The 54,986-nt window shown below is 60.6% G+C and carries 58 protein-coding genes (2 of these 58 cut by a window edge); 34 read left to right on the top strand and 24 right to left on the bottom strand.

From position 1 onward, the window contains the following. Both ahcY and ACR0D8_RS14975 read right to left on the bottom strand, forming a co-directional pair. Positions 1-1,038, bottom strand: the 5' portion of a protein-coding gene (ahcY, locus tag ACR0D8_RS14980) for an adenosylhomocysteinase (RefSeq protein WP_480647648.1). Its footprint begins 351 nt before the window's first position; only the first 1,038 of its 1,389 coding nucleotides appear in the window; it begins with the start codon at positions 1,036-1,038; its stop codon lies beyond the left edge, outside the window. A 103-nt stretch (positions 1,039-1,141) separates the two neighbouring features. Further along, positions 1,142-1,456 (bottom strand): hypothetical protein, encoded by a 315-nt coding sequence (locus ACR0D8_RS14975; RefSeq protein WP_475156389.1) that lies wholly within the window; start codon positions 1,454-1,456, stop codon positions 1,142-1,144. Between the two features lie 205 nt (positions 1,457-1,661). Here ACR0D8_RS14975 and ACR0D8_RS14970 point away from each other — a divergent pair, with 205 nt between their 5' ends. The 7 genes from ACR0D8_RS14970 to ACR0D8_RS14940 all read left to right on the top strand — a co-directional run bounded on the left by ACR0D8_RS14970 (position 1,662) and on the right by ACR0D8_RS14940 (position 5,746). Beyond that, entirely contained in the window at positions 1,662-2,255 is a 594-nt protein-coding gene (locus tag ACR0D8_RS14970) for an HD domain-containing protein (protein ID WP_480647646.1), read from the top strand. A 255-nt stretch (positions 2,256-2,510) separates the two neighbouring features. Beyond that, positions 2,511-3,035, top strand: coding sequence for a P-loop NTPase family protein (locus ACR0D8_RS14965; protein ID WP_480647644.1), 525 nt, complete (start codon positions 2,511-2,513; stop codon positions 3,033-3,035). 278 nt (positions 3,036-3,313) lie between these two features. Then, positions 3,314-3,970, top strand: coding sequence for an SRPBCC family protein (locus ACR0D8_RS14960; RefSeq protein WP_480647643.1), 657 nt, complete (start codon positions 3,314-3,316; stop codon positions 3,968-3,970). Continuing rightward, on the top strand, positions 3,970-4,302 hold the full coding sequence (locus ACR0D8_RS14955) for an ArsR/SmtB family transcription factor (protein WP_480647641.1): 333 nt from the start codon (positions 3,970-3,972) through the stop codon (positions 4,300-4,302). Before ACR0D8_RS14960 ends, ACR0D8_RS14955 begins: the two co-directional genes overlap by 1 nt. Before the next feature lie 72 nt (positions 4,303-4,374). Beyond that, positions 4,375-4,728: a VOC family protein gene (locus tag ACR0D8_RS14950; RefSeq protein ID WP_480647639.1), complete on the top strand. Its 354-nt coding sequence runs from the start codon at positions 4,375-4,377 to the stop codon at positions 4,726-4,728. Positions 4,729-4,799: 71 nt separating this feature from the next. Continuing rightward, the gene (locus tag ACR0D8_RS14945; RefSeq protein ID WP_480647637.1) at positions 4,800-5,357 is read left to right on the top strand and encodes a DUF1697 domain-containing protein; all 558 of its coding nucleotides are present in this window, start codon (positions 4,800-4,802) and stop codon (positions 5,355-5,357) included. Further along, a complete protein-coding gene (locus tag ACR0D8_RS14940) occupies positions 5,336-5,746 on the top strand; it encodes a VOC family protein (protein ID WP_480647635.1) in 411 nt (136 codons plus the stop codon). The genes ACR0D8_RS14945 and ACR0D8_RS14940 overlap by 22 nt, the downstream gene beginning before the upstream one ends. A 69-nt stretch (positions 5,747-5,815) precedes the next feature. On the opposite strand, the gene ACR0D8_RS14935 is transcribed toward ACR0D8_RS14940, so the two are convergent. Further along, entirely contained in the window at positions 5,816-6,280 is a 465-nt protein-coding gene (locus ACR0D8_RS14935) for a VOC family protein (protein WP_480647633.1), read from the bottom strand. Between the two features lie 69 nt (positions 6,281-6,349). Between ACR0D8_RS14935 and ACR0D8_RS14930 the strand changes: the two genes are divergently transcribed. Continuing rightward, positions 6,350-6,556 (top strand): peptidyl-tRNA hydrolase, encoded by a 207-nt coding sequence (locus ACR0D8_RS14930; RefSeq protein WP_480647631.1) that lies wholly within the window; start codon positions 6,350-6,352, stop codon positions 6,554-6,556. Positions 6,557-6,624: 68 nt separating this feature from the next. Here the strand turns inward: ACR0D8_RS14930 and ACR0D8_RS14925 are convergent, their stop codons facing one another. Next, positions 6,625-7,536 (bottom strand): LysR family transcriptional regulator, encoded by a 912-nt coding sequence (locus tag ACR0D8_RS14925; RefSeq protein WP_480647629.1) that lies wholly within the window; start codon positions 7,534-7,536, stop codon positions 6,625-6,627. 64 nt (positions 7,537-7,600) lie between these two features. On the opposite strand from ACR0D8_RS14925, the gene ACR0D8_RS14920 reads away from it, so the two are divergent. Beyond that, positions 7,601-8,500 (top strand): DMT family transporter, encoded by a 900-nt coding sequence (locus ACR0D8_RS14920; protein WP_480647627.1) that lies wholly within the window; start codon positions 7,601-7,603, stop codon positions 8,498-8,500. Between the two features lie 330 nt (positions 8,501-8,830). Here the strand turns inward: ACR0D8_RS14920 and ACR0D8_RS14915 are convergent, their stop codons facing one another. Continuing rightward, positions 8,831-9,385: an ActR/PrrA/RegA family redox response regulator transcription factor gene (locus ACR0D8_RS14915; protein ID WP_142637470.1), complete on the bottom strand. Its 555-nt coding sequence runs from the start codon at positions 9,383-9,385 to the stop codon at positions 8,831-8,833. A gap of 86 nt (positions 9,386-9,471) precedes the next feature. Continuing rightward, positions 9,472-10,092, bottom strand: a complete 621-nt coding sequence (locus ACR0D8_RS14910) for an SCO family protein (RefSeq protein WP_480647625.1) — start codon at positions 10,090-10,092, stop codon at positions 9,472-9,474. A gap of 92 nt (positions 10,093-10,184) precedes the next feature. Here ACR0D8_RS14910 and regB point away from each other — a divergent pair, with 92 nt between their 5' ends. From regB to trxA, 8 genes are all read left to right on the top strand, one after another. Continuing rightward, positions 10,185-11,582 carry a sensor histidine kinase RegB gene (gene regB / locus ACR0D8_RS14905; protein ID WP_480647623.1) on the top strand — a complete coding sequence of 466 codons (1,398 nt, stop codon included), beginning with the start codon at positions 10,185-10,187 and terminating at the stop codon, positions 11,580-11,582. Positions 11,583-11,646: 64 nt separating this feature from the next. Then, positions 11,647-13,155, top strand: a complete 1,509-nt coding sequence (locus tag ACR0D8_RS14900; protein WP_480647621.1) for a PAS-domain containing protein — start codon at positions 11,647-11,649, stop codon at positions 13,153-13,155. Positions 13,156-13,196: 41 nt separating this feature from the next. Then, positions 13,197-13,670: a tRNA (adenosine(37)-N6)-threonylcarbamoyltransferase complex ATPase subunit type 1 TsaE gene (tsaE, locus tag ACR0D8_RS14895; protein ID WP_480647619.1), complete on the top strand. Its 474-nt coding sequence runs from the start codon at positions 13,197-13,199 to the stop codon at positions 13,668-13,670. Then, a complete protein-coding gene (locus tag ACR0D8_RS14890) occupies positions 13,667-14,671 on the top strand; it encodes an aminoglycoside phosphotransferase family protein (protein WP_480647617.1) in 1,005 nt (334 codons plus the stop codon). The genes tsaE and ACR0D8_RS14890 overlap by 4 nt, the downstream gene beginning before the upstream one ends. After that, complete coding sequence (locus ACR0D8_RS14885) at positions 14,668-15,354, top strand: nucleotidyltransferase family protein (RefSeq protein ID WP_480647615.1); 687 nt, start codon at positions 14,668-14,670, stop codon at positions 15,352-15,354. Before ACR0D8_RS14890 ends, ACR0D8_RS14885 begins: the two co-directional genes overlap by 4 nt. After that, complete coding sequence (addB, locus tag ACR0D8_RS14880) at positions 15,347-18,274, top strand: double-strand break repair protein AddB (RefSeq protein ID WP_480647613.1); 2,928 nt, start codon at positions 15,347-15,349, stop codon at positions 18,272-18,274. The genes ACR0D8_RS14885 and addB overlap by 8 nt, the downstream gene beginning before the upstream one ends. Next, positions 18,271-21,630: a double-strand break repair helicase AddA gene (gene addA, locus ACR0D8_RS14875; RefSeq protein WP_480647611.1), complete on the top strand. Its 3,360-nt coding sequence runs from the start codon at positions 18,271-18,273 to the stop codon at positions 21,628-21,630. Before addB ends, addA begins: the two co-directional genes overlap by 4 nt. A 60-nt stretch (positions 21,631-21,690) precedes the next feature. After that, positions 21,691-22,011: a thioredoxin gene (gene trxA / locus ACR0D8_RS14870; RefSeq protein WP_170760960.1), complete on the top strand. Its 321-nt coding sequence runs from the start codon at positions 21,691-21,693 to the stop codon at positions 22,009-22,011. A 54-nt stretch (positions 22,012-22,065) separates the two neighbouring features. Here the strand turns inward: trxA and ACR0D8_RS14865 are convergent, their stop codons facing one another. Beyond that, positions 22,066-22,815 carry an FkbM family methyltransferase gene (locus ACR0D8_RS14865; RefSeq protein ID WP_480647610.1) on the bottom strand — a complete coding sequence of 250 codons (750 nt, stop codon included), beginning with the start codon at positions 22,813-22,815 and terminating at the stop codon, positions 22,066-22,068. Positions 22,816-22,993: 178 nt separating this feature from the next. Next, positions 22,994-23,188: a DUF1127 domain-containing protein gene (locus tag ACR0D8_RS14860; RefSeq protein ID WP_475156328.1), complete on the bottom strand. Its 195-nt coding sequence runs from the start codon at positions 23,186-23,188 to the stop codon at positions 22,994-22,996. Positions 23,189-23,384: 196 nt separating this feature from the next. On the opposite strand from ACR0D8_RS14860, the gene hslV reads away from it, so the two are divergent. Continuing rightward, entirely contained in the window at positions 23,385-23,942 is a 558-nt protein-coding gene (gene hslV, locus ACR0D8_RS14855) for an ATP-dependent protease subunit HslV (RefSeq protein ID WP_480647607.1), read from the top strand. Here the strand turns inward: hslV and ACR0D8_RS14850 are convergent. Further along, positions 23,934-25,175 carry an MFS transporter gene (locus ACR0D8_RS14850; protein ID WP_475156318.1) on the bottom strand — a complete coding sequence of 414 codons (1,242 nt, stop codon included), beginning with the start codon at positions 25,173-25,175 and terminating at the stop codon, positions 23,934-23,936. The genes hslV and ACR0D8_RS14850 overlap by 9 nt on opposite strands. A 190-nt stretch (positions 25,176-25,365) precedes the next feature. On the opposite strand from ACR0D8_RS14850, the gene hslU reads away from it, so the two are divergent. From hslU to ACR0D8_RS14835, 3 genes are all read left to right on the top strand, one after another. Further along, positions 25,366-26,673, top strand: a complete 1,308-nt coding sequence (hslU, locus tag ACR0D8_RS14845; RefSeq protein ID WP_480647606.1) for an ATP-dependent protease ATPase subunit HslU — start codon at positions 25,366-25,368, stop codon at positions 26,671-26,673. A 101-nt stretch (positions 26,674-26,774) separates the two neighbouring features. After that, positions 26,775-27,869 carry an alpha/beta hydrolase gene (locus tag ACR0D8_RS14840; RefSeq protein ID WP_480647736.1) on the top strand — a complete coding sequence of 365 codons (1,095 nt, stop codon included), beginning with the start codon at positions 26,775-26,777 and terminating at the stop codon, positions 27,867-27,869. After that, positions 27,866-29,086 carry an MFS transporter gene (locus tag ACR0D8_RS14835; protein WP_480647604.1) on the top strand — a complete coding sequence of 407 codons (1,221 nt, stop codon included), beginning with the start codon at positions 27,866-27,868 and terminating at the stop codon, positions 29,084-29,086. Before ACR0D8_RS14840 ends, ACR0D8_RS14835 begins: the two co-directional genes overlap by 4 nt. Here the strand turns inward: ACR0D8_RS14835 and ACR0D8_RS14830 are convergent. From ACR0D8_RS14830 to ACR0D8_RS14820, 3 genes are read right to left on the bottom strand one after another with little or no spacing between them, the layout of a single operon-like run. Further along, on the bottom strand, positions 29,083-29,670 hold the full coding sequence (locus ACR0D8_RS14830; RefSeq protein ID WP_480647602.1) for a Smr/MutS family protein: 588 nt from the start codon (positions 29,668-29,670) through the stop codon (positions 29,083-29,085). The genes ACR0D8_RS14835 and ACR0D8_RS14830 overlap by 4 nt on opposite strands. Then, positions 29,670-30,710, bottom strand: a complete 1,041-nt coding sequence (mltA, locus tag ACR0D8_RS14825; RefSeq protein WP_480647600.1) for a murein transglycosylase A — start codon at positions 30,708-30,710, stop codon at positions 29,670-29,672. Before mltA ends, ACR0D8_RS14830 begins: the two co-directional genes overlap by 1 nt. Then, a complete protein-coding gene (locus ACR0D8_RS14820) occupies positions 30,707-31,366 on the bottom strand; it encodes a Tim44/TimA family putative adaptor protein (RefSeq protein WP_480647598.1) in 660 nt (219 codons plus the stop codon). Before ACR0D8_RS14820 ends, mltA begins: the two co-directional genes overlap by 4 nt. A gap of 108 nt (positions 31,367-31,474) precedes the next feature. Between ACR0D8_RS14820 and ACR0D8_RS14815 the strand changes: the two genes are divergently transcribed. Further along, on the top strand, positions 31,475-31,975 hold the full coding sequence (locus ACR0D8_RS14815) for an FxsA family protein (RefSeq protein WP_475156292.1): 501 nt from the start codon (positions 31,475-31,477) through the stop codon (positions 31,973-31,975). Between the two features lie 54 nt (positions 31,976-32,029). Further along, positions 32,030-32,527 carry a protein-export chaperone SecB gene (secB, locus tag ACR0D8_RS14810; protein ID WP_475156289.1) on the top strand — a complete coding sequence of 166 codons (498 nt, stop codon included), beginning with the start codon at positions 32,030-32,032 and terminating at the stop codon, positions 32,525-32,527. A gap of 27 nt (positions 32,528-32,554) precedes the next feature. Here secB and dnaQ read toward each other — a convergent pair whose 3' ends face one another. From dnaQ to ACR0D8_RS14790, 4 genes are read right to left on the bottom strand one after another with little or no spacing between them, the layout of a single operon-like run. Further along, on the bottom strand, positions 32,555-33,277 hold the full coding sequence (gene dnaQ / locus ACR0D8_RS14805; RefSeq protein ID WP_475156287.1) for a DNA polymerase III subunit epsilon: 723 nt from the start codon (positions 33,275-33,277) through the stop codon (positions 32,555-32,557). Continuing rightward, positions 33,270-33,863 (bottom strand): dephospho-CoA kinase, encoded by a 594-nt coding sequence (coaE, locus tag ACR0D8_RS14800; protein ID WP_480647596.1) that lies wholly within the window; start codon positions 33,861-33,863, stop codon positions 33,270-33,272. The genes dnaQ and coaE overlap by 8 nt, the downstream gene beginning before the upstream one ends. Beyond that, complete coding sequence (locus ACR0D8_RS14795) at positions 33,860-34,693, bottom strand: shikimate dehydrogenase (protein WP_480647594.1); 834 nt, start codon at positions 34,691-34,693, stop codon at positions 33,860-33,862. Before ACR0D8_RS14795 ends, coaE begins: the two co-directional genes overlap by 4 nt. Further along, a complete protein-coding gene (locus ACR0D8_RS14790) occupies positions 34,690-35,289 on the bottom strand; it encodes a Maf family protein (protein ID WP_480647592.1) in 600 nt (199 codons plus the stop codon). The genes ACR0D8_RS14795 and ACR0D8_RS14790 overlap by 4 nt, the downstream gene beginning before the upstream one ends. Positions 35,290-35,693: 404 nt before the next feature. Here ACR0D8_RS14790 and ACR0D8_RS14785 point away from each other — a divergent pair, with 404 nt between their 5' ends. From ACR0D8_RS14785 to ACR0D8_RS14755, 7 genes are all read left to right on the top strand, one after another. Then, positions 35,694-36,143: a CopD family protein gene (locus ACR0D8_RS14785; RefSeq protein WP_475156270.1), complete on the top strand. Its 450-nt coding sequence runs from the start codon at positions 35,694-35,696 to the stop codon at positions 36,141-36,143. 126 nt (positions 36,144-36,269) lie between these two features. Further along, positions 36,270-37,541 carry a transcription termination factor Rho gene (gene rho, locus ACR0D8_RS14780; RefSeq protein WP_475156265.1) on the top strand — a complete coding sequence of 424 codons (1,272 nt, stop codon included), beginning with the start codon at positions 36,270-36,272 and terminating at the stop codon, positions 37,539-37,541. A 30-nt stretch (positions 37,542-37,571) separates the two neighbouring features. Continuing rightward, positions 37,572-38,858, top strand: coding sequence for a tRNA uridine-5-carboxymethylaminomethyl(34) synthesis GTPase MnmE (gene mnmE / locus ACR0D8_RS14775; protein ID WP_480647589.1), 1,287 nt, complete (start codon positions 37,572-37,574; stop codon positions 38,856-38,858). A 12-nt stretch (positions 38,859-38,870) separates the two neighbouring features. Continuing rightward, entirely contained in the window at positions 38,871-40,739 is a 1,869-nt protein-coding gene (gene mnmG, locus ACR0D8_RS14770; protein ID WP_480647587.1) for a tRNA uridine-5-carboxymethylaminomethyl(34) synthesis enzyme MnmG, read from the top strand. Beyond that, entirely contained in the window at positions 40,736-41,350 is a 615-nt protein-coding gene (gene rsmG / locus ACR0D8_RS14765; RefSeq protein WP_480647585.1) for a 16S rRNA (guanine(527)-N(7))-methyltransferase RsmG, read from the top strand. Before mnmG ends, rsmG begins: the two co-directional genes overlap by 4 nt. Further along, positions 41,343-42,146 (top strand): ParA family protein, encoded by an 804-nt coding sequence (locus ACR0D8_RS14760; protein ID WP_480647583.1) that lies wholly within the window; start codon positions 41,343-41,345, stop codon positions 42,144-42,146. Before rsmG ends, ACR0D8_RS14760 begins: the two co-directional genes overlap by 8 nt. A 20-nt stretch (positions 42,147-42,166) precedes the next feature. After that, positions 42,167-43,060, top strand: a complete 894-nt coding sequence (locus ACR0D8_RS14755) for a ParB/RepB/Spo0J family partition protein (protein ID WP_480647581.1) — start codon at positions 42,167-42,169, stop codon at positions 43,058-43,060. On the opposite strand, the gene ACR0D8_RS14750 is transcribed toward ACR0D8_RS14755, so the two are convergent. Genes ACR0D8_RS14750 through rph form a run of 4 tightly spaced genes read right to left on the bottom strand, consistent with a single transcriptional unit; the run spans position 43,050 to position 45,875 of the window. After that, positions 43,050-43,403 (bottom strand): YbaN family protein, encoded by a 354-nt coding sequence (locus ACR0D8_RS14750; protein ID WP_475156239.1) that lies wholly within the window; start codon positions 43,401-43,403, stop codon positions 43,050-43,052. The genes ACR0D8_RS14755 and ACR0D8_RS14750 overlap by 11 nt on opposite strands. A gap of 3 nt (positions 43,404-43,406) precedes the next feature. Continuing rightward, a complete protein-coding gene (hemW, locus tag ACR0D8_RS14745; RefSeq protein ID WP_480647579.1) occupies positions 43,407-44,561 on the bottom strand; it encodes a radical SAM family heme chaperone HemW in 1,155 nt (384 codons plus the stop codon). After that, positions 44,551-45,165 (bottom strand): RdgB/HAM1 family non-canonical purine NTP pyrophosphatase, encoded by a 615-nt coding sequence (gene rdgB / locus ACR0D8_RS14740; RefSeq protein ID WP_480647577.1) that lies wholly within the window; start codon positions 45,163-45,165, stop codon positions 44,551-44,553. The genes hemW and rdgB overlap by 11 nt, the downstream gene beginning before the upstream one ends. Further along, the gene (rph, locus tag ACR0D8_RS14735) at positions 45,162-45,875 is read right to left on the bottom strand and encodes a ribonuclease PH (RefSeq protein ID WP_170655392.1); all 714 of its coding nucleotides are present in this window, start codon (positions 45,873-45,875) and stop codon (positions 45,162-45,164) included. Before rph ends, rdgB begins: the two co-directional genes overlap by 4 nt. Before the next feature lie 112 nt (positions 45,876-45,987). Here rph and hrcA point away from each other — a divergent pair, with 112 nt between their 5' ends. Together hrcA and ACR0D8_RS14725 are read left to right on the top strand one after the other, a co-directional pair. After that, the gene (hrcA, locus tag ACR0D8_RS14730) at positions 45,988-47,052 is read left to right on the top strand and encodes a heat-inducible transcriptional repressor HrcA (protein ID WP_480647575.1); all 1,065 of its coding nucleotides are present in this window, start codon (positions 45,988-45,990) and stop codon (positions 47,050-47,052) included. Between the two features lie 10 nt (positions 47,053-47,062). Continuing rightward, positions 47,063-47,626: a nucleotide exchange factor GrpE gene (locus ACR0D8_RS14725; protein WP_480647573.1), complete on the top strand. Its 564-nt coding sequence runs from the start codon at positions 47,063-47,065 to the stop codon at positions 47,624-47,626. Positions 47,627-47,657: 31 nt separating this feature from the next. Here ACR0D8_RS14725 and mutS read toward each other — a convergent pair whose 3' ends face one another. Then, complete coding sequence (gene mutS / locus ACR0D8_RS14720; protein ID WP_480647734.1) at positions 47,658-50,273, bottom strand: DNA mismatch repair protein MutS; 2,616 nt, start codon at positions 50,271-50,273, stop codon at positions 47,658-47,660. 160 nt (positions 50,274-50,433) lie between these two features. On the opposite strand from mutS, the gene ACR0D8_RS14715 reads away from it, so the two are divergent. Together ACR0D8_RS14715 and ACR0D8_RS14710 are read left to right on the top strand one after the other, a co-directional pair. Beyond that, positions 50,434-52,698, top strand: coding sequence for an NADP-dependent malic enzyme (locus tag ACR0D8_RS14715; RefSeq protein ID WP_480647571.1), 2,265 nt, complete (start codon positions 50,434-50,436; stop codon positions 52,696-52,698). After that, the gene (locus ACR0D8_RS14710; RefSeq protein WP_475156201.1) at positions 52,695-53,567 is read left to right on the top strand and encodes a ribokinase; all 873 of its coding nucleotides are present in this window, start codon (positions 52,695-52,697) and stop codon (positions 53,565-53,567) included. The genes ACR0D8_RS14715 and ACR0D8_RS14710 overlap by 4 nt, the downstream gene beginning before the upstream one ends. Here ACR0D8_RS14710 and msrA read toward each other — a convergent pair. The 3 genes from msrA to ACR0D8_RS14695 form a co-directional block, all read right to left on the bottom strand. Next, entirely contained in the window at positions 53,564-54,235 is a 672-nt protein-coding gene (gene msrA / locus ACR0D8_RS14705; protein WP_480647569.1) for a peptide-methionine (S)-S-oxide reductase MsrA, read from the bottom strand. The genes ACR0D8_RS14710 and msrA overlap by 4 nt on opposite strands. A gap of 98 nt (positions 54,236-54,333) precedes the next feature. After that, positions 54,334-54,618, bottom strand: coding sequence for an SCP2 sterol-binding domain-containing protein (locus ACR0D8_RS14700; RefSeq protein ID WP_475156196.1), 285 nt, complete (start codon positions 54,616-54,618; stop codon positions 54,334-54,336). A 62-nt stretch (positions 54,619-54,680) separates the two neighbouring features. Beyond that, on the bottom strand, positions 54,681-54,986 hold the 3' end of the coding sequence (locus tag ACR0D8_RS14695; RefSeq protein ID WP_480647566.1) for a M48 family metallopeptidase. Its footprint extends 738 nt past the window's final position; the window shows 306 of its 1,044 coding nt (coding positions 739-1,044); its start codon lies off the right edge, out of view — the gene reads right to left on this strand; it ends in the stop codon at positions 54,681-54,683.

The raw sequence follows: 54,986 nt of genomic DNA, 5'->3' as shown, positions 1-54,986 counted from the left end.
GTGGTTGCGCAGATTGGCGACCTGAATCTCGTTGTCGAAATGGCCGATATTGCCAACGATGGCCATGTCCTTCATCTCGCGCATATGCTCAATGCGGATCACGTCCTTGTTGCCGGTGGTGGTGATGAAGATGTCCGCGCTGGCAACCTCGTCTTCCAGCAGGGTGACTTCAAACCCGTCCATCGCGGCTTGCAGCGCGCAGATCGGGTCAACTTCGGTCACCTTCACACGGGCACCAGCACCGCGCAGCGAGGCAGCCGAGCCCTTGCCCACGTCACCATAACCGCAGACCACAGCAACCTTGCCGGCCATCATGGTGTCGGTGGCGCGGCGGATACCGTCGACCAGCGATTCCTTACAGCCGTATTTGTTGTCGAATTTCGACTTGGTGACCGAGTCGTTCACGTTGATCGCCGGAAACGGCAGGTGGCCGTCTTTCACCAGCTGATACAGGCGGTTCACGCCAGTGGTGGTTTCCTCGGACACGCCCTGAATCTGGTCACGCATCTTGGTGAACCAGCCGGGGCTTGCCGCCATGCGCTTGGCGATCTGCGCCTTGATGACCTCTTCCTCTTCCGAACCCGGAACCGGGATGATGTCCTCACCCGCTTCGGCGCGCGCGCCCAGCAGGATGTACAGCGTCGCGTCGCCGCCATCGTCCAGGATCATGTTCGGGCCGTCGTCGAACTGGAAGGATTTGTCCAGATAGTCCCAATGCTCTTCCAGCGTCTGGCCCTTGATAGCGAAGACGGGAATACCTGCTTCGGCAATCGCCGCCGCCGCGTGATCCTGTGTCGAGAAGATGTTGCACGACGCCCAGCGTACATCCGCGCCCAGCGCCACCAGCGTTTCAATCAGAACGGCCGTCTGGATGGTCATGTGCAGCGAACCGACGATCCGCGCGCCATTCAACGGCTTCGCGTCACCATATTCGGCGCGCAACGCCATCAGGCCCGGCATCTCGGTTTCAGCGATATCCAGTTCTTTGCGGCCGAACCCGGCCAGCGAAATGTCTTTGACGATATAGTCCCCGGCCATCAGGTGCTCCACTCCGGTAAATCACAGTCCGGGGCTGCCCCTAGCACTCCTTGGGGCAGGTGGCAACGAGGATGGCCGGAAACGGGATGTTCCGCCGCTTAAATCAGCTGGGTTGACCCTTGAGTTTAATCTTTGGGGCCGCTTCAAAAAAATCGGTGCCAACGGCGACAATACAACTAATGCCGTTCGCCTGGGTCACCAGAACCGTGTAGCTTCCGGTTTCCTCCGAGGTCCAGACCTCCATGACCGATTGCGCCCCGCGCGTTTTCTGCAATCCGCCAAAGGCCAACTCTTCTGAATAGCTGTTTTGCAACTTGGCGATGACATGCTCACGCTCGGCGCAATTCTGTGCAAAGGCAGGGGGTGCTGTGGCGGCCATTCCAAAGGCCAGGGTTATTCCAAACAGACGCTTAAACATAGCTAGCTCCTTTCGATACGAGTTACGTTCCGAGAGGGGCACACCGGGAGGAGCATGCGCCCCCCTCAGCACAAATGTCGGTATCACCAGGTGTCGATTCAAAGCACGAATGCTCAAGAAAAAGTTGGCAGCCAGTGATCTCGACAGATACACCATACCACAAAAACGCGAAACTTGCGTGTTCAACTTCACAAGGCATGGCAGAATGGCAACACAACCCAGAGCATGGCAACGGATGCTGTCAGGTCGCAGGCTGGATCTGCTGGACCCGACCCCCGTGGACATCGAAATCGAAGATATTGCGCACGGGCTTGCCTTTGTGGCGCGCTGGAACGGCCAAACGGCGGGCGATTTCGCCTATTCGGTGGCGGAACATTCCCTTCTGGTTGAGCAACTTTTCGGCCGGATTGCCCCGAAAGCGCCGATAAAGTGGCGCCTCGCGGCTTTGTTACACGATGCACCCGAATATGTGATCGGAGATATGATCTCACCCGTCAAATCCGCCGTAGGCCCGGATTACGGCGCGCTGGACGACCGTTTGGCGGCAGCAATCCATATCCGCTTCGGCCTGCCCGCTGCGGTGCCGAAAACGGTGAAGCGGCAGATCAAGAAAGCCGACAAGATCAGCGCCTGGATGGAGGCCACCCAGATCGCCGGGTTTTCAGAAGGGGAAGCGACCAAGTTCTTCGGCCGCCCCGACAAAGCGGTGATGGAGGGGCTGGAGATCACATTGCGACCACCAGTTGAAGTGCGGCGGGCCTATACCGATCGGCACAAGGATTTGATAACGCTCCTATAAGATATCCAATTCTCCGAATGACTGCCAAGAGCCCAACCCGGTCATCAAAAATTCGTGCTGCGTGCGCACGCAGTTCAAATTCCACCACGCTCGCATCGTCTTTGTCTCTGCAAGGCAGCGTGAAAATCGGCCATTCGAAGGCCGCGCAGCGAGGATCGTCAGAGCAACTCACAGGTCGCGGGACAAAGGTGTCGTTGTCATCTAGACCCTCAGTCGCTAGGTTGCACGTCGCGGCCCCGTAGCAGCGAGGCATTGATGCGGAAAATCATCGTCACTGGAGCAAATGGTGTAGGGAAAAGCCGTTTCGCTTCGGAGTTGTCATTGGCACGGCCAGAAATTCCGGTGATCTGTTTCGACGCGATCAAACTTCGTACAGGTTGGCAACAGCGCTCTCGACCGGAGATAGACGCGGCTCTGGCACTGGAACTCGAAAAAGAAGAATGGATACTTGAGGGCGGCCCAAGCCTTTTGTCTCAAGCGGTTAGTCAGGCTGATGCTCTGGTCTGGCTGGACCCGCCTGAGTTGGTTAGGGCATGGCAGCTTGCAACGCGGCCATGGAAATTTCTCGGAAAGACCGGACCAGAATTGCCATCTGGGAATGTCGATTGGCCTTGGCAGCAGTACAAATTCGCCCTTCGCAGTCTCAAGAACAGATCGAAATTTCGCAAATATATCTCGGAAGTCTTTCACGGCTCAGATGGGCTTCAAAAGTGGCGATGTCGCAGCAACGCAGACCGAGCCGCTGTCATCAGAGAGTGGGCACAGCAACAATCTGATTGAAGGTCTGGGCTCGTTGCCGTCTAGTGCTCATGCAGCAAGGGTGTTGTAACGGGCGCTAGGAAACCGGTCATTGGCAAATCTGTGAAGACCCTTGTTCTGGCGACGTCTCTGGCAAATCGCTGCCGTTCGCGTCCTGGAAGCCGAGGCTCGTGCCAGTGGCGGCGAAACGGGCGTCTGAGCCCATATTGACCGATGCCGCACGCTGCACGAATGTCGGCTCACGCGAGCGCAAACTTGATCTTATTAGTGAAACCTGATATTAGCTACGGCTAATATAAATGTGCCTGAAGAAGATGGTCATGGATTTCCAAAGAGCATTTGGTGCCGACATGCGCGAGGTCAGCAAAGGTGAGCGTAACGGTCGCCCCACCCACGTGGTTCGCGCCTCGCGCACCTATCCAACCAGTCAGGAAGATTTGTGGAATGCAATCACCGAGAAGCATCGGATAGAACGCTGGTTCGGCAAAGTCTCGGGCGATTTCAAACCCGGCGGACGATTTTCAATCGTGGGCAACGCGGACGGCGACATTACGTCATGCGATCCACCGCATACCCTAGCCCTTACATGGGAATTTGGTGGAAGCACGAGTTGGGTCACAGCGACGATCAAAAATATAGAGGACGGCGCACTGCTGTCGCTCGAACATGAGCTTCCAACTGATAGGGAAAATGAAGCGCATTGGAAAAAATACGGTCCTGGCGCAACAGGCGTCGGCTGGGAAATGGCGATGCTTGGTCTGGATGGCCATGTTCAATCAAACGGTCAGAGTCTGATTGAAGCGGGTCGGGCATGGGCACAAGGAGAAGTAGGCAAGAGCAGGTTGCGTTCCTGGGCCGAGGCATGGGGGAAAGCCCATGCCGAAGATGGCACCCCCATGAAGATCGCGATGGAAACCGCGGCTCGCACCGCAGATTTCTACACCGGAGAAGAGTGATGCACGCCTTCGATGTTCTGTCGGACCCTGTCCGGCGGCGAACGCTAGAGCTGATTGCCCAGAAGGAGCACGCATCAGGAGAAATCGTTGACGTTATCGAAGCTGAATTCGGCATTTCGCAATCCGCGGTATCGCAGCACCTTCGTATCTTGCGCGATGCCGGATTTGCACATGTGCGCAAAGAGGGTGCAAGACGGTGCTACTCGATTGATCCAACAGGCTTCGAGGATGTGCATGCATGGCTTGATCAGCTTCATCGCTATTGGGGATCCAAAATGGAATCTCTTGCGACCGAGATTGAGCGAGACAAGCGTTCTGGCGCGACAACGTAGCTATGCCAAACGGGAAGGTCGTTTTCGCGATCCGTTCGGGCATCTTTGGATTCTATCGCAGGAGATCGCAAAATGACTGTCCTACGGATTGTCGCTGATATTGCGGCTGAGTCAGTTCCGGAGATACGAGATTTCTACCGTGAACTGTTGGGCCTTGATGTCGTTATGGATCTTGGGTGGATTGTCACGCTTTCGTCTGGTGAAACCGTGCCCACCCAACTCAGCATTGCCTCCGAAGGCGGCTCAGGGGCACCCGTGCCCGATCTTTCGATTGAGGTCGATGATGTGGACGCGGTCTACAGTCGTGCGAAAAAACAGGGGCACAAGATTGAATATGAGCTGACGGATGAGCCCTGGGGTGTCCGCCGGTTCTTTGTTCGAGACCCGACCGGCAAGCTTTTGAACATTCTTTCTCATTATAGCTGACACGACGTTATCAGTCGGGATGTTGTAAGACTGGGATTAGCGAGCAAGTTCGAATATGATAATTTGAGACAATGAGCTCACAGCACCGAGATTGGATTGCGTTTGTCCGTGCCATCGGCCCATTGACCCACCAGAAGATGTCAATGGCTCAGCTTCGCACGGAATGTGCGGAAGCCGGTCTCAGAGATGTTCGGACGGTTTTGGCAACCGGAAATGTCATTTTTTCGTCGGAACTGCCAGAATCCGAAATCCATCGTATCCTGAGCGCAGTGATCTCAGCACATGATTTGCAGAACGAAGTGTTCTTGCGGCGAGTACACAGTTTGAAGCAGGTTTTGGCCGAAAACCCATTCCCTGAAGCGTCAGCAGAACGCCCGAACCATACGTTGGTCCTATTCATGTCAAAGAAACCAGAGCTGTCAGAAATCGGCGCATTGGAAGGCTTCGATGGGCCAGAGAGCGTCAAAGTAATCGGCAAGGAAGCCTACATCGACTACAAGAATGGCGTGGCAGGGTCAAAGCTCGCACCTGGACGGCTTGAAAAGCTGCTTGGGCGATCCGGAACGGCCCGAAACTGGAGCACAATCACGAAAGTTGTTGATCAAGCATGCCCAGAACTGGATTCATAGACCATATCGGCATCGCAGTGCCCGATCTTTCCACCGCGAAAAGCTACTATGATGCGCTCATGCCGATCCTTGGTCTCAAGGAGTGGTTCAAGACGGAACCAGAATTTAACTACGGACCAGACGGTATACTAGGCACGCAACTGTTCTTCTACCAAGCCAAGGAAGCGGGAAGCTATTCGCGTCATACTACCGGACTGCAGCATTTGGCATTCGCAGTAGAAACCCGCGATGTGGTGCATGAGGCATATCAGTGGGCGCTGGCGCAGGAAGCGCAAATCCTGCACGAACCCCGCGAGTTTCCGGAATACGGAACTCACTATGCCACCTATTGGCTTGATCCTCTCGGCATCAAGCTTGAAGTGGTCTGCCACAACGAAGCCGAAGACTAGTTTGCCGGGGCAATTGTCAATCCACGGATCGGTAGCCGGGCCGCGGATTTCTTCATATGGATCGGCCTATCAGAGCAGTCTGTTGCTGATCTCGACAAGATTGCCGTCCGGGTCGCGGAAGTAGACTGACACTAACCTGCCGACAGCGCCTGCTTTCTCCGCAGGTCCTTCCACGATCTCCACCTGGTGTGAGCGGAGCTGTGCGACCACGTTGTCAATCGGTGTATCTGTCACAACGCAGAAATTGCCGCTGCCTGGGACGGTTCTCTCGGCGAGGCCGGGCAGATCACTCGCATCCTGCAAACTGATCTTGTTCGATCCGAAATGAAGCGACCATTTTCCTGCCCGCTCCTCATGTGGTGTCATCCCCAGAACACGCTGATAGAATTCCAATGTAGCGTCGACATTGCGAACGCAGAGGACAATGTGGTCGAAGCCATAAATGTGCATGCTGTGATCATAGCGATTAACGTGCAGCACAGCAAAACGGCGAAATAAAGCGAAATAGGTCTCACTTTTAGCACTCAGCCGCACTCGACCCCTATTAACTCCAAAGCGGTCAATCGAGTTGTCGCGCCTCTGGAATGCGGGCACAGTGTTTCAATGAAACAGGTTATTGTCGTGAACGATGCGCTGAGATTGCCTAAAGGTAAGCTCTCGGCACAGGTTGCCCATGCCTCAGTATCGACTTTTCTTGCAGCAGCAGAAAGTATGCGGGAAGAGTGGCTTGGACGCGGAATGCCAAATATTGTGCTTAAAGGGGTCCATTGCGGTACGGGGCGAAATGACACACTAAGGTTTTTCGACTAAGCTGGCGTTCGTCCTTCTCGCGGCGGATTCAACGAGAGAGCCCACTCTTACCAATGCTGCGCCTTCAATTAATGTCCGCCTAAGTCCGTTCGGCGTGAATTTCCCTCGCTCAAAGTTACGCGAAATTCTTCCAGAAGCCCGGTTATGGTCGGGTCACGAGCCGAGTCTACTGAATGAGCCACAACTCGGACACGCCCAAGCCGGGGCAGATCGTCGAGTTGGAAAGGCGCGCCTTGCTTTCTTTCGATTGCTATGGATGGCATCACCGTTACCGCAAGACCGGCCTCGACCGCGGCGCGAATGCCGGTCGGGCTCGGGCTGCTCATCGCGAGGCGCCAATTGCGGCGCGACCGTTCGAGCGCCGTCAAACCTGCGTTTCGGAACTCGCAGCCGGGCGGCATGAAGGCGACGGGCAGAGGCTCTCTATCTTCCCACGCGAAGTTAGGCCCGGCGATCCATACAAGGTCGCATTCGTACTCCATAATCCGGTTTTGCTGACGTCCTTGATCGGTCACCAGAATGACGTCGAGGTCGCCCGCATCGAAAGCTGTTAAAAGTTCGGGACTACGCGCACAGACGACCTCGACGCGAACATCAAAATGCTGACTAGCATACCCTCGTAGAACACGGGGCAGGAGAGCCGCGGCGTAGGTCTCCGTGGTTCCGAACCTCACGACAGTTTCGGCTTCAAGGGATCGCACCGACCGAAGCGCTTGCGCATTGAGTCGCAGCAACCGTTCCGCATGGACGAGCAGCTTCTCTCCAGCGGGGGTGAGGGTCACCGGCCGGCCGCGCCCACGCTCGAAGAGCGGATGACCGGCCAGAACCTCAAGCTGGGCGATTTGCGTGCTGACGGCTGACTGAACCCGACCCAATCGTTGACCAGCTTCCGAAAAGTTCAACGTTTCGGCGCAGGCGGCAAAGGTTCGAAGATGATCCATGTCGAACATAAAATCGCCATAGAAGATTTTATGGATCATGTAAATCTATTTCACCGATGTGGCTCAATCTGTCATCACTTTCGCAAGCCAAGGGAGGCGTACTTTGGACAAGTCGTCATCGAACCGAACAGCTGTTCTGCGAATGACCTTCGCCATGCTTCTGTCAGGCAGCATCGGGTTTCTAGTGGTGGAATCTGGCGAGGACGCAGCAACAGTCGTGTTTTTCAGATGCATGTTCGGAGCAATTGCTCTGTTGTCCTTCCTTGTGCTCAGGCGTTGCGTGAAAATGGCGAATGTCACCGCGCGCTCTTGGGGTTTGATGGCACTCAGCGGCGTGACGATGGCGGCGAACTGGGTCTTTTTCTTCCGTGCCTACGAGTACGCGCCGATCTCGACTGTGACCGTTGTATACCATTTGTACCCGTTTCTGCTCATTGCAGCCGCCGCCCTGTTCTTCGGTGAACGGATTCGAATGATTTCGATTATCTGGGCCGTAATCGCGTTCCTGGGTGTCGGTGTCTTGGCTGGCAGTTCCACAGGTTCGGACAGCATCAACTTGATCGGCAGCCTGATTACGCTGGTCTCGATGTCGTTTTATGCTGCCACGTTGCTGATCGCGAAAAGACTGGCAACCGTCCCACCGGAGCTGACCTCAGCCGTGCAGCTATGTGTCGGAGCCATCGTCCTGCTACCTTTCCAGTCCGTTACTACCTCCGCTTTCCAACCAACGACTTTAGGTATTCTGCTGACACTCGGTGTCGTTCACACCGGGCTACTCTATGTTCTGCTTTACGGGGCGGTACAGAAGCTGGATATGGCCTCGGTCGCTCTGCTTTCCTTCCTTTACCCGGCAACCGCACTCTTCTTCGACGTGTTGGTTTACGACGTCCGCCCAGGGCCTTTTCAGCTTATCGGGTTCGCAATGATACTGTTCGCAGTCACGGCGGAAAGAATGGGACTTTATGCGCTCCGAGAGTTGATCCGATCTGGGAAGATCGACTAGTGACCTCGCTGCCGGATGGAGCGCGGCTGTTAGTTTCGCCGACGGAAGCAGACCTTCCGGCACGGCGCAGCGAACGGCATGTTCAGTCCCGCTCCGCGATGGTCGGTTCTGGCTGCGGCGAAGGGGCGGTATGAATTTCGCGCTTCAGACTGGTTTTGAATGACCGGTCTGGTGGTATCGGCGGCAACGCAGCGACGAGCGTGCCGCACACGCGAGTGGATGCTGCGTCAGCGAAGGCCAGAAATCTAAAGTCGGGTTTGTCCGCCAAGCAGACCTAACTACTTTTCTTAACTTGGCTTGAAATATTGGGCGCAGCTTTAAGGCGGTTCCTTACCGTGGGCTACGCTTCGCCAAAATCCGCTGCAACGTCCGGCGGTGCATGTTCAGGCGGCGGGCGGTCTCGGAGACATTCCGGTCGCACAGCTCATAGACCCGCTGGATATGCTCCCATCGCACGCGGTCCGCGCTCATGGGGTTTTCCGGCGGCGGCGGCAGTTCGTCGCCCTTGGCCAGCAGCGCGTTGGTGATGTCGGTGGCATCGGCGGGTTTCGACAGGTAGTCGGTTGCGCCGATCTTGACAGCGGCCACCGCGGTGGCAATCGCGCCATATCCGGTCAGAACCACAACCCGGCTGTCGGGGCGTTTTTCGCGCAGCACTTCAACCACATCCAGACCGTTGCCATCCTCAAGCCGCAGGTCAACCACCGCATAGGCAGGCGGGCGGGCGGTGGAAATGGCGCGGCCGGCGGCAACAGAGCCTGCGGTTTCAACCTCGAACCCGCGTTTTTCCATGGCTTTGGCCAGACGTCTCAGGAACGGTTCGTCATCATCCACCAACAGCAGTGATTTATCTGGGCCGATGTCGAGGTCAGAGCTGTCTGCCATATTCTATTCTTTCCGCTAATTCACGCCTTTGGCTCAGACCTGAGTAATAGCAGCGCCATGCCAAAGGTCAAACCGACTGTTGCGCGCTAGAGCCGATCCAGAAAGCAGCCGACCTTGTCGGCCATCTGCTCGGCCGTGTCATTGCGGTTGAAGAATTCCAGGAATCCGTCTTCGGGCGTCACCAGATAGGTAAAGGTCGAATGGTCGACCAGATAGTATTCGTCGCTTTTGTCATGGGCCTTGTAATAGGTCTTATAGGCCTGGCTGGCAGCCTTGACCTGTTCGGGCGAGCCGGTCAGCGCGATCATCCGCTCATGCAGGTTGAAGGCATAGTCGCCCACCACCTCGGGCGTGTCGCGGTCCGGGTCGATCGAGATGAACAGCGGCGTCACCGACTGGCCGCGCCCGGCCAGAATGTCCACGGTTTCGGCGTTGCGCGACATGTCGAACGGGCAGACATCGGGGCAGAACGTATATCCGAAATAGACCAGCGTCGGTTCGGTGATCACATCCTTGTCGGTGACCGTCTCGCCCTTGCCGTTGACCAGTTCGAAGGGGCCGCCGATGGCCGCGGTGCCGCCTGCGATCTGGCTGGACCGGCATTGGGCGAACCGGTCATCCGATCCGGCGCCGCGCGTCATCAGCCACATGGCACCCAGCCCCACGGCCAGAACAACGGTTGCAAGGGCGGCGTAAAGGCGGATCATGACATCAATCCTGACATGAGAGGGGTTGTTGAACGTTTCGGCCGGGACACCTATCAAGATGGACAGCCGATGCAACAGGACATAATGGACCGATGGCAAATTCCAACATCACATTTTGGCGCGGCCAGGAACGCAGCAGCTGGATTCGGCTGCGCACGCTGATCCTGTTGCGCTGGGTGGCCATTTTCGGCCAGATCACCGCCATCACTGTCGCCCAGCACACCTATGGCGTGCAGCTGGACGTCACGCTGTGCTATCTGGCGATCGGCGTTTCGGTCATGGGCAACCTGACCGCGATCCTGCTGTTTCCCCGCAACAAACGCCTGTCAGAGTTCGAAAACTTCCTGATGGTGCTGTTCGATCTGCTGCAACTGACCATCCTGCTTTACCTGACCGGCGGGCTGAACAACCCGTTTGCTCTGTTGCTGGTCGGGCCGGTAACGATCTCGGCCAGCGTCATGAGCACCCGGTCGACGCTGATCATCGGCGGGGTTGCCATCGCCCTGACTACCCTGCTGGCCGAGTTTCACGTGCCGTTGCGCACCGATCTGGGCGTTGATCTTGAGATCCCCGATATCCTGCTGTTCGGCAACTGGGCCGCCATCGTGATCGCCATCGTCTTTCTTGGGGCCTATTCGCACCGTGTCAGCTCTGAGGTGCAGTCGATGTCCGATGCGCTCTCGGCCACGCATATGGCGCTGGCCCGGGAACAGAAGCTGACCGATCTGGGGGGCGTGGTCGCCGCCGCCGCGCATGAGCTGGGCACGCCGCTGGCCACGATCAAGCTGACCAGTTCCGAACTGATCGAGGAGCTGGATGACCGCCCCGACCTGAAGGAAGACGCCGCGCTGATCCGCGAACAGGCCAACCGCTGCCGCGACATCCTGCGCGATATGGGCCGGGCGGGCAAAGACGACCTGCATCTGCGCCAAGCACCTTTGTCCACCGTGATTCACGAAGCCGCCGAGCCGCATATCAACCGGGGCAAGGCCGTGTATTTCGCCGAAGGTCCGGCCGACGACGGCGACGTTCAGCAGCCCTCGATCCTGCGCAAGCCCGAGATCATCCACGGGCTGCGCAACTTGATCCAGAACGCGGTGGATTTCTCGCGCGCCAATGTCTGGGTCGAGGCGGAATGGACCGCAGAGGCAATCACCGTGAACATCATGGACGACGGGCGCGGCTATCCGTCCCAGATGATCGGCCGGATCGGAGACCCTTTCATGCGGCGGCGGCGGGCGGACCCCGAACAACGCCCCCGGCCGGAATATGAGGGCATGGGTCTGGGCCTGTTCATCGCCAAGACCCTGCTGGAGCGCAGCGGCGCCGAACTAGACTTTGCCAACGGTTCGGACCCGTACCAGACGATGACCGACAATCCCGAACGACGGGGGGCGATCGTCCGGGTCTCGTGGCCGCGCAATCTGGTTGATGCGCAGACCGGCGATACCCCGGTTCCGTCCGGCGCAAACCAGCAGATCCGGGTCTGAGTTAAGACCCTGTTAACCAATAAGCCGCATAGTTCGTCTTTGGGATTTCAGCACCGGAGGGCGCATGGTCGACTGGATCATTCTGGCCGCAATCAGCCTGGTTTCCGCCAGCCTGGCGGTTCAATGGCTGTTGCCGCGCCGCCGCCAAAGGGGCGACAATTTCGGACTGTCCGCGCCGGCGTCATTGTTCGATGCGGTCTTCTTGTTCGACGGCAACCGACTGATCAGCCATTCCGATATCGCGCTGGAAGGGTTCGAGGCGGTCCGCGACTGGCCCGATCTGCGCCGGCTGTTGCAACGGGACTTTCCGACCTTTCCCGAATCGCCGGAACGCGTGCGGCGCGAGGGGACTCTGGTCATCCCGGCCATAGACTGCACGGTCGAGCGTGACGTTCTTTGCGAATGGATCGACGGGATTGTCCGGGTGCAGCTGCGTGATAGCGTCGAACACAGGCCGGCGGTTCAGCGCGACGCGAATGACCCGATCCGGCTGGCGATGGAACGCGCGCCCTACCCTGTGTGGCTGCTGGACCATCAAAGCAATGTCCGCTGGTGCAATGCCGCTTATGTAACACTGGTCCGAAAGGTTCGCGGCCATGACACCGACCTGACCGCGCCGCTGTTTCCGGGCGCCGAAGATGACACGCGCCTCAGCACCAAAACCCGCGTCGCGATTTCTTCCGAGGACAACGACAGCAAGCTGTGGTTCGACCTGACGCTGGTCGATCACCCCGAAGGGCTGCTGTGCTATGCGGTGGATATCCATGCCATCGTCGCGGCCGAAACGGCGCAGCGCAAATTCGTTCAGACCATGACGAAGACCTTTGCCCAGCTGTCCATCGGGCTGGCCATTTTCGACCGGAACCGCCAGCTGGCGCTGTTCAACCCCGCGCTGATCGACCTGACGACCCTGCCCCCCGATTTCCTGAGCTGCCGCCCCAGCCTGTCCAGCTTTTTCGACCGTTTACGTGATCAGCACATGATGCCCGAACCCAAGAATTACCGCAGCTGGCGTAGCCGGATGAATGATCTGCTGGAGGCGGCGGAAGACGGCAACTATCAGGAAACCTGGTCGCTGCCCTCCGGGTCGGTCTATTCGGTCAGCGGCCGCCCGCATCCCGACGGCGCCGTTGCCTTCCTGTTCGAGGATATCACGGCCGAGATTACGCTGACCCGGCGGTTCCGTTCGGAAATGGATCTGATGCAATCCGTTCTCGACAAACTGGCGGATGCCGTCGCCGTATTTGGCGATGACGGCACGCTGGCTTTCACCAACCGCGCCTATCAGGAGCTTTGGGGCGATACCGGCGAAGCCGGGTTCGAACCGGATTCGGTGCTTGAGGTGACGCGATCCTGGCAGGCGCGTTGTACCGCCACGCCCATTCTGGGTGACATCCGCGAATTTGTCGAAATGCGCGACAACCGCGCGGAATGGTCCGGTGAAATTCGCCTGCGCACAGGCCCTGCACTGACCTGTTTCGTCAGCCCGATGCAGAATGGCGCGACCATCGTCCGGTTTTCGGCAAAAGGGGGCGCTCAGACGTCGCAGCCGATCCCGAAAATCAGCGCCTGAACCGGGTTGCGGCCAGCCGGGCGCGCGGTCATTGTGGCGCCATGACGTTGCACGCCCTATCGCTTATTCTCAAATCGCCGGAAGACACCGCCGCGCTGGCCGCGCGGCTTGGCGCGCGTTTGCGCCCCGGCGACATCGTGCTGCTTGAGGGCGAGATCGGCAGCGGCAAGACTCATTTCGCGCGCAGTCTGATTCAATCGCTGATGACGGTGCCCGAAGATGTCCCCTCGCCCACATTCACTTTGGTGCAGGCTTATGACACGACCGGCGGCGAAATCTGGCACTGCGACCTCTATCGTCTGAGCGCCGAGGAAGAGATCGAGGAACTGGGCCTGACCGAAGCATTTGACGCTGCAATATGCCTGATCGAATGGCCGGGCAAACTGGGGTCGCTGACACCTGACACGGCCCTTAACCTCAACTTTGAAACAGATCCGGATGCGATGGAAACACGCCACCTGACCCTCAGCTGGTCCGATCCGAAATGGCCCCGGAAACTGGAGGCGGCCGCATGACCAACCGGGCCGTGCTGGCCGAAGCGCTGATTGCGCAAACCCTGTGGTCCGGCGCGTCCCGCGCGCCGCTGGCCGGGGATGCCTCGAACCGCCGTTATGAACGTCTGACCGATCCGGACACAGGCCGCACGGCCATCCTGATGGATTCCCCTCCGGACCAGGCGGAACCCGTCGAAGCCTTTGTGCGTATGGCTGAATACCTGCGCTCGGTCGGGCTGAGCGCGCCCGAGATCTATGCCGAGGATACGCAATACGGCTTCTTGCTGCTTGAGGATCTGGGCGATGACCTGTTCGCCCGCGTTCTGGAACGGCACCCGCAGATGGAACGCCAGCTTTACGAAGCCGCCACCGACGTGCTGATCGAACTCTACCGGGCGCCGACCCTGTCGCTGCAATCCTATGGCCCGGCCCTGATGACCGAACTGTCCGCGCTGGCCTTTACCAAATACGCGCAGGGTGTTCTGGGCCAGCACGATACCGACGCGTGTGAGCGGTTCGAACATCGGTTTTCGGACATTTTGCATCAGGAAACCTCGGGCATCAAAGTGGTGATCCAGCGCGACTATCATGCAGAAAACATGATCTGGCTGCCCGGACGTACCGGCGTCAAACGGGTCGGGTTGCTGGATTTCCAGACCGCCATGCTGGGGCACCCGGCCTATGACCTTGTGTCGATGCTGCAGGATGTCCGCCGCGACGTATCGCCGGGAACGGAAATGCGGATGGTCAATCGGTATATCGCCGCGACCGGAATCAACGACCATGATTTCCGCACGGCCTACGCGGTTCTGGGCGTGCAGCGAAACCTGAGGATTCTGGGCGTCTTCGCCCGTCTGGCGACGGATTTCGGAAAACCCGGCTACGTCGATCTGATCCCCGCCACCTGGGCCCATCTGATGCGCGATCTGGAGCATTCCGCGCTGGTTTCGGTCGCTGATCTGGTACGCGAGGCCCTGCCCGAACCGACGCCGGAAAACCTCGACAGGCTCAGACGGACATGACCCGAAACCCCGACGCCATCATGCTGTTCGCCGCCGGGTTCGGCACCCGCATGGGCGCGCTGACCCGGGATCGGCCCAAACCGCTGATCGAGGTTGCGGGCCGGCCCCTGATCGACCACGCGCTGGATCTGGTGGACGGGGTGCGCCCTGCCCGCGTGGTCGCCAATCTGCACTATCGGCCCGAAGCTCTGGCGGCGCATCTGACGCCCAGGGGCGTGCTCGTGTCGCGGGAAGAGCCCGAGATTCTGGAAACCGGCGGCGGGCTGCGGGCGGCTTTGCCGCTGCTGGGGCCCGGGCCTGTCTTTACCCTGAACACGGACGCGATCTGGTCCGGGCCGAACCCGTTGCAGATGCTGGCCGGGGCCTGGGACCCGGACCGGATGGACGCACTGTTGATGTGTGTTCCGGTGGCCCGGACCATCGGACATACGGGGGAAGGTGATTTCACCGCCGACGCAGACGGCCGGATCACCCGCGGCCCCGGCCTGATCTATGGTGGCGCGCAGATCACGAAGACCGAGGGGCTGATGGCGTTTACCGAAACCGCGTTCTCGCTGAACTTGTTATGGGACCGGATGCAAAAGAGCGGTCGCCTTTTCGCGCTGACCTATCCCGGCCGCTGGTGCGATGTCGGACGCCCCGAAGGCATTGCTCTGGCCGAAGGGCTGATCGCCGATGTTTGAGCCCGACCCCGCGCCCCGCGTCTTTGCGGTTCCGCCCGGCGCGGATTTCCCCAAGGCGCTGGTCGAGGGGTTGATGGCCCGCAGCGCGGACCACCCGCCCGAGGCGCTGGCCCGGGTTCAACTGGTCGTCAACACCCGCCGCATGGCCCGCAGGGTGCGCGAGCTTTTCGATCAGGGCCCGGCCTGTTTGTTGCCACGCCTGTCGCTGGTGACCGATCTGGGCGAGAGCGTCGATCTGGCACAGGTCCCACCCGCCATCCCTCCGCTGCGGCGCCGGTTGGAACTGACGCAGCTGATCGCCAAGCTGCTGGAGCAACAGCCCGATCTGGCCGCGCGCGCATCCCTGTTTGACCTGTCCGACAGCCTGGCCGCCCTGATGGATGAAATGCAGGGCGAAGGCGTCCGGCCGGACGCCATCCGAAACCTGGATGTCAGCGACATGTCCGGCCACTGGGCCCGCGCACAGGCTTTCATCGGGATCGCCGATCACTTTATCGACGCAGGCCCCGACGCGCTGGATGCACAGGCGCGGCAACGGCGGGTTGTGGAAAACCTGATTGAACGCTGGCAGATCACGCCGCCGCAGCACCCGGTCCTACTGGCCGGGTCCACCGGTTCGCGCGGGACCACCCTGATGCTGATGCAGGCGGTGGCTCGTCTGCCGCAGGGCGCGTTGATCCTGCCGGGGTTCGACTTTGACCAGCCCGACCATGTCTGGGACAGGCTGGATGAGGCGCTGACCTCGGAAGATCACCCGCAATACCGGTTCCGCAAGCTGTTGACGCAGCTTGGGATGCAACCGGGTCAGGTCGCGCGCTGGACCGACGGACTGCCCCCCTCGCCTGCACGCAACCGACTGATTTCACTGGCTTTACGCCCCGCGCCGATCACCGATGCCTGGATGTCCGAAGGTCCGCGTCTGGCCGATCTGGACGCAGCCACGCAGGCCCTTACACTGGTCGAGGCGCAATCCCCCCGCGCCGAGGCGCTGGCCATTGCGCTGCGCCTGCGACAAGCCGCCGAAACCGGGCAGACCGCTGCCCTGATCACGCCAGACCGGATGCTGACCCGTCAGGTCAGCGCCGCGCTGGATCGGTGGAATATCCTGCCCGATGACAGCGCTGGTCTGCCGTTACAATTGTCGCCGCCCGGCCGGTTTCTGCGTCATGTGGCCGGGCTGTTTGCGCGGCGGCTGGATTCCGAAGTACTGCTGACCCTTCTCAAACATCCGCTCTGCCATGACGGGGGCGACCGGGGCGCGCATCTGCTGCACACACGTGATCTGGAACTGGATTTGCGGCGTCACGGGCCACCCTTCCCCGACAGTGTCAGCCTGACCGCCTGCGCCATCCGCAAAGAGATGCCGGACGGCTGGATTCAATGGCTGATCCGCCACTTTTGCGATCAGCAGGTTTCGGGCGAACAACCGTTGTCCGACTGGGTGGTGCGGCTGCGCAACCTGGCTCAGGCGATCTCGGCGGGCAGCACCGGTGAAACCGGGACGCTCTGGGATAAGAATGCAGGCCAGAAGGCGCTGGCGGTACTGACCGCGCTTGAGGCCGAGGCCCGACATGGCGGCCCGATGACCGCCCATGATTTCGCGGATCTTCTGGGTGCGCTTCTGGCCGGGGAAGAGGTCCGCGACCGGGACGCGCCGCATCCGCATATCATGATCTGGGGCACGCTCGAAGCCCGGGTGCAGGGGGCTGATCTGCTGATTTTGGGTGGGTTGAACGAAGGTTCCTGGCCCGAAACCGCCGCGCCGGACCCGTGGCTGAACCGCCAAATGCGAGACAAGGCCGGGCTGTTGCTGCCGGAACGCCGGATCGGCCTGTCCGCGCATGACTTTCAGCAGGCCGTTGGCGCGCCCGAAGTCTGGCTGACCCGCGCCACAAGGTCCGACGACGCAGAGACCGTACCGTCGCGCTGGCTGAACCGTCTGACCAACTTGTTGCAGGGCTTGCCGGAGCAGGGCGGCCCCGTGGCGTTGTCCGGCATGCGGTCGCGCGGGCAGCAATGGCTGCGCTGGTCCGAGGAACTGGAAGCCGCGCCGCGCATCGACCCGGCCCCACGCCCGTCTCCGCGGCCGCCAGTCGCCGCGCGCCCGCGTCACCTGAGCGTCACCGAGATAAAGCGGCTGATCCGCGACCCTTACGCGATCTACGCCAAGCATGTGCTGCGTCTGAAACCCCTTGATCCGTTGGTGCAAGCTCCGGATGCCTTGCTGCGCGGGATCGTCATTCACGAAATCCTCGAACATTTCGTCAAGGACAGCGTGCTGGATACCGCCTTGCTGACCCGTGAGAATTTCCTGAAACGGGCCGAATCACTGCTGGACCAGCACGTGGCCTGGCCCACCGCCCGCAAATTGTGGCTGGCCCGGCTGGAGCGGATCGCAGATGATTTCCTGAGCGCCGAGACAGCGCGGCGGGGTGACGGCGGGCCGGTGGCCTTTGAGGCGGTCATGAAACTGGTGCTGGCCCCGCTGGATTTCACCATCGCGGGCCGGGCCGACCGGATTGACCGCAACAGCCGGGGCGCGCTGCGGATCGTGGATTACAAAACCGGAACACCGCCCACCGAAAGCCAGCAGGCCAAATTCGACAAACAGCTTTTGATCGAGGCCGCAATGGCCGAGCAGGGCGGGATCGAAGGGATGGACCCTTCGGCCGTAGCCGAGGCCGTGTTCATTGGTATGGGCGGCACCTATAAAGAGGTGCCCGCGCCCCTGACGAAAGAGCCGCCCGACAAGGTACTGGCTGAGTTGAAACAACTTATTTCGGCCTATTTAGAGCCTGATCAGGGCTTCACCGCCCGCCGGATGCTGCACAAGGACAGTGACGTGGGCGACTATGATCATCTGGCCAGGTTCGGCGAATGGGACCGCACCGAAGACACCAGCCCCGAGGATCTGACATGAGCCCCCGCAACGATGCGACCGAGCGGCAGGTGCAGGCCGCGCGCCCGGATGCCTCGACCTGGCTGGCGGCCAATGCAGGATCGGGCAAGACACGGGTTCTGACCGACCGGGTGGCGCGACTGCTGCTGGGCGGGGTGCAGCCACAGCACATCCTCTGCCTGACCTATACCAAGGCTGCGGCGAGCGAGATGCAGAACCGGTTGTTCAAGCGGCTGGGTCAGTGGGCCATGCTGGGCGACGAACCCCTGCTGGCGCAGCTCACCGATCTTGGTGTGCAGGGCCTCATCGACACGGATCGTCTGGCCAAGGCCCGCACCCTGTTTGCCCGCGCCATCGAAACGCCGGGCGGGCTGAAGATCCAGACGATCCACTCCTTCTGCGCCTCGCTTTTGCGCCGCTTCCCGCTGGAGGCGGGGGTCAGCCCGCAGTTTTCCGAGATGGAAGATCGCGCCGCTGCCCTGCTGCGAGAGGAAATTGTCGAGGATTTCGCCGAAAGCCCGCAAGCCGTGCTGATCGAAGATGTTGCGCGGTTTGTCACCGATACCGGATTCGACAAGCTGACAGCGGCGATCACGCAGAAACGCGGCCTCTTTGCGGACCCTCTGGACTGGCCCGATCTGTTGCGCCGCTTCGATCTGCCCGACGGGTTTGATGAAGAAACCCTTTTGAGTCGCGTGTTTTTGGGTGGTGAAGTTGACCTGATCCGCTCGATCCGTCCCGCATTGGCCGAAAGCGGCGGGAACAACGCCAAGGCAGCCGAGAAACTCGCGGCATTTTCCGAGGCGCGGATCAGCGCATTGCCCGTGTTGGAAAGTGTTTTTCTGACCGGAAAATCCGCCAAAGAGCCTTTTACCGCCAAGATCAACAGCTTTCCGACCAAAGCGCTGCGCGAAGGTGCTCTGGCCGGTCAGATGCCGCAGCTGGAGGCGTTCATGCTGCGCGTCGAGGCCGCGCGCGAGCAGCGTTTGGCGCTGGTTGCCGCCCGTAAGGCGCATGTCCTGCATCGTTTTGCCGCCGCCTTCCTGCCGGAATATGAACGGCGCAAGCAGTTGCGCGGCTGGCTGGATTTCGACGACCTGATCCTGCGCGCCCGGCAGGTGCTGAACGACCCGGCCGTGGCGGAATGGGTGCTGTATCGGCTCGACGGCGGCATCGACCACATTCTGGTGGACGAAGCGCAGGACACCAGCCCGGATCAATGGGATGTGGTCGAAAAGCTGGCGCAGGAATTCACCAGCGGGGAAGGCGCCCGGTCCGGGGTGGAACGCACCATCTTTGTCGTCGGAGACAAGAAGCAGTCGATCTATTCCTTTCAGGGTGCCGACCCGCAGGCATTTGACCGGATGCAAGCCGAGTTTGGTCGGAAACTGACGGAATCAGGCTCTAAACTGTGGGATTCGACGTTGGAATACTCGTTCCGGTCGTCCAGCGCGATCCTGTCTCTGGTCGATATACTGTTCGAAAACCGCGCGGATGCCGGGTTTCACAAGGACAGTTTGCACCGCGCATTCAAGGCTGATCTGCCCGGTCGCGTCGATCTGTGGCCAGTGGTGGAAAAGGTCGAGGATGACGATGACGGCGACTGGACCGACCCGGTGGACCGGCCCGGCGCGCGGCACCACACTGTCATTCTGGCCGAGCGGGTGGCCCGGTCGATCAAGGACATGATCGACAACGGTGAAACGATCCCCGAGGATGGCAAAACACCCGGCGCTTTCGTGCGCCGTCAGGTGCAGCCGGGGGATTTTCTGATCCTCGTGCAGCGCCGGTCGGACCTGTTTGCCGAGATCATCCGCGCCTGCAAGGCACAGGGCCTGCCCATCGCCGGGGCGGACCGGCTGAAGGTGGGGGCGGAACTGGCCGTCAAGGATCTGGCCGCGCTGCTGAGCTTTCTGGCCACGCCCGAGGACAGCCTGTCGCTGGCCACCGTGCTGAAATCGCCTTTGTTTGGCTGGACCGAACAGCAATTGTTCGATCTGGCGCATCGGCGGCAGGAACAATTCCTGTGGGCCGCGCTGCGTAGCCGCGCCGCGGAATTCCCTAAGACGCTGAACATCCTTAACGATCTGCGCGGCCAGATCGACTTCCTGCGCCCCTATGACCTGATCGAGCGCATCCTGACCCGCCATGACGGGCGGCGCAAACTGCTGGGCCGTCTGGGGGCCGAGGCCGAAGACGGGATCAACGCGCTGCTGTCTCAGGCGCTGGCCTATGAGCGCACCGATATCCCTAGCCTGACCGGGTTTCTGGTCTGGATGCAGACCGACGATCTGGAGATCAAGCGCCAGATGAGCGGTGTCGGCAACATGATCCGGGTGATGACGGTGCATGGCTCCAAAGGGCTGGAAGCCCCGATTGTAATTCTGCCGGACACCGGGAAGAGGCAAGCACCCCGCGATGCCGAGATCATGGTGGGCGAGGGCACACCGCTGTGGAAAGTGCCGGCGGATGCGTCTCCGGCCCTGATCGCCAAAGCCCGCGCCGAGGCACGCGCGCGAGAAGAGAACGAGCGGCTTCGGTTGTTATATGTGGCTCTGACTCGGGCCGAAAAGTGGCTGATCGTCGGCGCGGCCGGAGATGTCGGCAAGGATGGCACCAGCTGGTATCAGATGGTCGAGGCGGCGATGGGGCGGGCAGGGGCCACGCGGTTGCCGGGCTCGGACACCCTGCGGCTGGCGCACGGCGACTGGGACGCGCTGCCGCTTGTCGAACAGGCGTCCGATGTGGTGGAGGGTATCGACCTGCCGGATCATTTCCGGTCGCTGGCCACCACGCCCGAACCCGCGCCGGACACGCTCAGCCCGTCTGATCTGGGCGGGGCCAAGGCCCTGCCGGGCGACACCGGGCAGGATGAAGAGGCCGCAAAACTGCGCGGCACACGGCTGCATCTGTTGCTGGAACATCTGCCCGGCGTCGCGCCGGACTTCTGGCCCGAGCTTTGCGCCCGGGTTCTGCCCGGTATGCAGGACGCGGAACGGCAGGAGCTGTTGCACGAGGCGCAGGGGGTTCTGACGGCCCCCCATTTGCAATCGGTTTTTGCCCCGGACGCGCTGGCCGAAGTCCCGGTGACCGCTGTGCTGAACGGGCGGCGTTTGCACGGCGTGATCGACCGGCTTATCGTGACCCACACCGAAGTCCAGGTGATTGATTTCAAATCGAATACCACGGTGCCGGACGACCCGGCGCGCTGCCCCGAAGGGCTGTTGCGGCAGATGGGTGCCTATGCCGCGGCGCTGGCGCAGATCTATCCGGGTCGCGGGATCCGCACCGCGATCCTGTGGACCCGCACGGCGGACCTGATGTGGCTGCCACACGATCTTGTGACGGATGCACTGGCCAGGACCCAGATATCTTGACCTTGGAATGTCCCGACCCTACGTTCTGATCCCAAGTTTACCCCATTCAGGAGACAGAAGATGTCGACCGTAGCCGTTACCGACGAAACCTTTGACGCCGAAGTCAAGAATTCCGACATCCCCGTGGTTGTCGATTTCTGGGCCGAATGGTGCGGGCCCTGTAAGCAGATCGGTCCGGCCCTGGAAGAGCTGGCCAACGAATATGGTGGCAAGGTGAAAATCGCCAAGGTCGATGTTGACAGCAACCCGAATGCCGCTGCCGCAATGGGCGTGCGCGGTATCCCGGCGCTGTTCATCTTCAAGGACGGTCAGGTCGTTTCGAACCGTGCGGGCGCCGCGCCCAAGGCCGCGCTGCAAAGCTGGATCGACGAGTCGATCTGATCCCGACGAATTCCGAGGAACGGGCATCGCCATGCGGTGCCCGTTTTTCGTTGGTCAATCCGCGTCGGGCGCAGGGCCGATCCATTCCCTCGGCAATGACAGGGCCGGCCCGTTCGGCCGGTGGCGCCGGTCCAAGGGATGCGGCAGATCCACCACCGGCACGGCCTGTTTCACCCGGTCCCGCCGCACGAAAGTGGCCTCGATCACGCGCGGGAATGTCTCGTCATCGATCTCGACCGTGCCGGACGCGTTGTTGGGGTGAAGATGGGCGCAGACATACCCGTCCTTCAGAGCGGTCAGGGCAGGGTGCGCGCGCCGGAACGCGCCCGGTTTGATCAAGATCGACGGAATTCGGTGAAGCTCCAGCACGATGATGCGAAACCGGGCCAGCAGGTCGGCCGGCAAGGTGGACAGAACACCGTATTCGGCACCTTCGATGTCCATTTGCAGGATCAGGTCCCCGTCAGGCGGGGCGCATTGCGCCATCCAGTCCGCCAGCGACATGACATCCTCGCCCGTCTTTGCGGCCAGGTGCTTTTTGACAAAAACTGCGTTCGGGACGTTCAGTTGCGGTTCATCGACCGAGCCATCGGCCATGAAAGACGGAATCCCGTGTTTTGCCAGATCCATCTCGAAACTGGATTGCCGCGACACACCCGGAGAGAAACAGGCGGCGATGCCGTCCAGATCGTTGGGCAGCAGATAGCCGCCATCGCCGAAATCCCCGACCCGGATCAGCCTGTGCCCCAGATCGTGAGGTCTGACCACTTCGGCAAAAAAGGCCCGCCGGGCGGCGTTCGTCATGTCTGGGTCCGGATTCGGTGGCATCGACACTCCGCTGAGGCTGAAGTCTGCAGGTCACCTTGTCTTGTCACGCCATGATTGCGCTTTCAAGCTGTGGCCGGGCGCGCATGGGTCACGGGAAAAGAAAAGCCGCCCCAAATACGTGGGCGGCTTGCAAATTCTTCCAGATCGGGGCCGATCAGACGTTGTTGATATCCGCGCGGCACAGGCCGATATCGTCGAGCTGAGCGTCGCTCAGGTCCGCCAGGATGTTCCGAGTCTTACGGGCTTCGTTCCATGCGACAGCTTTTTCATAAGTGCCGATAAACGCGTCCACTACATGCAGGATGGTAGCTGCTCCGAGCGGCGCATGGATGTTTGCGGTGGTTGCCATTTGCGCATTCCTTTTAACTGAAACAGCCGACCCTTCGTCGGTTGTGAGCCTCATGTAGGATGTTCCTCCGAGTCCTACAATTGCTGGTTCAACAGCCCCGATTTGCATTTTGTGCATATCTTTTGGGCAGTTTTGCAACGGGTTGCGCCCATCGCCTGCCCGGCCCATATAGGGCGCTGTGATAGCGGAGGTTCTCATGGCAGACAGCGATTTTCCCGGTTGGCACGGCACAACGATCATTGGCGTCAAGAAAGGCGGCCATGTGGTGATTGCCGGGGACGGGCAGGTCAGCCTGGGCCAGACCGTGATCAAGGGTACCGCGCGCAAGGTCCGCCGCCTGTCGCCCGGCGGGTTCGAGACCGTCGCGGGGTTCGCCGGTTCCACGGCCGATGCCTTTACCCTGCTGGAACGGCTGGAGGCCAAGCTTGAGGCGACACCCGGCCAACTGGCCCGCGCCTCGGTCGAGCTGGCCAAGGACTGGCGCACCGACAAATACCTGCAAAAGCTCGAAGCGATGCTGATCGTCACCGACGGCAAGGACCTGTTCGTAATCACCGGGGCAGGCGACGTGCTGGAGCCGGAACACAATGTGGCCGCCATCGGATCGGGCGGCAATTTCGCCCTGGCCGCGGCGCGCGCGATGATGGATGGCGACAAAACGGCGGAACAGGTGGCGCGTGAGGCGATGGCGATTGCCGCCGATATCTGCGTCTATACCAACGGCAATCTGACGGTGGAAACGATCTCAGGCTAACAGGGCTTTGATCTCTTTCCCTTTCCAGCGCATGTGCATCCCGATCAGACCCATCAGCGCCGTCGCGATCACGATGTAATAGGGCAGGCGGATGTCAAAGCTCATCAATCCGCCGCCGATCAGCGACATGACCCCCCCCGCCAGACAGAAGACTGCGGTGGTCACACCCATGACCCAACCCTGATCGGATTCAGCAACGGCCGACGAGAACAGGCCCAGCAAGGTCGGGTATGAGACGCCGAAGAAGAAATAGAAGAAGAAGACCGGCACATAGCTCAGCACCCCGCTGGGGCTGAACGCAAAGCCGAAACCGCAGATCACCATCACCACCAGCGAAGTGTAGATGATCTGGTGCTTGCTGAACCTTTCCTGCGCGGGTTTCACCAGGAAGGTGCTTGAGAATGCCAGCGCGAAGCCAATCACCACCATCGCCATACTGCCCCCGATGACACCATAGCCCCACGCGCTGGTCAGGAAGTTGTCGACGAACACATAGAAAGTGACATTGGCGATCATGAACAGCGCATAGACCGGCAGGATTTTCAGAACCATCGGGTGTTCCCGTACAGCGATCAGGCTGTCGGTCACGTCGCGCGGGCGGAACACGAAAGCCGTGCGCTCGGTGCGGGTGTCCTTGAAGAAGGTCACCACCAGGAAAATCGCGATCATCACCAGTACAAACGCGCCATAAAATGGGGTTTTCAGCGTGGCATAACTTCCCAGCAGGGTCGCGTCGGACAATACCGCGCCAATGATCGGCCCGCCCACCAGACCAAAGCTTACGCCGGTGATGATGTATCCCATGTTTCGGTCGCGATCCGCCGCATCGGTGCTGCCATCAATCATCGCCGCCTGTGCGATGGGCTGGTTCCCGGCCGTAAATCCGGTGATCGAACGGCCTATGATCAGCAACAGCAGGCTGTTCATATAGAGCGCCGCAATGGTCAGCGCATAGCCCGCCAGCGCTCCGCTCAGACAGACCAGCAGCGCGTTTTTGCGCCCGATCGAGTCCGAGACCTTGGACACATAGACCACCCCCAGAAACCAGGACAGAAAGAAACAGCCGATCACCAGCCCGTAATACAGATGGCGGCGTCCGATGGGCGTGTTTTCGGGCAGAAACCCGGATTTCGTCTCCATGATCAAAGAGTTGATGATGGGAAAGACCAGCCCCTGACCAATCAGATCCACAAACACCACAAACAGCAGGGTGATCTTGGCAATTTTCGACATTTCGCGCTCCCGACCCTCAACGTCTTGATATCACTGTATCAGAGGGTGCCGGTTTCACCTATGGAAAGCATTTGCAAACCGGATGCGGCATTGCTAACCAGCGCAGCCAATGAGAGAGGTTCGGTTGTTTTCACCTGCGCGGTGATTACCTAAGCCGCATCTGACCCCTGCCGACCGAAAGGACTGCCCTGTGACCGACCTGACCCCGCGCGAGATCGTCTCGGAACTGGATCGCTTTATCATTGGGCAGAAGGACGCCAAGCGCGCCGTCGCCGTGGCGTTGCGCAATCGTTGGCGGCGCAAGCAGCTGGCTGATGACATCCGGGACGAGGTCTATCCGAAGAACATCCTGATGATCGGCCCCACCGGTGTCGGCAAGACCGAGATCAGCCGCCGTCTGGCCAAGCTGGCCCGCGCGCCGTTCATCAAGGTTGAGGCGACCAAGTTCACCGAGGTCGGCTATGTCGGCCGCGACGTCGAACAGATCGTGCGCGATCTGGCCGATGCGGCGATCATCCAGACCCGCGAATACATGCGCGAAGACGTCAAGGCCAAAGCGCATCAGGCAGCCGAGGACCGGGTGATCGAAGCCATCGCCGGCACCGACGCCCGCGAAGGCACGCGCGAGATGTTCCGCAACAAGCTGAAGGCCGGTGAACTGGACGACACCGTGATCGAGCTGGAACTGTCCGACACCTCGAACCCGATGCCGATGTTCGACATTCCCGGCCAGCCCGGCAGTCAGATGGGGATGATGAATCTGGGTGATATCTTCGGCAAGGCCTTTGGCGGGCGCACGGTGAAACGCAAAATGACCGTCGCCGAAAGCTATGATGCGCTGATCGGGGAAGAGGCCGACAAGCTGCTGGACGACGAAACCGTCAGCCGCGTGGCGCTGGAGTCGGTCGAACAGAACGGCATCGTTTTTCTGGATGAGATCGACAAGGTCTGCGCCCGTCAGGAAGCGCGCGGTGGCGATGTCAGCCGTGAAGGGGTGCAGCGCGACCTGCTGCCTCTGATCGAAGGTACAACCGTATCCACCAAGCACGGCCCGGTGAAAACCGACCACATCCTGTTCATCGCATCCGGCGCATTTCACATCGCCAAGCCGTCGGACCTGTTGCCCGAGCTTCAGGGCCGCCTGCCGATCCGCGTGGAACTGCGCGCCCTGACCGAAGAGGACTTCGTGCGCATCCTGACCGAAACCGACAATGCGCTGACGCGCCAGTATACCGCGCTGATGGAAACCGAAGAGGTCACCGTCGGTTTCACCGAAGATGGTATCGCCGCGCTGGCCCGCATTGCCGCAGACGTCAATCAAAGCGTGGAAAACATCGGTGCCCGCCGCCTTTACACGGTGATGGAGCGGGTGTTCGAGGACCTGTCCTTTGCTGCGCCCGACAAGGCCGGAACCGAAATCACGGTCGATGCGCAGTTCGTGAATGACAATCTGGGTGAGCTGACCAAGTCCACCGACCTCAGCCGTTACGTTTTGTAACATGGCCAGCCGGTTCTTGCCGGCGGCTACTCAAGGCACCGCTGGACCTGAGGCCAGAATTCGATAGCGTGGTTGCAAAACATCCCCGGGGGTCGGTTGTGCTGCGTTATATTGTCTTGTTCCTGATCTCGGTCACGCTGAGCGCGTGCGTGGACCGCACGATTTCCGAAACCGTGCCGGCGGCCCTGAATGTGGGCACGCCCGAAACCGTCTATGCCACCACGACCCGCGCACGCGAGCCTGACGGCTCTTATGGGTTTCGCCGCGGGGATGGATTGAAATATCTGGAAATGACGGTTTCGATCCCGCCGAACCACACGCCCGGAACGCTGGATTTTTCCTACGCCAACCCCGATCCCGAAACGCAGTTCGTGATGGCGGGTCTGGACGAGCTACCGGGACAGCAGGCGCTTGGGTCGCGGCTGGCGGGAACGGATGAGGTTTCGATTTTTGTCCACGGCTACAACACCACCCAGTCGGAAACCGCGTTCCGGGCGGCGCAGCTGAGCCGTGATATCGGTATTCCGGGGGCAACCATGGTCTATTCCTGGCCCAGCCAGGCCACCGGATACGGGTATGCCTATGATCTGGACAGCATGCTGTTTGCGCGCGACGGGCTGGAACAGACCGTGCGACAACTGAAATCCATGGGCGTCCGCCGCGTGATCATTGTGGCGCATTCGATGGGCAGCGCCCTGACAATGGAGATGATGCGACAGGCTGAACTGCGCGAACCCGGCTGGGCCAGCCGGAACATCGAAGGGGTTGTCCTGATCTCGCCCGATCTGGACGTCGATCTGTTTCGTTCGCAAATGGACAGTATCGGCACCCTGCCCGAACCCTTTGTCGTCATGGTGTCCCAAAAGGACAAGCTGCTGAACATCTCGGCCCGGCTGCGCGGGACCGCCAAAAGCGAGCGGCTGGGCAATATCAGTTCCGCCGAAACGCTGGCCGAGTACAAGATCAGCATTCTGGATACGACCGCCTTTGACGCCGATGCGCAATCCTCTCATTTTGTCGCCGCCACGTCCCCCGCCTTGCTGGCGATCCTGAATTCGGCGCGGCGCGTCGGACGCACCTTCGGCAATGACCGGCGCGGGCTGGACGTTCTGGTGCCGGAAGAACAGCGCAACCCGCAGGGTGCCACCGAGATTGTTCTGACCGAAACGGGGCAGGCGCAGGTCAGCGCGCCGTGAGGCGCTTCGACCTGCGTCACTATCTTCGGACCAACGCCACCTGGCTGAGCGCGGGTATTCTGCTGACCTTTGTGTCCAGCTTTGGCCAGACCTTCTTTATTTCGATCTTTTCCGGTGAAATCCGCGCCGCTTACGGCCTCAGCCATGGGGCCTGGGGTGGGCTTTATTCACTGGGCACGACCGCAGCGGCGGTTGTGATGATCTGGGCCGGAGGGTTGACGGATATCTTCCGCGTCCGGGTTCTGGGTCCAACGGTTCTGGCCGGGCTGGCGCTGGCGGCGCTGGGCATGGCAGCCAACAGCTGGCTGATCCTGTTGCCGGTGATGATCTTTCTGCTGCGCCTTTTTGGTCAGGGGATGAGCGTTCATCTGGCGCTGGTCGCCATGGCGCGCTGGTTCACCGCCACACGCGGCAAGGCCTTGTCGATCGCGTCGGCCGGATACGCGCTGGGCGAAGCGCTGCTGCCACTGATCTTTGTTGCAGCGATGGCGGTTCTGGACTGGCGCTGGTTATGGGTGATCGCCGCCGGCATCACCGTGATGGGTATCCCTGTGCTGCTGCGCCTGCTGGTGCAGGAAAGAACGCCGCAAAGCCTGTCCGACGAATTCTCGGCCACCGGTATGCAGGGCCGCCACTGGACCCGGACAGACGCCCTGCGCCATGCGCTGTTCTGGTTCATGGCACCGGCCCTGCTGGGACCCTCCGCCTTTATCACCGCGTTTTTCTTCCATCAGGTCCATCTGGCCGAGATCAAGGGCTGGCTTCATATCGAACTGGTGGCGCTGTTTCCGCTTTTCACCGGCATATCGCTGCTGTCGATGTTTGCGGCGGGCTGGGCGCTGGATAAATGGGGCACGGCGCGCATCATGCCCTTTTACCAACTGCCCATGGCGCTTGGGTTCGTGATCGTTTCGGCCGCTTCCTCGATCGGCGGTGCTGCGATTGCGCTGATTTTCCTGGGCCTGACGGTCGGGGCAAACAGCACCCTGCCCAGCGCCTTCTGGGCCGAGTTCTACGGAACCCGGCATATCGGCGCGATCAAGGCGATGGCGACCGCGGTCATGGTTCTGGGGTCGGCGATCGGGCCGGGTCTGACCGGGTTGTTGATCGACCGGGGTATTTCCCTGAACACGCAGTTCCTGTGGATCGGCGGGTTTTTCGTTCTGGTCTGCGCAATGGCCTGGACCGGCATTTCCCGCGCTGCGCCGGCCCGCTAGCGTGTGCGGCGCAGATAGACGTAATACGCCCCGTCGCCGCCATGGCTGATATGGGCGGGCGTCACCTGCAATACCGCCTGCGCCAGCGGCGGCAATGCCAGCCATTGCGGCACCTGATTGCGCAACACGCCGCGCGGGGTTGGAATGGGGCCGGGTTCATCCCGGTCCTTGCCCTTGCCGGTGACCACCAGAACCAGACGTTTGCCCGACGCCTGCGCGGTCAGGATGAACCGCACCAGCGCAGGATGCGCCGTGTCGATGCGCATGCCGTGCAGGTCCAGCTTGCCCTCGGGTTTCAGCTTGCCCCGTTTCATCCGGCCAAAGGCCTTGGTGTCCATCTGTACCGGCTTCGCCCGCAGGCTGTCTGCCACCGACGGTTTCAGCGCATCGCGCCCCGGTTTTCCGGGCGCGTTCTGGCCTACCGCAAACCCGTCAAGCCGCAGCCTGGGTGATTTTGTAGGCTTGGGTTTGGGCAGGGTGGTCGGATGCACCGTCTGAGGCAGTTCGGGGTGCAGGCGTTCGGCCTGTTTGGTGACCTTGCGCCACAGTTCGATCTCTTCCGCGGTCAGTTTGCGCCGGGACATCAGAACTCATCCGGCAACAGGGCATAGGCGCGCTGGATCGGCAACAGCAGGATCATCCGGCCCGGGTCTTTCAAACGTCCGGCGGCCTGGCCCGCTTCATCTCCGGTGCCAAAAAAGATATCCGCACGCTGCGCGCCCTTGATGGCCGCACCGGTATCCTGCGCAATCATCAGGCGGCGCAGCGGGGCCTTGCCGTCCTTCTCGACCCAGACCGGGGCGCCCAGCGGCGTAAAGGCCGGGTCGGCCGCGATGCTGCGCATCGTGGTCACGGACCGGTTCATCGCGCCCAGCGGCCCAAGCTCGGGCGCCACACGCGTCACCTCACGAAAGAACACGTAGGACGGGTTGTGAAACAACAATTCAGCCCCGGCCTCGGGGTTCTTGCGCACCCAGGCGCGGATCATCTGGGCGCTGACCTCATGCGCGCCCAGCGCACCGCGCCGGATCAGCTCGGCACCGATCGAGCGATAGGGATGCCCATTCGCGCCGCCATACCCCACCCGCAGGGCAGAGCCATCGGGCAGGCGGATCCGACCCGAACCCTGGATTTGCAGAAAGAACAGCTCAACCGGATCGTCGACCCAGGCAATCTCCAACCCACGGCCCGGCATCGCATCGCCGGTCAGGATCTCGCGGCGGCTCAGCCATGGTTTGGCATCGCGCACTTCGGGCGGCATTTTGTAGATCGGGTATTTGAAGCGATCGGTCCGGTTGCGCGAGCCATCCAGTTCGGGTTCGAAATAGCCGGTGAACAAGGCATCCTTGCCGTCTTCGACCAGAACCGGACGAAAGAACAGCTCAAAGAACGACCGCGCCGCATCCGCCTCATAGGTCCGGGCCACGCCGCACAGGGCACGCCAGTCCGGATCATCCAGATCGCCGCAGGTGTTCAGAAAAACCGACAGGGCCGCCCCGTGATCGTCGGCGGCCCAGCCTTCAAGGTCGTCAAACGACAGAATGGATCGCGTCGCCTCTGCTCCGGCGGCGCTGGCGGCGGTCATGACGCCCACCAGAACAAGCGACCGGAGCGCGGCAATCATGCGTCCGTGGCAACAAGCAACCAGTTCGGATCGTCAGAGCCCATGACGCGGGCAAAGGTCCAGCTGTCCTTTTGGCGTTTGACGGTATTCGGGCTGCCTTCGATGATATCACCACCGCGATCGCGCACCACCGAGGTCAGCTCACCCACGAATTTCATGGTGATCTCAGCCTGGTTGCTGTCCTTGTCGAACTTTGCGTCGGCCAGCGTGGTTTCGCGCACGCCGATGAACTCGGCTTCGATGGTCAGACCCTTGTCTTCGCGATCCGCAACCACGGATACGAACGTGTCAAACACCTCTTCGGACAGGAAGGGCTGGATTTCATCCAGATTGCCCTTTTCGAACCCCATCACGATCATCTCATAGGCGCCGCGCGCACCCTGCACAAATTCGGTGACCGAGAAGCTGGGCTCGACCCGCTTCATCGCGGCCAGCGTTTGTGCCTCTTCGCTGTCTTCGGCGACATGGTCCGTGATGTCGTGATCCGGCCCGCCTTCAATCACTTCGAAATCGCGGCGCGACCTGTCGGCGTCAGACTGCTGTTGCAGCGGCGGTTTTTCAAAACCCTCGCGCGTGCCCAAAACGCTTTTCAGGCGCAGGATCAGGAAAACGGCAATTCCGGCCAGGACCAGCAACTGGATCATCGGTTCGTTCATTTCATCCTCATTTTCGGACTGCGACTTTGTATACGCAGCCTCATGCCACTATGTAGGTGACAGTTCGGGGCAAGTCCACAGCCCGGCCTATGGTAAAGGATAACGCAAATGTATCTGTTCTTGGCATTTTTATTGGTCCCGATCATCGAGATCGCCCTGTTCATTCAGGTGGGCGGCCTGATCGGCCTGTGGCCAACGCTTGCAATTGTGGTCCTGACGGCTGTTCTGGGCACCGTTCTGGTCCGGACACAAGGTCGCATGGCGCTGGCCAACCTGCAGCGATCCTTTGCCGAACTGGACGACCCGACCGAGCCGCTGGCCCATGGTGCGATGATCCTGCTGTCCGGTGTGTTGCTGCTGACGCCGGGATTTTTCACCGATGCCGTCGGGTTCGCCCTGCTTGTCCCCGGCATTCGGGTGGCGGTATTCCGCTATCTGAAATCCAAGGCGACGATCACCCGGTTTCAGATGGGCACCGGGGCGCAATTCCGCGCAGGCCCCGCGCCTTTTGACGGCGAAGACGTGATCGACGGCGAATTCACCGAGGTGCGCCCCCGTCAGAACCCCTCAAAACCCTCGAAATGGGTCGAAGGACCGCACCAGCATTGAGGTGCCGCGCCCAACTTGCTAAGCAGTGGCGAATTTCATTTTCGGAGTAGTTTCATGGCTGACGAAAGCCCTGCAGAAAAGACCGCGGCACAGGCCGCCCCGCAAATCCAGATGCGCGTTCTGGGACAGTTCATTCGCGATCTGTCCTTTGAAAACGTGATGGCGCAAAAAGGTGTGTCCGGTGACGTTCAGCCCGAAATCGCCGTTCAGGTGAACCTGGATGCAAAAAAGCGTCAGGCGGAACATCAGTACGAGGTTTCGGTCAAGCTGAACCTCAAGTCCAAGGCCAAAGGTCTGGAAGACATCCTGTTCCTGTGCGAGCTGGACTATTGCGGCCTGTTCCACATCGAAGGTGTGGCCGAGGATCAGCTGCACCCGTTCCTGATGATCGAATGCCCGCGCATGCTGTTCCCGTTCCTGCGCCGCATCGTCAGCGACATCACCCGTGACGGCGGCTATCCGCCGGTGAACCTGGACAATATCGACTTTGTCAGCCTGTACCGCAACGAGTTGATGCGTCGTCAGGCCGAAGCCCAAAAAACCGAAGCCTGATCGGTTTGACCCGCGCCGGGCACGGTCTCAGGCGCGGGTCCACAGGGCGTTTTCGCCCAGTTTTTCAACAAAAGCCTCATGCGCCGCGCGTTCTTCTGCGGTGATTTTGGACGCCAACGGCGTTGGGCGCGCGCCCGGGCGCCAATCGTCGCCACCACCGGATGCCGAGGCCGCGGTGGCGGACAGGCCGAAATCCGGCTGCCGTCCGCCGATCAGCTCCAGATACACCTCGGCCAGGATTTCGGAGTCGAGCAGCGCCCCGTGCAGCACCCGGTTCGAGTTGTCGATGTTGAACCGCCGGCACAGCGCGTCCAGCGAGGCGGGCGAGCCCGGAAACCGCTTGCGGGCAATCGCCAGCGTGTCCAGCGCCTGATCCATCGGGATCGGCGGCAAACCCATCCATTTGAGTTCGGCGTTGAGGAATTTCATGTCGAAGGACGCGTTGTGGATCACCAGCCGCGCGTCGCCGACAAAATCCCGGAACCCCTGAGCAACCTTGGCGAAAACCGGCTTGTCCTTCAGGGTCACTTCACCCTTTTCGGGCGGGCGCGGGGTTTCCAGGAGGTCGGGGCCGATGCCGTGCACACCAAACGCCTCTTCGGGCATCGACCGTTCGGGGTTGATATAGACGTGATAAGTCTCACCCGTGGCCACATGGTTCCACAGTTCAACCGCGCCGATCTCGACAATCCGGTCGCCGCTTTCGGGGTCGAAACCGGTGGTTTCGGTATCCAGTACAATCTCACGCATCTGCCAGCCCCGCCCGTATCTGCCTGACCACATCCTGCACCTGCGCGCGGGCGTGGTCCAGAGTGTCGGTTACGATCACATAATCCGACCGCGCACATTTTTCGTCATTCGGCATCTGCTTGGCGCGGATCTGTTCGAACTGCGCCTCGGTCATGGTGCCGCGCGCCATCACGCGGCGCTTTTGCTCATCTGCCGGGATCGTAACGCAGACCACCGCCTCCATCGCCGCATCGCCCCCGGTTTCGTACAACAGTGGGATGTCGAAGACCAGAATGTCCGCCCCGGCGGTTTCCCGAAACGCGGCCCGGTCCGCCGCCACAAGCGGGTGAACGATGCCTTCGATCACTTTCAGCGCGGTCGCATCGGCGGAAATGATCCGTTTCAACGCATCCCGGCTGACCGAACCGCCGATCACCGCAGCGGGAAAGGCCGTGCCAATCGGGGCAACCGCAGCGCCACCCGGGGAATACAACCGATGGACCGCCGCATCCGCATCCCACAGCGCACAGCCTTCATCCACGAACATCTGCGCGGTGGTGCTTTTGCCCATTCCGATCGATCCAGTCAGGCCAAGGGCAAAGCTCATCCCAATACCGCCGCGCGCAGCTCTGCAGTCACCTCGGGGCGGGTTCCGAACCAGCGTTCAAACCCCGGCACCGCCTGATGCAGCAACATGCCCAGACCGTCGACCGTGGTGCATCCGGCCTCTTCCGCCTGCTGCAGCAGACGGGTTCTGAGCGGCGCATAAACCAGATCGGTAACCACGGCACCGGGCTGCAACCCGTCCAGCGGCACCCGCAACTCGGGCTGCCCTTCCATGCCCAGCGAGGTGGTGTTGACCACAAGCTCGGCATTTTCGATGACATTGCCGGCCTGTACCCAGTCGACCACAGTGATGCGCTGGCCAAATTCCGCCTTCAGGTGATCGGCCCGGGTGCGGGTGCGGTTGGTCAGCAGAATCTCGGGCACGCCGGCCTCGGCCAGAGCCTGCAGCACGGCGCGCGCCGCACCACCGGCACCAAAGACAACGGCCGGACCGTCCGACGGGATCCAGTCGGGTGCGCCGCTGCGCAGGTTCTGCATGAAACCGTAGCCATCCGTATTGTCCGCCCGGATTGCGCCATCTTCCTGAAATACAAGCGTATTCGCCGCACCGATCAGCGCCGCCTGATCGGTCACGTGATCGGCCAGACGCAAGGCGGCTTCTTTGTGTGGGACGGTCACGTTCACCCCGACAAATCCGGCTTTGGGCAGGGTGCGCAACACGGTTTCCAAATCGCCGGGGGCCACATCCATCGGGATGTAATGCCCGGCCAGCCCGTAAGTTTTCAGCCAGTGACCATGCAGCCGGGGTGATCTGGAATGCGCAACCGGGTGCCCAATCACCCCGGCCAGCGGAATACGGTTCAGTGTCATTGATCAATCACCCCTTTGACCGCCAGATAATTCAGCAACTCCAACAGGGGCATACCCAAGACATTAAAATAGTCGCCGTCAATACCGACGAACAGGCGCACGCCTTCCTCTTCCAGCTTATAAGCCCCCACCGCGTGCCGGATGCTGTCCCAGTTGCGGTCCACATAGCTGCGCAGATAGGCGTCCGAGCTCATCCGCATCCGCAGGCGCACCTGCCCGACATGCCGCCAGACCGGTTCGCCATCCTGATAAATCACCACTGCGGACAACAACATATGCCGCTTGCCCCGCATCACCCTGAGCTGCGCCAGCGCGTCTTCTGGGGTTTCCGGCTTGGACAGAAGCTGGCCTTCAAAGTCCAGCACCTGATCACAGCCCAGAACCATTGCACCGGGGTTCTTGTCGCTGACCTTGCGGGCCTTCATCTCGGCCAGCGTATCCGCGATATCGCGGGGCGCGGCGTCTTCGGCCAGCAATGCGCGTTTTGCGCTTTCTTCATCCACGCGCGCGGTTTGCACGGTGAACGGTATGCGCGCGTTTTCCAGCAGCCGGGCGCGGATGAATGACCCCGAGGCCAGGATGATGGGGACAGACATGTGGAAAACCCCCTGAGCAAATCGTTGAGTGTTCTGGGATGGTTTGTATGGTTTTCCGGTTGACACGCAACCCCGGGAATATCGCCGAAATCTCCCCTGAGTCGCCCGAACTCTGTCCAATCGGGACAAGGATAACTGCTGTCAGCGGGATAACCCGTCTTTCCCGGATTACCCAGTGAGTTATCCCCAGAGGTAGCTGCCGTAACTCGTGTTAAATTTATGTAATTAAACAGTTTTTTTAAAAATTCACAGAATCACGGAATCTCCGCACTGACCTGTCCACCTGGGGAAAACACATGGGCAAAAAAATTATCCACGGATTTTGCTCACCCTACAAAACCATCTTCCTTTTTCTTTTCTTATTTTTTTATTAGGGAGAGTTCCGAGCAACGCCCGGAGCCAGAATGACCGATCTTCTTTTCACGATTTACCCGTGGGTGAAGTCTTTGCATATCATGGCTGTGATCTCATGGATGGCGGGGCTGTTCTATTTACCCCGATTGTTCGTCTATCACGTGGAAAAGGCGCAAGCGGTCAGCGGTGCGCAGGAGATCTTCTTTGAAATGGAAGAAAAGCTGCTGCGCGTGATCATGCGGCCCGCGATGATCGTGGCCTGGGTCTGTGGGCTGATCATGGTCTTTACGCCGGGCATTGTCGGTTGGGACTGGGCATGGCCCTGGGTCAAGGGGGCGGCGGTGATCGGCATGACCTGGTTCCATCACTGGCTGATGGCCCGGCGCAAGGATTTCCTTGAGGGCCGAAATACGCTCACAGGGCGGCAGTATCGCATGATGAACGAGGTTCCGACCGTCCTGATGGTTATCATCGTTCTGGCGGTCGTTCTGAAGTTCTGAGCGCCTATTTGACTCCGATGGCGCGGACATCTATGTAGAGGACAACACGCCCGTCCGGGCGGCGTATCTTCCGTACTGAAATTCCACTGTCGTGCCGCCATCCATGCGGCCAAGGTTCGTATCATCATGACAACTGAATCCCTGAATCTGGCCGATCTGAAGGCCAAAAGCCCCAAAGACCTTCTGGCCATGGCCGAAGAGCTGGAGATCGAAAACGCCTCGACCATGCGCAAGGGCGAGATGATGTTCCAGATTCTGCGTGAACGCGCGGATGAGGGCTGGACCGTCGGCGGCGACGGCGTGCTTGAGGTGCTGCAGGACGGCTTTGGTTTCCTGCGCTCGCCCGAGGCGAACTATCTGCCGGGTCCTGACGATATCTACGTCTCGCCTGACATGATCCGTCAGCATTCGCTGCGCACCGGCGACACGGTTGAAGGTGACATTAAAGCGCCGGATGAGAACGAACGTTATTTCGCACTGATCAAAGTTACCAAGATCAACTTTGAAGAGCCCGAGAAAGCCAAACACAAGATCCTGTTCGACAACCTGACGCCTCTCTATCCCGATGAGCGTCTGAAGATGGAAATCGAAGATCCCACCATCAAGGACAAATCGGCCCGGGTGATCGACCTGGTTTCACCCATCGGTAAAGGCCAACGATCGCTGATCGTGGCGCCGCCGCGGACCGGTAAAACCGTCATCCTGCAGAACATCGCGCATTCGATCGAACAGAACCACCCGGAGTGTTACCTGATCGTCCTGCTGATCGACGAACGCCCGGAAGAGGTGACCGACATGCAGCGCTCGGTGAAGGGGGAGGTTGTGTCCTCGACCTTCGACGAGCCGGCAACGCGCCACGTTGCAGTGTCGGAAATGGTCATCGAAAAAGCCAAGCGTCTGGTCGAACATAAACGAGATGTTGTTATCCTTCTCGATTCTATCACAAGACTTGGTAGGGCGTTCAACACCGTGGTGCCGTCCTCGGGCAAAGTTCTGACCGGTGGTGTGGACGCCAACGCGCTGCAACGGCCCAAGCGGTTCTTCGGGGCGGCGCGGAATATCGAAGAGGGCGGTTCGCTGACCATCATCGCCACCGCGCTGATCGATACCGGCAGCCGGATGGACGAAGTGATCTTTGAGGAATTCAAAGGCACCGGTAACTCGGAAATCGTTCTGGATCGCAAGATCGCAGACAAGCGCGTATTCCCGGCCATCGACATCCTCAAGTCCGGTACCCGGAAAGAGGACCTGCTGGTCGACAAGGGCGATCTGGCCAAGACCTTCGTTCTGCGCCGTATCCTCAACCCGATGGGCACCACCGACGCGATCGAGTTCCTGCTGTCCAAGTTGAAGCAGACCAAGACGAACGGTGAGTTCTTCGACTCGATGAATACCTGACACAGGTCTTAACCGACGCGAGGCCTTCGAATGGATACGATATTCGCCTTGGCCAGCGCGCAGGGCAAAGCCGGGGTGGCGGTCATCCGCCTTTCCGGCCCTTTGGCACATGCCGCTACGGCCGAATTGACCAAAGGGGCTTTGCCGTCCCGCGGCATGCGGGTACGTGCACTGTATGACACGGACGGATCGCGGCTGGACGATGGGCTGGTCCTGACCTTCCAGGCGCCGGCCAGCTTTACCGGCGAAGATGTGGCCGAGCTGCAGATTCACGGCAGTACTGCTTCGGTCAATGCGGTGATGCGGTGCCTGTCCGATCAGGACGGGCTGCGTCTGGCCGAGCCCGGAGAGTTCACCCGCCGCGCGCTTGAAAACGGCAAGATGGATCTGACGCAGGTCGAAGGGCTGGCCGATCTGATCGACGCGGAAACCGAAGCGCAACGCAAACAGGCCCAGACCATTCTGGCTGGTGATCTGGGCGCGCTTGCCGAACGCTGGCGGCGCGACCTGATCCGCGCGGCGTCTTTGCTGGAGGCCGTCATCGACTTTGCCGATGAAGAAGTGCCCACGGATGTCACGCCCGAAGTGCGGACGCTGGTCTCGGGCGTCATCGCCGATCTGCAGCGCGAAGCGGACGGCGTGAAGATCGCCGAACGCATCCGGACCGGGTTCGAAGTGGCCATCGTCGGGCTTCCCAATGCCGGCAAGTCGACCTTGCTGAACGCTTTGGCGGGACGCGATGCGGCGATCACCTCGGAATATGCCGGAACAACGCGCGACGTGATCGAAGTGCGCATGGATCTGGCCGGGCTTCCGGTGACACTGCTGGACACGGCGGGGCTGCGTGACACCGAGGATTATGTCGAAAACCTTGGGATCGAACTTGCCAGGTCGCGTGCGGACGCGGCGGACCTGCGTGTTTTCCTGACGGATGATCCGACAGAGCTGGGCGTGGCGATGATGGACGGCGATATTCAGCTTTTGCCGAAGTCTGACCTCCGCGGGTCCGGTGATGGTGGTATTTCCGGAAAGACCGGGCAGGGGATTGATCGGTTGATTTCCCATATTTCGTATGAACTGTCGGCCAGAACCACAAGTCATGGTATTGCGACGCGCGAACGGCACCGGGTTGCGCTGAACAATGCCAAGTCAGCCTTAACTGCTGCAATGGCAGTTCTGGAATCAGGCCCGGACTTGTATGATATCGCAGCCGAAGAGATGCGAACCGCCATCCGCGCCCTGGAAACTCTGGTTGGCCGGATTGGGGTCGAAGACCTTCTGGACGAAATATTTTCGAGCTTTTGCTTGGGTAAGTAAGGAGTGTTTCACGTGAAACATTCAGATTTTGATGTCGTAGTCATAGGTGCCGGACACGCCGGAACCGAGGCGGCCCATGCCGCGGCGCGTATGAGTGTGCGGACGGCGCTGGTGACGCTAGCGGCTTCAGATATCGGCGTCATGTCTTGCAATCCGGCGATTGGTGGGCTGGGGAAGGGACATTTGGTTCGCGAAATCGATGCGCTGGACGGGGTCATGGGTCGGGTCGCAGATCAGGCTGGTATTCAGTTCCGCCTGTTGAATCGTCGCAAGGGGCCCGCTGTACAGGGCCCGCGAACCCAGGCAGATCGGGCGCTGTATCGCGCGGCGATGCAAAAAGAAACACAAGCCCAACAAAACCTGACCGTGGTTGTGGGAGAGGTCGTCGATTTTCTGATGCAGGGGCACAGGTTGGCCGGGATCAAACTGGCGGATGGCGCAGAACTGCATGCCCGCGCGGTGATCCTGACCTCTGGAACATTCCTGCGCGGTGTCATTCATATCGGTGACGTGTCCCGGCCGGGCGGGCGCATGGGTGACCGGCCCTCGGTCAGGCTTGCGGAACGGTTGGATAGCTTTGACCTGCCGCTTGGACGTCTGAAGACAGGTACTCCGCCAAGGCTGGACGGTCGCACGATCGACTGGTCCGGGCTGGAACGGCAGGATGGCGATGACGAGCCGACCTTGTTTTCGTTTCTGTCGACTTCAGTGGTTGCACCGCAGATATCCTGTGGAATCACGCATACCAATGCCCAGACGCATGACATCATTGAGAAAAACCTGTCCCGCTCGGCCATGTATGGCGGGCATATCGACGGCGTTGGCCCCAGATATTGCCCGTCCATCGAAGACAAGATCGTCCGCTTTGCCGATAAGGAGTCACACCAGATCTTTCTGGAGCCCGAAGGCGTCAATGATCACACGATCTATCCCAATGGGATTTCGACCTCATTGCCGCAGGACGTTCAGCAAGACTATGTCCACTCGATCAAGGGCCTTGAGAACGCTGAGATTCTACAGCCCGGCTATGCGATTGAATATGATTTTGTCGACCCCCGGGTTCTGACGTCTTCATTGGCGTTGCCGGACGCACCGGGCCTGTTTCTTGCGGGGCAGATCAACGGAACCACAGGGTATGAGGAGGCCGCGGCCCAGGGATTGGTCGCAGGTCTAAACGCTGCGCTGGAAGTTTCCAGTCGTGAACCGGTCCATTTCACCCGGGCAGACAGCTATATCGGTGTGATGATCGACGATCTGACAACCCGGGGGGTCGCGGAGCCCTATCGGATGTTCACTTCACGGGCAGAGTTCCGCCTGTCGCTGCGGGCGGACAATGCCGATCAGCGATTGACCCCGATGGGAATTCAGTTGGGATGTGTCAGCGAAAACCGCAAAGCCAGTTTCAACCAAAAGATGGACAAACTGACGGGGGCGAAATCCAAGCTGACCGCGCGGACTTACACCTCGAAAGAGGTGCGCGCGGTAGGAATAAACGTTAATCAGGACGGAAACCGCCGCGACGGGATGGCGATTCTGGCCTTTCCGGACGTCACCTTTGATGATCTTGTTCCACTTATTCCGGCATTGGATGATGTGGAACAGGATATCCGGCTGCAGGTCGAGCGCGACGCCCTATACGCCAACTATATCGCACGCCAGCAAAAAGACGTTGAAGCCATGAAACGCGATGAATCTTATGAGATTCCGCGCGATTTTGACTATTTCTCGCTTGAGGGCCTGTCTTCCGAGATGAAACAAAAACTTTCGCAGGCGCGCCCGGCAAATATCGCGCAGGCCAGTCGGGTGGAAGGGGTGACACCAGCGGCGCTGACCCTTGTGCTGGCCAAATTGCGACGAGATCATAAGGTCCGCAAAGCATGAGCCACGAGATCTTTGAAGGTCTGAGTGTTTCACGTGAAACATTTGATCGGCTGGCGACCTATGTTGAGCTGGTGCGCCGCTGGAACCCAAAGATCAACCTGGTATCGAAGGGCAGTTTGCAGGATATCTGGACCCGCCACATCCTTGATTCCGTACAGGTTTACCGATGCGCGGACCAATTTGACAGCTGGGTGGATCTGGGCAGCGGTGGCGGTTTTCCCGGCATGGTTTGCGCGATCATGGCGATAGAAGAAGCCCCGAACGCACAGTTTACCCTGGTGGAAAGCGATCAGAGGAAATCGGCCTTTCTGCGGAACGTCGCCCGCGAATGCGGTGCCAACTGTTCCGTAGTTTCCCGCCGGATCGAAGCTGTGGACCCGTTGAACGCTGATATCCTGTCAGCCCGCGCATTGGCGGATTTACGGCTACTTTTGTCCTTTTGTGACAGGCATTTAAGCCCATCTGGGGTCGCGCTGTTGCCGAAAGGCGCAAGGTGGAAAAAAGAACTGAATGAGGCGCGTGAGGAATGGAAATTCGATTCCGAGCCGATTACAAGTTTAACTGAACCCCAGGCCGTTATCCTCAGGATCAAAGGAGTGTCACGTGGTTGATCTGTCTCGTCCCTCAGGGCCCCGGATAATAGCGGTTGCCAATCAAAAGGGCGGGGTGGGAAAGACGACGACAGCGATCAACCTTGCCGCGGGTATGGCCGAGGCCGGATGTCGGGTTTTGGTTGTCGACCTGGACCCGCAGGGCAACGCCTCGACTGGGTTGGGGGTGGAAGACCGCGACTGGACAACTTATGACCTGATCCTGGATGACGCACCGCTGGAGGCGGTGGTGCAGGAAACCGAGATTCAGGGGCTGTATGTCGTCCCCGCGACCGTTGATCTGAGTTCTGCGGATATTGAGCTGATTTCCAACGAAAAACGCAGCTATCTGCTGCATGACGCCCTGCGACAGACGGCAATCGACAAGTTCGAACTGGATTATGTCCTGATCGACTGCCCGCCATCGCTCAACCTGCTGACTGTCAATGCCATGGTGGCGGCCCATTCGGTTCTGGTTCCACTGCAAAGCGAGTTCTTTGCGCTGGAAGGGTTATCGCAATTGATGCTGACGATCCGGGAGGTTCGCCAAACCGCGAATCCCCACCTCAGAATCGAAGGTGTTGTGTTGACCATGTATGACAACCGCAACAACTTGTCCCGTCAGGTGGAAAAAGACGCGCGTGACAATCTGGGTCAGATGGTATTTAAAACCAAAATACCCAGAAATGTGCGGGTCAGCGAGGCTCCGTCCTATGCTTTGCCGGTCCTGCAATATGACTCGGGCTCGCTGGGGGCGATGGCGTATCGGCATCTGGCGCGCGAAGTCATCCACAAGAACAAGAATGTCGCCGCCTGAGCGGCAGTGAGGAGGGCACCGTGGTGGCCAAGAAATCAAAACCCCGGGGGTTGGGCCGCGGCCTGTCCGCCCTGATGGCTGACGTGACACAGGAGACCGAAGGGCTGTCCCCCGCAGAGCCCCGCCGGCCCGACCTAAAAGTGCCGATCGAAAAGCTGCGCGCGAACCCGAACCAGCCGCGCCGGACCTTTTCGCCGGAGCAACTGGATGAGCTTGCGGCCTCGGTCAAGGAAAAGGGCATTATCCAGCCGCTGATCGTGCGGGAAACAGGTGGCGGTTCCTACGAAATTGTCGCAGGTGAGCGTCGCTGGCGCGCAGCGCAGATGGCGCAGCTGCACGATATTCCGGTAATCGTGCGCGATTTCGACGATACCGAAGTGCTGGAAGTTGCCATTATCGAAAACATTCAGCGGGCGGATCTGAATGCGGTCGAAGAGGCCGCCGGTTACAAGCAACTGATGGACCGGTTTGGCCATACGCAGGAGAAGCTGGCCGAGGCGCTTGGAAAAAGCCGCAGCCACATAGCGAACCTGCTGCGATTGCTGTCCCTGCCGATGGACGTTCAGAAGCTGGTGATCGAAGGCAAACTGTCTGCCGGCCACGCACGGGCGCTGATTACGGCGGAAGACCCGTCGGAACTGGCGAAAATTGTAGTGCGCGACGGTTTGTCAGTGCGTGCGACGGAGGCTCTGGTCAGGAAGCAACAGGCCGGACCGGCGAATGCTGCACCGCGCGCGCGCAATCTGGATGCGGGCAAAGATGCGGATACGCGCGCGTTGGAAAAAGACCTCTCGGCGATTCTGGCGATGAAGGTGGCCATCAACCACAAGGCCGGAACGGAAACCGGGCAGGTGGTTCTGACCTATGAAAACCTGGATCAGCTCGACGATCTCTGCGCCAAACTCAGCCGTTAGGGCGGGTCCAGATAAAGATCATCACGCCGCCCAGAACCACGGCCTGAATGATCAGAACATGCGTCGGCAAGGACAAGGCGACGGACAGGGCGAAGACAGCGGCGACCGACAAGGTGGCCGCTTTTTTTGCGGCCGGTCGAATGGCGCCGGAGTTCTGCCAGTCCAGGATCATCGGCCCGAATGTGCGATGGGTGACGAGCCAGGTATGCAGGCGGGATGACGAGCGGGCGAAAAAGAACGCCGCCAAAAGCAGGAACGGAACGGTCGGCAACAGGGGCAGGGCGACACCCACCACCGCAAGTCCAACACTGATCAGCCCCAACGCGGCCCAGATGTATTGCATCGCCTATCCCAACAATTCCCGGATCACCGCATTCAGCACCGCGCGCCCGTCTTTGGTGGCGATCAGGCGGCCCTGCGTCCGCTCTATCATGCCAAGCTCGCTCAGGTCAGACAGTTTGTCCTGCGGCAACGGATGGCCTGACAGGGCGGCAAATCTCTCTATATCTAGTCCCTCAGTGATCCTCATACCCATCATAAGGTATTCACTCGCCTGATCCTGTTGGGAAAGCCGCGTTCGTTCCTTTTCACCAGTGCCCGTTTCGACGGCCTTAAGCCATGCGTTTGGGGACAGAAAGGTTTCAGTCGCCTGTTTTTGCCCGTCCAGCGTAAGGCGACCATGTGCGCCGGGACCGATGCCAACGTAATCGCCATACCGCCAATAGATCAGGTTATGCTGCGATTCCGCCCCCGGACGCGCATGGTTTGATACCTCATACGCCGGCAGGCCATGCGTCTCGCAGATCTCCTGCGTGATCAGGTACATATCGGCGGCGCTGTCGTCTTCGGGCAGGCCGCGCAATTTGCCCACGGCGTAACGGTCGCCAAAGGCGGTGCCGTCCTCGATCGTCAGCTGGTACAGCGACAGGTGATCAACAGCCATGGACAGGGCTTCGGTCAGTTCCGCGCGCCAGTCTTCCGGGGTTTGATGTTGGCGGGCGTAGATCAGGTCAAAGCTGACGCGGTCAAAGCAATCCCACGCGATGTCAAACGCGGCACGGGCTTCGGTCACCGTATGGATACGGCCCAGCCGCCGCAGATCGTCGTCGTTCAACGCCTGAATGCCCATCGAGATGCGATTGACCCCGGCGTCGCGATACGCCGCGAACCGCCCGGCCTCGACCGAGCCGGGATTGGCCTCAAGCGTGATTTCCATGTCATTGGCAGGACGCCACAGCGCGCGTGCCTCGTCGATCACGGCGGCCACGGTTTCCGGGGCCATCAGGGACGGAGTACCACCGCCAAAGAAGATCGTGTTCAGAACACGGTCAGGCGTTTCGATGGCCGAACGGCGCAGCTCGCTCAGATACGCGGTAAGCCATTGTTTTTGATCAATATTACGGGAGACGTGGCTGTTGAAATCGCAATAGGGGCACTTGGCCTCGCAAAAGGGCCAATGCACGTACAGGCCAAAGCCCCCGTTGCGCCAATCATCCGCCAAAACAGCCCTTCACGAACATCTCAACCGCGCGGCCGCGATGGCTGATCTTGTTCTTTTCCCAGCGATCCATTTCCGCAAAGGTAATGTCATAACCGTCAGGGACAAACATCGGGTCATAGCCAAAGCCGCCTGCGCCGCGGATCGGCCAGACCAGATGGCCCGGGGCGATACCTTCGAACACCTCATCATGGCCGTCAGGCCAGGCCAACACCAGCGTGCTGCGGAACTGCGCGGTGCGCGGGTATGGGGCGTTTCTGGCTTCAAGCTCAGTATGCGCGCGGGTCATCGCCATCAGGAAGTCCCGGCCATTGCCGGTTTCGGCCCAATCAGCGGTGTAAACCCCCGGCGCGCCGTCCAGTGCGTCGATGGTGATCCCGGAATCGTCCGACAGGGCAGGCAGGCCGGTGGCCTGTGCCGCGGCATGAGCCTTGATCCGGGCGTTGCCGACGAAGGTATCCTCGGTCTCTTCCGGTTCCGGCAGGTCCATCTCGCCCGCGCCCACGACCGTCACACCAAAAGGTTCGAGCAGATGCGCCACCTCCTCAAGCTTGCCTTTGTTGTGGGTGGCGACCAGCAGCCTGTCCCCGTCGAACTTGCGGGTCATGCGGTGGCGGCTTTCTGCGCGGCGGCCAGTTCTCCCACGCCTTTTTCAGCCAGATCCATCAACTGATCCATCTGGGCGCGGCTGAAGACCGAGCCTTCGGCGCTCATCTGCACTTCGATCAGCTTGCCCGAGCCAGTCATGATGAAATTGCCATCAACGCCCGCTTCGCTGTCTTCGGGGTAGTCCAGATCCAGCACCGGCTGACCAGCATAAATCCCGCAGGACACGGCGGCAACAGGGTCTACCAGCGGATCGGAAATCACGTCGCCCGCCTTCATAAGCTTGTTCACCGCCAGACGCAGCGCCACCCAACCGCCGGTGATCGAAGCACAGCGGGTGCCGCCATCGGCCTGAATCACATCGCAATCCACGGTGATCTGACGCTCACCCAGCGCAACCCGGTCGACGCCGGCCCGCAGGGCGCGGCCGATCAGGCGCTGGATTTCGACCGTGCGGCCGCCTTGTTTGCCGCTGGCGGCCTCGCGCCGCATCCGCGTGTTGGTTGCGCGGGGCAGCATCCCGTATTCAGCGGTGACCCAGCCCAGACCAGACCCCTTGATGAACGGCGGCACGCGATCTTCGATCGTGGCGGTGCACAGCACATGGGTATCGCCCATCTTGATCAGGCAGGAACCTTCGGCATGTTTGGTGAACCCCGTTTCGATTGAAACGGCGCGCATTTCGCTTAAATCTCGTCCAGAGGGTCGCATTGGAAATCCTTTGTTTGCTGGCTTGGGGATACCGCCCCGCAGCGTTACGATGCAACCCCGATTGACCTTTCATTTGCCTGCGATTTAATGGCGGCTCAGCAGGGGAATGCCGATGAGCGAAGCAAGCAGAATTCTTGACGAAATGAACGAACGCTCTCGCGAAGTGTTCCGCCTGATCGTCCAGAGTTATCTGGACAGCGGCGACCCCGTCGGCAGCCGCACCCTGACCCGCACCCTGTCGGAAAAAGTCAGCGCGGCGACCGTGCGCAACGTAATGCAGGATCTGGAGTTTCTGGGCCTGCTCGACAGCCCCCATGTCAGCGCCGGGCGGGTGCCGACCCAGATGGGGTTGCGGATGTTTGTGGACGGTCTGCTTGAAATGGGCGATCTGGGCGCCGATGACCGCAAAAAGCTGGATGCGACATTAGGCTCTAACGCGGGGGATGTTAGCGGAATGCTGGATCGGGTCGGGGCAGCTTTGTCACACGTGACGCAAGGAGCCTCACTGGTTCTGACACCCAAGCACGAGGCTGAGATCAAACATATCGAGTTCGTCTCGCTGGGCCATGACCGCGCGCTGGTGGTTCTGGTGTTTTCGGACGGGCATGTGGAAAACCGTCTGTTCACGCCGCCACCCGGACAGACGCCCAGTTCGATGCGCGAGGCGGCGAATTTCCTGAACGCTTTGATCGAGGGGCGCACGCTTGGCGAAGTGCGCCGCCAGATGCAAAGCCAGATCGACGCGCGCAAACAGGAAATCGACGTGCTGGCGCGCGAGATGGTCGAAAGCGGCATGGCGGCCTGGGACGGGGACGGCTCGGATTCGGCGCGTCTGATCGTGCGCGGACGGTCGAATCTGCTGGGCGATCCGGGCGAGGCCGAGGAGCTGGACCGAATCCGGACCCTGTTTGACGACCTGGAACGCAAGCGGGATATCGCTGAATTTCTGGAATTGACCGAAGAAGGCGAGGGCGTGCGCATTTTTATCGGGTCAGAGAACAAACTTTTCTCACTTTCGGGTTCCTCTTTGGTGGTGTCTCCATATATGAACGCTGATCGAAAGATAATCGGTGCGGTCGGGGTCATCGGACCCACACGTCTGAATTATGGACGGATCGTGCCGATCGTGGATTATACGGCGCAACTGGTCGGCAAGCTGATATCCGACCGGAGCTAGAGGGTAAGAGATGGCAGAGCCCAAGAACGAAGATTTTCTGGACGATATCGCAACCGCCGAGGCGGAAGAACTGGCCGAGGAATTTGCTGAGATCAGCGATGAGGCGCTGGAGCTGGATGAGCTGCGGGCCGAGCGGGACGACTATAAAGACAAATTCATGCGGGCGCTGGCGGATGCCGAGAACGCGCGCAAACGCGGCGACAAGGCGCGCCGCGATGCGGAGCAGTATGGCGGATCGAAACTGGCCCGCGACATGCTGCCGGTCTACGACAACATGAAGCGCGCGCTTGAAGCCGCAACGGATGAACAGAAAGAAGTTGCCGCCGGTCTGATCGAGGGCGTCGAACTGACCATGCGGGCGCTGAAGGACGTGTTCCAGAAACACGGGATCGAGGTGATCACTCCGGAAGTGGGCGACCGGTTCGACCCCAACGTGCATGAAGCGATGTTTGAGGCCCCGGTGCCCGGCACCCGTGCGGGCGATATCATTCAGGTCTCGGCCGAAGGCTTCATGCTGCATGACCGCCTGCTGCGCCCGGCGCAGGTAGGGGTGTCCTCGACACCCGCAAGCTGAGTGATTTCAGATCAATCGAATGTTGAGGCGGTCAGGTTCTGGCCGCCTCTTTCAGTTTGTAGATCAGGTCCAGCGCCTCGCGCGGGGTCAGTTCATCCGGAAGCACGTCGTTCAGCAGATCGGTGACAGGCGAAGCCTTTGGTGCGGGCGGCGGAGGCGAGGGCGCGGCTGAAAACAGCGGCAGATCGTCGATCAGCGCCTTTTGCTTGCCGCCTTCGCGTTCGGTTTTCTCCAACTGGTCCAGCACAACGCGAGCCCGTTCAACGACCGAAGCCGGCAGCCCGGCCAGTTGCGCAACCTGCACGCCATAGGACCGGTCGGCGGCGCCTTTGTGAACCTCGTGCAGGAAGATGACCTCACCTTCCCATTCCTTGACGGCGACGGTTGCGTTGTCGACACCTTTGAGTTTTCCGGCCAGGGCGGTGAGTTCATGGTAATGGGTGGCAAACAGCGCGCGGCACTTGTTGGCGGCATGCAGGTGCTCCAGCGTGGCCCAGGCGATCGACAGGCCGTCATACGTGGCGGTGCCACGTCCGATTTCATCCAGGATGACCAGCGCGCGGTCGTCGGCCTGATTCAGGATGGCTGCGGTTTCCACCATTTCCACCATGAAGGTCGAACGCCCCCGGGCCAGATCATCCGAGGCCCCCACGCGGCTGAACAACTGGCTGACGACGCCGATATGCGCCTGCTCTGCCGGGACAAAACTGCCCATCTGCGCCAGTAACGCGATCAGGGCATTCTGGCGCAGGAAGGTCGATTTACCGGCCATGTTCGGACCGGTCAGCAACCAGATCGCGGCGCCATCTTCAGCGCTCAGGTCACAGTCATTGGCGATGAAGGCATCGCCACTCTGCTGGCGCAGCGCATGTTCGACCACCGGGTGGCGGCCACCCTGCACGTTGAAGGCGCGGGAGGTGTCGACCTGCGGGCGGCACCAGTTTTCGCCCCGCGCCAGATCGGCGAGCGCGGTGGTCAGGTCCAGCTCCGCCAATCCTCGAGCAGCCTGATTGAGACGGGCGGCCAGTGTCAGAATTTCCTCAGAAAGCCTTTGATAGAGCCGCTTTTCGATCTCAAGCGCCAGATTTCCGGCGTTCAGGATACGGGTTTCGATCTCGGACAGTTCCACAGTCGTGAACCGCACCTGATTGGCGGTGGTCTGGCGGTGGATATAGGTCTCGGAAAACGGCGGGTTCAGCATCTTCTCGGCATGGGTGGCCGTGGTTTCGATGAAATAGCCCAGCACGTTGTTGTGCTTGATCTTCAACGAGGTGATGCCGGTGTGTTCCGCATATTTCTTCTGGAACCCGGCAATGACCGAGCGGCCTTCGTCCCGCAGGGTGCGGGCCTCGTCCAGTTCCGTGTCGAAACCGGGGGCGATGAAGCCACCGTCACGGGCCAGAAGGGGCGGTTCGGCGACCAAAGCCTCATCCAGCAGACTCAGCAGATCATCAAATCCGACAAGGTTCTGCACGGCAGTGGCCAGCAGGACCGGCAGGTCGTGACCGGCGCAGAGTTCGGCAATCACCGCCGCCTGCGTCAGCCCGTTGCGGATGGCCGTCAGATCGCGGGGACCGCCGCGATCCAGTGACAGGCGCGACAAAGCCCGGTCCAGGTCGGGGGTCTTGCGCAGCGCCTCGCGCAGGTCCGAGGTGGTCAGGCTGTCCTCCGCCGCGAAACTCACCGCATCCAACCGGGCATGGATGACGTCCAGATTGCGGGACGGGCTGGACAGACGTTGCTCCAGCAGTCGCGCACCGCCCGGCGTGACGGTGCGATCGACCACTGACAACAGCGATCCGGCGCGTCCACCGGGCAATGATCGGGTCAGTTCCAGATTGCGACGGGTGGCGGCGTCGATCTGAACCACGCGGTCCTCGGATTCCTTCAGTGGCGTCTGCAGCAGGGGCAGTTTGCCCTTTTGCGTGATCTCCAGATAGTCGATCAGCGCGCCCATGGCAGAAATCTCGGCCCGTCCAAAACTGCCGAACGCATCCAGCGCGCCCACGTGAAACAGCCCACAGATGCGTTTTTCCGCCGCCGTGCTGTCGAAACTGGCGCGACCGATGGGGGTGAGGGAAATACCCAGATCGCGGACAGGCTCCTGCAGGGCGTGTTCCGATCCGTCAGAGACTATCAGCTCGGACGGGGCCAGCCGCGCCAGTTCCGGGCTGAGCCGCACCGAGGTCAGCGGCATCACGTGAAACGCGCCGGTCGAGATATCGGCCCAGGCCAGCGCGGCCTCATCCCGGACCTCGGCATAAGTGGCCAGAAAGTTGTGCCGCCGCGCCTCCAGCAGGGCATCTTCGGTCAGCGTGCCGGGTGTCACCAGACGCACGACATCGCGCTTTACCACCGATTTAGAGCCTCTTTTCTTCGCCTCGGCGGGGCTTTCCATCTGCTCGCAGACAGCGACGCGAAAGCCCTTGCGGATCAGCGTCAGCAGATACCCTTCGGCGGAATGCACCGGCACGCCGCACATCGGAATGTCGGTGCCGTTGTGTTTGCCGCGTTTGGTCAGGGCGATGTCCAGCGCTTCGGCGGCGTTGACCGCGTCCTCGAAAAACATCTCGTAGAAATCGCCCATCCGGTAAAACAGAAGGGCGTCGGCATTGGCCTCTTTGATTTCAAGATATTGCGCCATCATCGGCGTGACAGTGGACAATGCGGCCCCCTTCTGGCGTATTCCGGGCGCGACCTTACAAACCCGTCCCCGACTGCGAAAGGTGAAAACGTAATGTCGTTGAGACGCGCCCCAGCCTGCGTTATGACGCATCAGCCCCGCAGTCATGGAAACGACCGATAAAATGCCCAAAGCCAAGATCACCAAAGAAGAGGCGCTGGCCTTTCACCTGGACCCGACCCCCGGCAAGTGGGAGGTGCAGGCCACCGTCCCCATGACCACGCAACGCGATCTGTCGCTGGCCTACAGCCCCGGCGTGGCGGTTCCCTGTGAAGCCATCGCCGAAGCGCCCGAGACCGCCTATGACTATACCAACAAGGGTAATCTGGTAGCCGTGATCTCGAACGGGACGGCTGTGCTGGGCCTTGGCAATCTTGGCGCGCTGGGCTCGAAGCCGGTGATGGAGGGGAAATCTGTTCTGTTCAAGCGGTTCGCCGATGTGAACTCGATCGATATCGAACTGGACACTGAAGACCCGGACGAGTTCTGCCGTGCCGTGCGGCTGATGGGTCCGACATTCGGCGGCATCAATCTGGAAGACATCAAGGCGCCCGAGTGTTTCATCATCGAACAGCGCCTGAAGGAAGAAATGGATATCCCCGTCTTCCACGACGACCAGCATGGGACGGCAGTGATCTGCGCAGCAGGACTGATCAATGCGCTGCACATTTCAGGCAAGAAGATCGAGGACGTGAAGATCGTCCTGAACGGTGCCGGTGCAGCGGGAATTGCCTGCATCGAGCTGCTCAAGTCGATGGGCGCGCGGCACGAGAACTGCATCGTCTGCGACACCAAGGGCGTGATCTATCAGGGCCGGACCGAGGGCATGAACCAGTGGAAATCAGCCCACGCAATCACCACCGAGCTGCGCACGCTGGAAGAGGCGATGAAAGGCGCGGATGTGTTCCTTGGCGTTTCAGTCAAAGGCGCAGTGACGCAGGACATGGTCGCCAGCATGGCCGACAACCCGGTGATCTTCGCCATGGCCAATCCGGACCCCGAGATTACGCCGGAAGAGGCGCATGAGGTCCGCGTCGATGCCATCGTCGCCACCGGGCGCAGCGACTATCCCAATCAGGTCAACAACGTTCTGGGCTTTCCCTACCTGTTTCGCGGTGCGCTCGACATCCATGCCCGCGCCATCAATGACGAGATGAAGATCGCCTGCGCCCATGCGCTGGCGCGTCTGGCGCGCGAGGATGTGCCGGACGAAGTTGCCATGGCCTATGGCCGGTCGCTGACCTTCGGGCGCGACTATATCATCCCCACGCCGTTCGACCCGCGCCTGATCCACCGCATTCCGCCGGCGGTTGCCAGGGCCGGGATGGATACCGGCGCGGCGCGGCGTCCGATCATCGACATGGACGCCTATGAGTTGAACCTGAAATCCCGGATGGATCCGACCGCCAGCATCCTGCGCGGCCTGAACGCCCGGGCCCGCGCTGCGCAAAGCCGGATGATCTTTGCCGAGGGCGATGATCCCCGCGTGCTGCGCGCGGCGGTGATGTATCAGCGCTCGGGCTTTGGCAAAGCGCTGGTTGTCGGCCGTCCGGATGACGTCAAACAAAAGCTGGAAGAGGCCGGGCTGGGCGACGCGGTGCGCGAGATCGAAGTTGTCAACGCGGCCAACACGACGCATTTGGAAACCTACAAGGATTTCCTTTATGACCGCCTTCAGCGCCGGGGATTTGACCGCAAGGATATCCACCGGTTGGCGGCGCGCGACCGGCACGTGTTTTCATCCCTGATGCTGGCGCATGGGCATGGCGACGGGCTGGTGACCGGGGCAACGCGCAAATCGGCGCATGTGCTGGACCGGATCAACCATGTGTTTGACGCCGATGCGACCCATGGGGCGGCGGGCGTGACCGCGCTGCTGCACAAAGGGCGGATCGTGCTGATCGGCGATACGCTGGTGCATGAATGGCCGGATGAAAACGATCTGGCGAATATCGCTGAGCGCGCCGCCGCCGTGGCCCGGCACATGGGGCTGGAGCCACGCGTGGCTTTCGTCAGCTTCTCGACCTTTGGCTATCCGGTGTCCGAGCGGGCCGAAAAGATGCACCGCGCGCCTGCGGTTCTGGATCAGCGCGGCGTCGACTTTGAATACGAAGGTGAGATGACCGTTGATGTGGCGCTGAATGTGGACCAGCAGGCCAGCTATCCGTTCCAGCGCCTGACTGGTCCCGCAAACATCCTGATCGTCCCCGCCCGGCATTCGGCCAGCATCTCGACCAAGCTGATGCAGGAAATGGGCGGGGCCACGGTGATCGGCCCGATCCTGTCGGGTATCGACAAGCCGATTCAGATCTGTTCCACCGTTTCGACGGCAAACGATATCCTCAACATGGCCATTCTGGCCTCTTGCGACATTTCGGGTAAGCCATGACGATCTGGAACCTCGGCTCGATCAACGCGGACATGATCTATGACGTTCCGCATCTTCCCGGCCCCGGGGAAACCCTTTCGGCCAACCGGCTTGACCGGTTTCTGGGCGGCAAGGGCGCGAATATGTCGGTGGCGGCCGCCCGCGCCGGTGCGCAGGTGGCGCATATCGGCGCGGTCGGCCCGGACGGGCACTGGGCACGGGATCGCCTGACCGAATATGGCGTCGATACCCGCCATATCGCCGGGGTCGAGGTGCCCACCGGCCACGCCATCATCGCGGTGGATGCGGCGGGTGAAAACAACATCATCCTGTTCCCCGGCTCGAACCACGCCATTTCGCAGGATCAGTTGGGACAGGCGCTGTCCTCGGCGTCTCCCGGTGATCTTCTGGTGATGCAGAACGAAACCAACCAGCAGGTCGAGGCCGCGCAGATGGGGCGCAAGCTGGGCCTGACGGTCTGTTATGCGGCGGCCCCGTTTCAGGCTGATGCGGTGCAGGCGGTTCTGCCCTATCTGGATTTCCTGATCCTGAACGAGATCGAGGCCGAGCAGTTGCGGCAGGCCACCGGGCAGGAGGTTGGCGACCTGGATGTTGCGCATGTGATCGTCACCCTGGGGTCAAAGGGCGCGCGGTATCACCCGCGCGGCGCTGAAATGACCGAGTTTCCGGCCCACAAGGTTCAGGCCGTGGATACCACCGGCGCAGGCGACACGTTCACGGGCTATGTGCTGGCCGGGATGGATCGCGGGATGCCAATGGCGCAGGCCGTGTCACAGGCCAATCGTGCCGCGGCCCTGATGGTCACGCGGCACGGGACGGCGGACGTCATTCCTGACCTCAAAGAGGTCCGCGAAGCGCAGTTCGATTAAGACCCGGCGAAAGGCGCGTCGCTGCCCCACAGCTGTTTGACGCGCGCGTCGCGCCCGCAGGCCTTGCGATAGGCCTTGTAGGCGCTGTGCTGTCGCTTGGGGCCAAAGCGGGTCAGGACCAGCTTGTTCCCCTTGTAATAATCCTGATGATACGCCTCGGCCGGATAGAAAACGCCCTGCTGCAGGATCGGTGTGACAACCGTCTGCCCCAGCGCCTGCTGCGCATCGGCTTTTGCCTGCTGCGCAAGCGTCTTTTCCCCAGTGTTAGAGACGAATATTGCCGTGCGATAACTGTTGCCCCGGTCGCAGAACTGGCCGCCCGCATCGGTGGGATCGACCGAGCGGAAGAACAGGCTCAGCAGGGTTTCGCGCGACACGCGGGCCGGGTCAAAGGTGATCTGGACCGCCTCGTAATGGCCGGTCCCGCCCTTAGTGACCTGATCATAGGTCGGGTTGGCGGAGTTGCCGCCGGTATATCCCGACACCGCGCCGATCACGCCGGGTACGGATTCGAAATCGGATTCGACGCACCAGAAACAGCCCCCCGCCACGGTCAGCGTTTCGGCTCCGGCCGCGGGGGCGGGAACGGCGCGCAACAGGGCGGCCAGCGCAATCAGAGCAAACAGAAGCGTCGGTTTGACTTGGTCGAGGTAAGCGAAGCGGGTCATGGCGGATCTCCTTCCGCGATCAGGCTGCCCCGCCTTTCTCGCTTAGGCAATCCGCTGACATCTTATGTCACGGGGTGGTGAGACGAGTTTATCGGCGCTCAGCCCAGCAGCTGCCCCAGCTTCATCGCCACGCCCATATTGCCCGAGATCTTGAGTTTCCCCAGCGCCACACCGGTCATCGGGTTCAGTTTGCCGGTCAGCAGCTTGGTCAGGTTGTCGCGCGAGATCCGGATTGTGCAGTCGGTGTCGCGATCCTGTGTGGTCGCCTGATTATCGGCGAGAACGATGACGCCGTCGTCACCGCAGTCGAATTTGAGCGAGCCGTCGAAGCTGCGTCCGACAAGGTTTTTCTGAATGCCTTCGGCAATGGTGCTGAGTGTCATGTGGCCTCTCCTGATTGGGCACAGGGTTAGGGGGCTGCGGAATGGCAGACAAGGGGCGCGGTCTAGTGACCTTGGGTCAGGGATTCCAGGTTTTTCTGACGGTCGTCAAAGCCGGGATGCGTGCTGAGCCAGTCCAGGCCTTCCTCGCCATATTCAGCCGCCAGAAGGTCGAAGAATTCCGACAGGCCGTTCGGGTCGAACCCGGCCCGGGTCGCCAGATCAACGCCAAACCGGTCAGCGGCCAGTTCGTGCTGTCGGGAATAGGACAGGGACAGGATCAGATTGCCCTCAAGCAGCACCTGTTCCAGCACCGGCCCGGTGTCGCCGGCCATCATGCCGATCAGCACAAAGGTACCCAGGGACCGGTA

The sequence above is a fragment of the Ruegeria sp. BG10 genome (assembly GCF_056538575.1).
This window is presented reverse-complemented; position numbering and strand designations above follow the sequence as displayed.

Excerpts from the sequence above, each read along its gene's own strand:
- ACR0D8_RS14910 (WP_480647625.1), bottom strand. The coding sequence starts at position 10,092 with ATGATCCGCCTTTACGCCGCCCTTGCAACCGTTGTTCTGGCCGTGGGG.
- rsmG (WP_480647585.1), top strand. The coding sequence starts at position 40,736 with ATGAGCCACGAGATCTTTGAAGGTCTGAGTGTTTCACGTGAAACATTT.
- ACR0D8_RS14750 (WP_475156239.1), bottom strand. The coding sequence starts at position 43,403 with ATGCAATACATCTGGGCCGCGTTGGGGCTGATCAGTGTTGGACTTGCG.
- hrcA (WP_480647575.1), top strand. The coding sequence starts at position 45,988 with ATGAGCGAAGCAAGCAGAATTCTTGACGAAATGAACGAACGCTCTCGC.
- mutS (WP_480647734.1), bottom strand. The coding sequence starts at position 50,273 with ATGATGGCGCAATATCTTGAAATCAAAGAGGCCAATGCCGACGCCCTT.
- ACR0D8_RS14830 (WP_480647602.1), bottom strand. The coding sequence starts at position 29,670 with ATGTCCCGGCGCAAACTGACCGCGGAAGAGATCGAACTGTGGCGCAAG.
- ACR0D8_RS14700 (WP_475156196.1), bottom strand. The coding sequence starts at position 54,618 with ATGACACTCAGCACCATTGCCGAAGGCATTCAGAAAAACCTTGTCGGA.
- rho (WP_475156265.1), top strand. The coding sequence starts at position 36,270 with ATGACAACTGAATCCCTGAATCTGGCCGATCTGAAGGCCAAAAGCCCC.
- ACR0D8_RS14890 (WP_480647617.1), top strand. The coding sequence starts at position 13,667 with ATGACCAACCGGGCCGTGCTGGCCGAAGCGCTGATTGCGCAAACCCTG.
- ACR0D8_RS14940 (WP_480647635.1), top strand. The coding sequence starts at position 5,336 with ATGCCCAGAACTGGATTCATAGACCATATCGGCATCGCAGTGCCCGAT.
- ACR0D8_RS14915 (WP_142637470.1), bottom strand. The coding sequence starts at position 9,385 with ATGGCAGACAGCTCTGACCTCGACATCGGCCCAGATAAATCACTGCTG.
- ACR0D8_RS14715 (WP_480647571.1), top strand. The coding sequence starts at position 50,434 with ATGCCCAAAGCCAAGATCACCAAAGAAGAGGCGCTGGCCTTTCACCTG.
- ACR0D8_RS14860 (WP_475156328.1), bottom strand. The coding sequence starts at position 23,188 with ATGGCAACCACCGCAAACATCCATGCGCCGCTCGGAGCAGCTACCATC.
- tsaE (WP_480647619.1), top strand. The coding sequence starts at position 13,197 with ATGACGTTGCACGCCCTATCGCTTATTCTCAAATCGCCGGAAGACACC.
- ACR0D8_RS14970 (WP_480647646.1), top strand. The coding sequence starts at position 1,662 with ATGGCAACACAACCCAGAGCATGGCAACGGATGCTGTCAGGTCGCAGG.
- ACR0D8_RS14710 (WP_475156201.1), top strand. The coding sequence starts at position 52,695 with ATGACGATCTGGAACCTCGGCTCGATCAACGCGGACATGATCTATGAC.
- trxA (WP_170760960.1), top strand. The coding sequence starts at position 21,691 with ATGTCGACCGTAGCCGTTACCGACGAAACCTTTGACGCCGAAGTCAAG.
- ACR0D8_RS14885 (WP_480647615.1), top strand. The coding sequence starts at position 14,668 with ATGACCCGAAACCCCGACGCCATCATGCTGTTCGCCGCCGGGTTCGGC.
- ACR0D8_RS14950 (WP_480647639.1), top strand. The coding sequence starts at position 4,375 with ATGACTGTCCTACGGATTGTCGCTGATATTGCGGCTGAGTCAGTTCCG.
- ACR0D8_RS14790 (WP_480647592.1), bottom strand. The coding sequence starts at position 35,289 with ATGTCTGTCCCCATCATCCTGGCCTCGGGGTCATTCATCCGCGCCCGG.
- hslV (WP_480647607.1), top strand. The coding sequence starts at position 23,385 with ATGGCAGACAGCGATTTTCCCGGTTGGCACGGCACAACGATCATTGGC.
- mnmE (WP_480647589.1), top strand. The coding sequence starts at position 37,572 with ATGGATACGATATTCGCCTTGGCCAGCGCGCAGGGCAAAGCCGGGGTG.
- ACR0D8_RS14900 (WP_480647621.1), top strand. The coding sequence starts at position 11,647 with ATGGTCGACTGGATCATTCTGGCCGCAATCAGCCTGGTTTCCGCCAGC.
- ACR0D8_RS14955 (WP_480647641.1), top strand. The coding sequence starts at position 3,970 with ATGCACGCCTTCGATGTTCTGTCGGACCCTGTCCGGCGGCGAACGCTA.
- regB (WP_480647623.1), top strand. The coding sequence starts at position 10,185 with ATGGCAAATTCCAACATCACATTTTGGCGCGGCCAGGAACGCAGCAGC.
- ACR0D8_RS14850 (WP_475156318.1), bottom strand. The coding sequence starts at position 25,175 with ATGTCGAAAATTGCCAAGATCACCCTGCTGTTTGTGGTGTTTGTGGAT.
- dnaQ (WP_475156287.1), bottom strand. The coding sequence starts at position 33,277 with ATGCGTGAGATTGTACTGGATACCGAAACCACCGGTTTCGACCCCGAA.
- secB (WP_475156289.1), top strand. The coding sequence starts at position 32,030 with ATGGCTGACGAAAGCCCTGCAGAAAAGACCGCGGCACAGGCCGCCCCG.
- ACR0D8_RS14815 (WP_475156292.1), top strand. The coding sequence starts at position 31,475 with ATGTATCTGTTCTTGGCATTTTTATTGGTCCCGATCATCGAGATCGCC.
- ACR0D8_RS14725 (WP_480647573.1), top strand. The coding sequence starts at position 47,063 with ATGGCAGAGCCCAAGAACGAAGATTTTCTGGACGATATCGCAACCGCC.
- ACR0D8_RS14945 (WP_480647637.1), top strand. The coding sequence starts at position 4,800 with ATGAGCTCACAGCACCGAGATTGGATTGCGTTTGTCCGTGCCATCGGC.
- ACR0D8_RS14925 (WP_480647629.1), bottom strand. The coding sequence starts at position 7,536 with ATGATCCATAAAATCTTCTATGGCGATTTTATGTTCGACATGGATCAT.
- ACR0D8_RS14820 (WP_480647598.1), bottom strand. The coding sequence starts at position 31,366 with ATGAACGAACCGATGATCCAGTTGCTGGTCCTGGCCGGAATTGCCGTT.
- rdgB (WP_480647577.1), bottom strand. The coding sequence starts at position 45,165 with ATGACCCGCAAGTTCGACGGGGACAGGCTGCTGGTCGCCACCCACAAC.
- addA (WP_480647611.1), top strand. The coding sequence starts at position 18,271 with ATGAGCCCCCGCAACGATGCGACCGAGCGGCAGGTGCAGGCCGCGCGC.
- coaE (WP_480647596.1), bottom strand. The coding sequence starts at position 33,863 with ATGAGCTTTGCCCTTGGCCTGACTGGATCGATCGGAATGGGCAAAAGC.
- rph (WP_170655392.1), bottom strand. The coding sequence starts at position 45,875 with ATGCGACCCTCTGGACGAGATTTAAGCGAAATGCGCGCCGTTTCAATC.
- ACR0D8_RS14930 (WP_480647631.1), top strand. The coding sequence starts at position 6,350 with ATGAAACAGGTTATTGTCGTGAACGATGCGCTGAGATTGCCTAAAGGT.
- ACR0D8_RS14865 (WP_480647610.1), bottom strand. The coding sequence starts at position 22,815 with ATGACGAACGCCGCCCGGCGGGCCTTTTTTGCCGAAGTGGTCAGACCT.
- ACR0D8_RS14785 (WP_475156270.1), top strand. The coding sequence starts at position 35,694 with ATGACCGATCTTCTTTTCACGATTTACCCGTGGGTGAAGTCTTTGCAT.
- addB (WP_480647613.1), top strand. The coding sequence starts at position 15,347 with ATGTTTGAGCCCGACCCCGCGCCCCGCGTCTTTGCGGTTCCGCCCGGC.
- ACR0D8_RS14965 (WP_480647644.1), top strand. The coding sequence starts at position 2,511 with ATGCGGAAAATCATCGTCACTGGAGCAAATGGTGTAGGGAAAAGCCGT.
- ACR0D8_RS14975 (WP_475156389.1), bottom strand. The coding sequence starts at position 1,456 with ATGTTTAAGCGTCTGTTTGGAATAACCCTGGCCTTTGGAATGGCCGCC.
- ACR0D8_RS14795 (WP_480647594.1), bottom strand. The coding sequence starts at position 34,693 with ATGACACTGAACCGTATTCCGCTGGCCGGGGTGATTGGGCACCCGGTT.
- msrA (WP_480647569.1), bottom strand. The coding sequence starts at position 54,235 with ATGACCCGCTTCGCTTACCTCGACCAAGTCAAACCGACGCTTCTGTTT.
- ACR0D8_RS14960 (WP_480647643.1), top strand. The coding sequence starts at position 3,314 with ATGTGCCTGAAGAAGATGGTCATGGATTTCCAAAGAGCATTTGGTGCC.
- mltA (WP_480647600.1), bottom strand. The coding sequence starts at position 30,710 with ATGATTGCCGCGCTCCGGTCGCTTGTTCTGGTGGGCGTCATGACCGCC.